Source organism: Dinghuibacter sp., from assembly GCF_035492835.1.
Classification (GTDB): Bacteria; Bacteroidota; Bacteroidia; order Chitinophagales; family Chitinophagaceae; genus Dinghuibacter.
The window spans coordinates 1-40791 of the sequence record NZ_DATJIY010000095.1 but is presented as its reverse complement, the minus strand read 5'-3'; the positions used below and the strand labels follow the sequence as shown (position 1 = coordinate 40791).

General features: G+C 57.5%; 39 protein-coding genes and 1 tRNA gene. 24 read left to right on the top strand and 16 right to left on the bottom strand.

Going from position 1 to position 40791, the window contains the following annotated elements:
* Positions 1–110 precede the first annotated feature (110 nt).
* Positions 111–1439 (bottom strand): HAMP domain-containing sensor histidine kinase, encoded by a 1329-nt coding sequence (locus VL547_RS09170; protein ID WP_325577359.1) that lies wholly within the window; start codon positions 1437–1439, stop codon positions 111–113.
* Between the two features lie 44 nt (positions 1440–1483).
* On the opposite strand from VL547_RS09170, the gene VL547_RS09165 reads away from it, so the two are divergent.
* Entirely contained in the window at positions 1484–2035 is a 552-nt protein-coding gene (locus tag VL547_RS09165) for a YqgE/AlgH family protein (RefSeq protein WP_325577358.1), read from the top strand.
* A 28-nt stretch (positions 2036–2063) separates the two neighbouring features.
* Here VL547_RS09165 and VL547_RS09160 read toward each other — a convergent pair whose 3' ends face one another.
* The 7 genes from VL547_RS09160 to VL547_RS09130 all read right to left on the bottom strand — a co-directional run bounded on the left by VL547_RS09160 (position 2064) and on the right by VL547_RS09130 (position 6353).
* Positions 2064–2705 (bottom strand): outer membrane protein, encoded by a 642-nt coding sequence (locus VL547_RS09160; protein ID WP_325577357.1) that lies wholly within the window; start codon positions 2703–2705, stop codon positions 2064–2066.
* Between the two features lie 5 nt (positions 2706–2710).
* On the bottom strand, positions 2711–3325 hold the full coding sequence (locus VL547_RS09155) for a DUF4136 domain-containing protein (RefSeq protein ID WP_325577356.1): 615 nt from the start codon (positions 3323–3325) through the stop codon (positions 2711–2713).
* A 122-nt stretch (positions 3326–3447) separates the two neighbouring features.
* On the bottom strand, positions 3448–3711 hold the full coding sequence (gene atpC, locus VL547_RS09150) for an ATP synthase F1 subunit epsilon (protein WP_325577355.1): 264 nt from the start codon (positions 3709–3711) through the stop codon (positions 3448–3450).
* Between the two features lie 11 nt (positions 3712–3722).
* Positions 3723–5228 (bottom strand): F0F1 ATP synthase subunit beta, encoded by a 1506-nt coding sequence (gene atpD / locus VL547_RS09145; protein WP_325577354.1) that lies wholly within the window; start codon positions 5226–5228, stop codon positions 3723–3725.
* A gap of 149 nt (positions 5229–5377) precedes the next feature.
* The gene (locus VL547_RS09140) at positions 5378–5770 is read right to left on the bottom strand and encodes a hypothetical protein (RefSeq protein WP_325577353.1); all 393 of its coding nucleotides are present in this window, start codon (positions 5768–5770) and stop codon (positions 5378–5380) included.
* Entirely contained in the window at positions 5721–6119 is a 399-nt protein-coding gene (locus tag VL547_RS09135) for a phage holin family protein (protein ID WP_325577352.1), read from the bottom strand. Before VL547_RS09135 ends, VL547_RS09140 begins: the two co-directional genes overlap by 50 nt.
* Positions 6120–6131: 12 nt before the next feature.
* On the bottom strand, positions 6132–6353 hold the full coding sequence (locus tag VL547_RS09130; protein ID WP_325577351.1) for a YtxH domain-containing protein: 222 nt from the start codon (positions 6351–6353) through the stop codon (positions 6132–6134).
* Positions 6354–6544: 191 nt separating this feature from the next.
* Here VL547_RS09130 and VL547_RS09125 point away from each other — a divergent pair, with 191 nt between their 5' ends.
* From VL547_RS09125 to VL547_RS09075, 11 genes are all read left to right on the top strand, one after another.
* A complete protein-coding gene (locus tag VL547_RS09125; RefSeq protein WP_325577350.1) occupies positions 6545–7711 on the top strand; it encodes a hypothetical protein in 1167 nt (388 codons plus the stop codon).
* Positions 7712–7774: 63 nt separating this feature from the next.
* Positions 7775–9580, top strand: a complete 1806-nt coding sequence (locus tag VL547_RS09120; protein ID WP_325577349.1) for a DNA polymerase III subunit gamma/tau — start codon at positions 7775–7777, stop codon at positions 9578–9580.
* A gap of 123 nt (positions 9581–9703) precedes the next feature.
* On the top strand, positions 9704–11359 hold the full coding sequence (locus tag VL547_RS09115; protein WP_325577348.1) for a pyruvate dehydrogenase complex dihydrolipoamide acetyltransferase: 1656 nt from the start codon (positions 9704–9706) through the stop codon (positions 11357–11359).
* Positions 11360–11493: 134 nt separating this feature from the next.
* Positions 11494–12057 carry a fasciclin domain-containing protein gene (locus tag VL547_RS09110; RefSeq protein WP_325577347.1) on the top strand — a complete coding sequence of 188 codons (564 nt, stop codon included), beginning with the start codon at positions 11494–11496 and terminating at the stop codon, positions 12055–12057.
* A 118-nt stretch (positions 12058–12175) separates the two neighbouring features.
* A complete protein-coding gene (locus VL547_RS09105) occupies positions 12176–13036 on the top strand; it encodes a UbiA family prenyltransferase (protein WP_325577346.1) in 861 nt (286 codons plus the stop codon).
* Positions 13029–14120, top strand: a complete 1092-nt coding sequence (locus VL547_RS09100) for a type III polyketide synthase (RefSeq protein WP_325577345.1) — start codon at positions 13029–13031, stop codon at positions 14118–14120. Before VL547_RS09105 ends, VL547_RS09100 begins: the two co-directional genes overlap by 8 nt.
* Positions 14117–14839, top strand: a complete 723-nt coding sequence (locus tag VL547_RS09095; RefSeq protein ID WP_325577344.1) for a methyltransferase domain-containing protein — start codon at positions 14117–14119, stop codon at positions 14837–14839. The genes VL547_RS09100 and VL547_RS09095 overlap by 4 nt, the downstream gene beginning before the upstream one ends.
* On the top strand, positions 14829–15962 hold the full coding sequence (locus tag VL547_RS09090; protein ID WP_325577343.1) for an NAD(P)/FAD-dependent oxidoreductase: 1134 nt from the start codon (positions 14829–14831) through the stop codon (positions 15960–15962). Before VL547_RS09095 ends, VL547_RS09090 begins: the two co-directional genes overlap by 11 nt.
* A 35-nt stretch (positions 15963–15997) precedes the next feature.
* Positions 15998–17413, top strand: coding sequence for a hypothetical protein (locus VL547_RS09085; RefSeq protein ID WP_325577342.1), 1416 nt, complete (start codon positions 15998–16000; stop codon positions 17411–17413).
* A gap of 18 nt (positions 17414–17431) precedes the next feature.
* Positions 17432–17794: a CoA-binding protein gene (locus VL547_RS09080; protein WP_325577341.1), complete on the top strand. Its 363-nt coding sequence runs from the start codon at positions 17432–17434 to the stop codon at positions 17792–17794.
* A gap of 77 nt (positions 17795–17871) precedes the next feature.
* Entirely contained in the window at positions 17872–18345 is a 474-nt protein-coding gene (locus VL547_RS09075) for a ribonuclease H-like YkuK family protein (RefSeq protein WP_325577340.1), read from the top strand.
* Here the strand turns inward: VL547_RS09075 and VL547_RS09070 are convergent.
* The 3 genes from VL547_RS09070 to VL547_RS09060 form a co-directional block, all read right to left on the bottom strand.
* Positions 18342–19067 carry an RsmE family RNA methyltransferase gene (locus VL547_RS09070; RefSeq protein WP_325577339.1) on the bottom strand — a complete coding sequence of 242 codons (726 nt, stop codon included), beginning with the start codon at positions 19065–19067 and terminating at the stop codon, positions 18342–18344. The genes VL547_RS09075 and VL547_RS09070 overlap by 4 nt on opposite strands.
* A 1-nt stretch (position 19068) precedes the next feature.
* The gene (gene dnaB, locus VL547_RS09065) at positions 19069–20658 is read right to left on the bottom strand and encodes a replicative DNA helicase (protein ID WP_325577338.1); all 1590 of its coding nucleotides are present in this window, start codon (positions 20656–20658) and stop codon (positions 19069–19071) included.
* Between the two features lie 501 nt (positions 20659–21159).
* Positions 21160–22530 carry a DUF6600 domain-containing protein gene (locus tag VL547_RS09060; protein WP_325577337.1) on the bottom strand — a complete coding sequence of 457 codons (1371 nt, stop codon included), beginning with the start codon at positions 22528–22530 and terminating at the stop codon, positions 21160–21162.
* Between the two features lie 88 nt (positions 22531–22618).
* Between VL547_RS09060 and pheT the strand changes: the two genes are divergently transcribed.
* The 9 genes from pheT (at position 22619) to VL547_RS09015 (ending at position 31782) form a co-directional block, all read left to right on the top strand.
* Positions 22619–25051, top strand: coding sequence for a phenylalanine--tRNA ligase subunit beta (pheT, locus tag VL547_RS09055; protein WP_325577336.1), 2433 nt, complete (start codon positions 22619–22621; stop codon positions 25049–25051).
* 91 nt (positions 25052–25142) lie between these two features.
* Positions 25143–25433: a hypothetical protein gene (locus VL547_RS09050; RefSeq protein WP_325577335.1), complete on the top strand. Its 291-nt coding sequence runs from the start codon at positions 25143–25145 to the stop codon at positions 25431–25433.
* 9 nt (positions 25434–25442) lie between these two features.
* The gene (locus tag VL547_RS09045) at positions 25443–25784 is read left to right on the top strand and encodes a cell division protein ZapA (RefSeq protein ID WP_325577334.1); all 342 of its coding nucleotides are present in this window, start codon (positions 25443–25445) and stop codon (positions 25782–25784) included.
* A 167-nt stretch (positions 25785–25951) separates the two neighbouring features.
* A complete protein-coding gene (gene rny, locus VL547_RS09040) occupies positions 25952–27511 on the top strand; it encodes a ribonuclease Y (RefSeq protein ID WP_325577333.1) in 1560 nt (519 codons plus the stop codon).
* A 42-nt stretch (positions 27512–27553) separates the two neighbouring features.
* A complete protein-coding gene (gene rplS, locus VL547_RS09035) occupies positions 27554–27904 on the top strand; it encodes a 50S ribosomal protein L19 (protein WP_325577332.1) in 351 nt (116 codons plus the stop codon).
* Positions 27905–27992: 88 nt separating this feature from the next.
* Positions 27993–28232: a twin-arginine translocase TatA/TatE family subunit gene (locus VL547_RS09030; RefSeq protein WP_325577331.1), complete on the top strand. Its 240-nt coding sequence runs from the start codon at positions 27993–27995 to the stop codon at positions 28230–28232.
* Between the two features lie 89 nt (positions 28233–28321).
* A complete protein-coding gene (gene tatC / locus VL547_RS09025; protein ID WP_325577330.1) occupies positions 28322–29167 on the top strand; it encodes a twin-arginine translocase subunit TatC in 846 nt (281 codons plus the stop codon).
* A 16-nt stretch (positions 29168–29183) separates the two neighbouring features.
* Complete coding sequence (gene gatA, locus VL547_RS09020; protein ID WP_325577329.1) at positions 29184–30623, top strand: Asp-tRNA(Asn)/Glu-tRNA(Gln) amidotransferase subunit GatA; 1440 nt, start codon at positions 29184–29186, stop codon at positions 30621–30623.
* 73 nt (positions 30624–30696) lie between these two features.
* Positions 30697–31782 (top strand): lytic transglycosylase domain-containing protein, encoded by a 1086-nt coding sequence (locus tag VL547_RS09015; protein WP_325577328.1) that lies wholly within the window; start codon positions 30697–30699, stop codon positions 31780–31782.
* A gap of 82 nt (positions 31783–31864) precedes the next feature.
* On the opposite strand, the gene VL547_RS09010 is transcribed toward VL547_RS09015, so the two are convergent.
* From VL547_RS09010 to VL547_RS08995, 4 genes are all read right to left on the bottom strand, one after another.
* Entirely contained in the window at positions 31865–33211 is a 1347-nt protein-coding gene (locus tag VL547_RS09010) for an anthranilate synthase component I family protein (protein WP_325577327.1), read from the bottom strand.
* Positions 33201–33674, bottom strand: a complete 474-nt coding sequence (locus tag VL547_RS09005) for a hypothetical protein (protein ID WP_325577326.1) — start codon at positions 33672–33674, stop codon at positions 33201–33203. Before VL547_RS09005 ends, VL547_RS09010 begins: the two co-directional genes overlap by 11 nt.
* A gap of 85 nt (positions 33675–33759) precedes the next feature.
* Complete coding sequence (locus VL547_RS09000) at positions 33760–35025, bottom strand: adenylosuccinate synthase (protein ID WP_325577325.1); 1266 nt, start codon at positions 35023–35025, stop codon at positions 33760–33762.
* Between the two features lie 97 nt (positions 35026–35122).
* Entirely contained in the window at positions 35123–37357 is a 2235-nt protein-coding gene (locus VL547_RS08995; protein ID WP_325577324.1) for a bifunctional (p)ppGpp synthetase/guanosine-3',5'-bis(diphosphate) 3'-pyrophosphohydrolase, read from the bottom strand.
* A 166-nt stretch (positions 37358–37523) separates the two neighbouring features.
* Between VL547_RS08995 and VL547_RS08990 the strand changes: the two genes are divergently transcribed.
* Together VL547_RS08990 and VL547_RS08985 are read left to right on the top strand one after the other, a co-directional pair.
* Entirely contained in the window at positions 37524–38201 is a 678-nt protein-coding gene (locus VL547_RS08990; protein ID WP_325577323.1) for a hypothetical protein, read from the top strand.
* A gap of 52 nt (positions 38202–38253) precedes the next feature.
* Positions 38254–38338, top strand: a tRNA-Leu gene (locus VL547_RS08985).
* A 62-nt stretch (positions 38339–38400) separates the two neighbouring features.
* Here the strand turns inward: VL547_RS08985 and VL547_RS08980 are convergent.
* Complete coding sequence (locus tag VL547_RS08980; protein ID WP_325577322.1) at positions 38401–39186, bottom strand: alpha/beta hydrolase; 786 nt, start codon at positions 39184–39186, stop codon at positions 38401–38403.
* Between the two features lie 86 nt (positions 39187–39272).
* Here VL547_RS08980 and VL547_RS08975 point away from each other — a divergent pair, with 86 nt between their 5' ends.
* The gene (locus tag VL547_RS08975; RefSeq protein ID WP_325577321.1) at positions 39273–40640 is read left to right on the top strand and encodes a trigger factor; all 1368 of its coding nucleotides are present in this window, start codon (positions 39273–39275) and stop codon (positions 40638–40640) included.
* Positions 40641–40791 lie beyond the last annotated feature (151 nt).

Genomic DNA, 40791 nt, shown 5'->3' with positions numbered 1-40791 from the left:
TCCCACCCCACTCCCCGGGGCCTACACGTTTCGGGAGGTACAGGGGGCGGCGGCCGAAGCGCGCGCAAGGCGAAGCGGCAGGGGGAGGGACGCGGCGGCAGGGGGCGCCTTTAACCCGCGAGCGGGAAGTCGAGGATGAAGGTGGAGCCTTTTCCGAGTGTCGAGTCTACGCGGATTTTACCGTTCATGGCGTCGACCATGGACTTGACGTAGGACATCCCGAGGCCGAAGCCCTTGACGTTGTGGAGGTTGCCGGTGTGGGCGCGATAGAATTTTTCGAAGATGCGGCCGACGGTTTCGCGGCTCATGCCGATTCCGTTGTCTTCGATGACGATGCGGATGAGCTTTCCGGTGTTGCGGGTGGAGACGCGGAGACGGAGGTTCTCCTTGGAGTATTTGACGGCGTTGTCGAGGATATTGCTGACCAGGTTTACGAAGTGGACCTCATCCACCGAAACCAGGTCCTTGGTCGCCTGGAAGTGGGTTTCCAGCACGCCGCTCTTTTGTTCCAGCTGGAGCCGAAGGTTGTCGATGGCACTGGACAGCAGCTCGTGGGTGTGGAAGGTCTTGCGGTTCAGCTGGACCTCCTGTTTATCCAGCTGGGCCGCCTGGAGGATGGTTTCAACCTGCTTGTTCATGCGCCGGTTTTCTTCCTTGATGATCCCGGAAAAATAGTCCAGCTTCTGGCGGTCCTGGATAACGCGCTCGTTCTTCAACGCATCCACGGCCAGGCCTATCGTGGCCAGGGGCGTTTTGAACTCGTGGGTCATGTTGTTGATGAAGTCCCCTTTGATCTCGGAAAGCTTCTTCTGCCTCAGGGCGGAATTGATGGTCAGGAAAAACGCGGCGATGATCGTCAGCGTGAAGAAGATCGCCCCGACGATCATCCAGCCGATGGACCGGAACACGACGGACTTGTAGTTCGGCAGCACCAGGACCATCACCTCGTCGGCGGAAAATGCGTCCCACATGCGTTCCGCGGGCGGGATCAGGGCATAGCGGAACTGCAGGTTGTTGACCGAATCCTTGACCAGGGCGGCGAAGTTGTCCGACGCCAGGTCGTGGTAGTTCGCCAGGAGATACCCGCCAACGTTGTTGAAGATGGAAAACTCGAAATGCGTGTTGCCCATTCCCCTGGCGGCGAAGGCCTTCTGGAGCTTTTCCTTGATGACGTAGTTGGTGTATCGTTTGGTGACCGAGAAGTGGCTATAGAAGTCGTTGCTGGGCACGCCGGGCATCAGCGGCACCCGCAGGGCGTCGGGGGCCTGGTGTTGATCGACCAGCTGCGACCCGACCTCGTCCAGGACGGCATATACGTTTTCCTTCAGGTGCTCCTGATTGACATAACTGGCGTTCTCGATCCACTTGTATTGCACGTAAATGATCCCCAGCAAAGAAATCGTGATCAGGACTATGATTACCGGCAGCGTTCGCTTCATACCCAAAAATACACTATCTTACTGGTAGCAAAGAGGAACGAATTATGGAAAACCCCGCCCCTGGTATCTTGCTGATAGCCGAGCCATTCCTGAAGGATCCTAATTTCACCCGGACGGTCATCCTGCTGACCGAGCACCAGGAGAGCGGCAGCCTGGGCTTTGTGCTCAACAAGCCCCTGGAATATTCCCTGGAGGACCTCGTCCCCGAGGCAGCGGGCTTGAAACTGCCTGTATACTCGGGTGGACCCGTACAAACCGACACCCTGCACTTCCTGCATCGCTATCCGGACCTCATACCCGGTAGCCGCCGGCTGGTGGACGGGCTGTCCTGGGGAGGCGACTTCGAAGCCACGCTTTCCCTCCTGCGGAGCGGGGAGCTGACCCCGGAAGGCATCCGTTTCTACATCGGCTACAGCGGGTGGAGCGGCGGGCAGCTGGACGCGGAGATGGAAGGCAAGACCTGGCTAACGGTGGGGGCCAGCCGGCAGGTCGTGTTCCACGAGCCCGCCTCCGGCATCTGGAAAGAGGCGCTCCGGCTGATGGGTAAGGAGTACGAGATAATGACAAATTTCCCCATTGATCCTCAATTGAATTGAAAAAGCGGGCTTCGCCGGCTTGGCTTCCTTATCGCAGCGACACGAACAAGCCGCCCTTGACGCCCCAGTAGTTCAGGTTGTCGATCCCGAACTCGTTATACGGGAGGTAATTGTATTCCGCCGCCAGGTTGAACCCGAACTTACGGTTCCGGGTGACCGGTATCAGGACGCCCGCCTCCCCGTTCACCGCCAGCTTTCCGTTATTCTGGTCGATGTTGGAAAACTCGCCCAGGTACTGCCGGTAGCTGATGGCATTGACCCCCACGCCCGCGCTGATATAGGGCTGTACCGCCGCCTGGCTGGACAGGAATTTATAGGTGGCCCTGGCGGTGATCGGGATATTCTGGATCGAATTCGAAACGACCGCCGTGATGTTGGTGCTTTTGTCCCCGTATGGATAGGTCGCCATCGGGTATTTTTGATAGAAATCCTGATATTCAATGTTCAACCCGACCTGGAAATGTTGCCCGACCGGGAACATCAGCGAAGCGTCCCAGCCGTTGTAGGAGGTGGAGTTGACATTGTCCTTGAGTCCGTTCAAGGGGAAACCGATCCCATACCGCAGCTGGAAGACCGGCGTATTACCGGGGTTGTAATAGGGCAGGTCCTGTGCGCCGGCCTTTTGGACGACCGCAAGGGCTATCACCGTATATAGAAGAATCTTTTGCATGACAGTTACATTTTCAAGTAAGGAGATTGGGCGAACAGCGTATCGACTTCGGCCGGCACGTTTGCCGTGTTGAAAATGTCTTCCCCTTTGATCAGCGCGCTCCAGACATCCTTCAACTGTTTGTTCGAGCCCGCATTCTTAAGGTCGAACATGTCGAAGGCCAGGGCGTCCTCGTTGATGGAATAGGCCGAAAAATAGCCCGGGAAGCCGTAACCATAACCATATCCCCAATAGTACGGGTCCCAATAGTCCCCATAATCCGAGAAGTAGGTTACACCGACGTAGTTGGTGCTGATGTGCGTCAGGTTCACCGCCAGGTCGGGTGAAGACTCCTTGGAGACCTGGGCATATCCCGCCGCCGTCATGGCGCTGTCAAAAGCCCTTATAAAGGCGGTCTCGCCGGGCCCGAGCTCCATCCCTACGTTCTGGCCGTTGATCAGCAGGGCCACCGAGTCGGCTACGCTAAAGGTCTTGTAGGTCGTGAAATTGGCAGTGGTATCGTACTGCGTGATATAGATCCTGGTCTCGGCGTTGCTCAAATGATTCAACGGCTCCTTCCGGCAGCCCTGCCAGGCCAAGGCTGCACCACAGAGGACCGCCAGTCCCCAATACTTCTTCATAGTGTTATTTTTTAATCTCACCCTTTAGACGGCCGGGCCGGCGGCCGGTATATGCCATGGGCGTTAAAAAAAACACAAAAGGCGGGCCTGTGCGGCCCGCCCTTCACATATTACGTTGAGCGCTATTCTTCTATTACATCGGCGCCTTCCGCCAGCACCGTCGTCCGGTTGTCAAGCACTTCCACGAACCCGCCATGGATAGTCACCACGGCCAGGGTGTTGTATTGCTTGTCCTTCAAAACCCTGACACGGCCTTCCTTCAAGGCGCTGACCAGCGGCGCGGCCCTGTCGAGGACCTCGAACAGGCCGGTTACACCGGGCAACTGAACCCCATAAACGTCACCGGTGAATATCTTTTTTTCCGGTGTTAATATTTCCAAGTGCATAGTGTGTCGTTTTATCCTTGCGCGGCAGCCATCAGCTTCTTACCCTTCTCGACGGCGTCGTCGATCGTGCCGACCAGGTTGAAGGCGGCTTCGGGATATTCGTCCACGGCGCCATCCATGATCATGTTGAACCCGCGGATGGTTTCCTCGATCGGGACGAGCACGCCCTTCAGACCGGTGAACTGCTCGGCCACGAAGAAGGGCTGGCTCAGGAAGCGCTGTACCTTACGGGCGCGGGACACCGTCAGCTTGTCTTCTTCGGACAACTCGTCCAGACCCAGGATGGCGATGATGTCCTGGAGCTCTTTATAACGCTGAAGGATCAGCTTCACGCGGTTGGCGCAGTCGTAGTGGGCGTCCCCTACGATGGCGGGCGACAGGATCCGGGAAGTCGATTCCAGGGGGTTCACCGCCGGGTAGATACCGAGGTCGGCGATCTTACGGTCGAGTACGGTCGTAGCGTCCAGGTGCGCGAAGGTCGTGGCCGGCGCGGGGTCGGTCAAGTCATCCGCGGGTACGTATACCGCCTGTACGGAGGTGATGGAGCCGTTCTTGGTAGAGGTGATCCGTTCCTGCATCAGACCCATTTCGGTCGCCAGCGTCGGCTGGTAACCTACGGCGGAGGGCATACGGCCCAGCAGGGCGGACACCTCGGAACCCGCCTGGGTGAAGCGGAAGATGTTGTCGACGAAGAACAGGATGTCCCGGCCTTGTCCCTTGCCGTCCCCGTCGCGGAAGTATTCGGCGAGCGTCAGACCGGAAAGGGCCACGCGGGCGCGGGCTCCGGGGGGCTCGTTCATCTGGCCGAACACGAAGGTCGCCTTGGACTCTTTCAGCTCGTCCATATTAACCTTGCTCAGGTCCCAGCCGCCTTCTTCCATGCTGTGCTTGAAGCCGTCGCCGTATTTCATGATACCCGCCTCGATCATTTCCCGCAGGAGGTCGTTCCCTTCGCGGGTACGCTCCCCTACGCCGGCGAATACGCTCAGACCGGAGTATGCCTTGGCGATGTTGTTGATCAATTCCTGGATAAGTACCGTCTTACCTACGCCGGCGCCGCCGAACAGACCGATCTTACCGCCCTTGGCATAGGGTTCGATCAGGTCGATCACCTTGATACCCGTGAACAACACTTCGGTAGCGGTGCTCAGGTTTTCGAAGGCGGGGGGCTGGGCGTGGATCGGCCGGCCGTTGGTCTTGTCGACCGCGGGCATGCCGTCGATCGGGTCGCCCGTAACGTTGAATAAACGCCCTTTGATGTTGTCCCCGACGGGCATAGCGATGGCCTTGCCGGTATCGACGACCTCCATCCCGCGGACCAGGCCTTCCGTCCCGTCCATGGCGATACAACGAACGCTATCCTCGCCCAGGTGCTGTTCCACTTCCAGGACCAGCGTAGAGCCGTTCTCGCGTTTCAATTCAAGGGCGTTGTAGATTTCCGGGAGGTTGCTTTCCTTATCGAACCGAACATCAATGACCGCACCGATGATCTGCTTGATTTTACCGACATTGGGCATATATCAACTAATATTTTAAGGTCTCAAAATTTTGCGCAAAGATAAGGGTTCAACACCTAAAATGGAAAGGTAGTGAACAAAATACGGATCTTTTCCTTTTTTGACCTTCTATTTGTTGATATTCAACACGTTATATGGAACCCATCCAGCTAAATTGCCCGGAGGGCCAGCCGCAAACCCCAGCGGATGGCCGTTAGGAGTCCAGCCCTTTTTAGGGAGTCAGGGATCCCTTTGGACGGTTCGATGGAGGGCTCGTGTTTTTTTATAAAAAAATGATCGATCAGCGCTTTTCCGGCGCCCAGGACCGTATTGGTCACGCTGCCCTTTAGCAGGGGCGGCAGAATATTCTTGACCCCGGTGTATAGCAATTGCCCCGGCAGCTCCTGGAGACGCTCCTTGAGCACGGCCTCGTCTGCCAGGACGCGCTGCTTGACCACCTTGCGGGTGGCCTTCAGCTCCTCCAGGTTCCCGATGTAGGGGGAGTGGGGCCGGTTATTGGGAAATCGTACCGTTACCGTTGGGTTGTCCATCTTCTTCATCATTATTTTGGTCAAAAACCGTTTTGATCACCAGGTTGATCAGGAACGGGAAAATATACCGCTTGCGGATCGCCAGCAGCACCGCGAAAACCAGCACATAAAAACCGGCGATGATGCCAAATCCGTAAAACTGGCTGCCGGTCACCTCCGAGAAGTAGTACCCCGCCATGATGCTCAGGAACATGATGATAAAGAAAAAAAGAACGGCGAGCAGCATTCCCGTGACAAAATGCGCCGCCAGTTTGGCACCTTTCTCCGCCGCGTCGATCCGTATCAACAACAGGCGGTCCTTTATATACCGCTCGATCAGCTCTTCCGTTTCCGCAAAAAAGCGCTCCTTCCTTTCTTCCATTTTTTCCTGATTTTAAGCCTGTTTCGTAAACTCTTTCACCCGTTCTTCCAGGTCCTCGGCCATCTTCTTCCCTTTGCCGATCGCCTCCTTGAAGTCGTCCTCCAGGTCGGAAGCCGTAGCCTTCAGCCTCTCCAGTATCTCCTGCCCCTTGTCGCTCGTCAGCAGAATCCCTAAAGCCGCTCCCGCCGCCGCCCCCACGACAAAGCCCAGTAATAATTTGGTGTTGTTAGACATACAATTTGGTTTTGAATACCTTAAAGCTAGTTAATCCCGTTCAAAAACGTTGCCGGGATTACTTTCCCCACTTCGTTCGGGCCCTCCGCCAGGCAGGCCGCGCGCGCTTAGGGGCAGTGGCACGGGTGGTGGAATGGCGGCCATTTCTTAGCCTTGTTTGCTTATATTGCCCCCAAAAAAGGGCGACTAACATGCAAGTGATCGAGGTTCTGGGGAAGGACACTGCCAGGGCTTTTTTGGAGGTGAACGAGCAGTTGAACGGGAATAACCCAAATTATATAAGACCCTTGGACAAGGACATCGAGGACGTTTTCGATCCGGCCAAAAATAAAGCTTACCGGCACGGGGAATGTACGCGCTGGTTGCTGAAGGACGATTCGGGAAGATATATAGGGAGGATTGCGGCTTTCGTGAATAAAAAATACCGGAATAAAGGAGACCAGCAGCCGACCGGCGGGATGGGTTTCTTCGACAGCATCGACGACCAGGCGGCAGCCAACCTGCTCTTTGACACCGCAAGGGATTGGCTGAAGGCCAAGGGCATGGAGGCCATGGACGGCCCCATCAACTTCGGGGAGCGGGATCGGTGGTGGGGTCTGATCGTACAGGGTTTCGACGCGCCGCTGTACGGCATGAACTTCAACCCTCCCCATTACCGGACGCTCATGGAGCGGTATGGGTTCGAACCCTTTTTCGATCAGATTTGTTTCTCGATGAAGGTCCGGGAGCGTCTCCAGGACAAATTCTATAAAAGGCACGCGGAGCTGTCCAAGGAACCGGGTATTTCGGCCCGGCACATCGACAAGTCCCAGCTGGATAAATACGCGCAGGATTTCGTTTCCGTTTATAACAGGGCGTGGGCAAGCCACGGCGGCGGCAAAGACCTGCGACCCGAACTCGCCCGGTCCATGTTCCGAAAGATGAAGCCGGTCATGGATGAACGCCTGATATGGTTCGTATACCACCATGAAGAACCGATCGCCTGCTGGGTCAACCTCCCCGAACTCAACCAGATTTTCCGGCACTTCCATGGCCGGTTTGGATGGCTGGAAAAACTTCGTTTCGTCTGGCTTCGCTGGCGCGGCGCCTGTACCAAGTTCACCGGACTCGTTTTTGGGGTCGTCCCCGAATGGCAGCACAGGGGGGTCGACGCCTATATGATCATGGAAGGCGCCAAGATCGTCCAGTCGCCACACATCCCTTATACTGACTATGAAATGCAGTGGATAGGCGACTTCAACCCCAAGATGATCAATGTGGCCGAGAGCCTCGGCACTTACCGGAGCCGGACCCTGACCACGTACCGGTTTATGTTCGACCGGTCCATGCCCGTACGGCGGCATCCGACCCTCGACTGATGCCCTCTGGCGATTATTACGTAAATTTGTAGATACGGCGCTTTCCTGGCGCCGGCGCAACAAATGGATCAATTCATCGTTTCCGCCAGAAAATACAGACCGCAGACATTCGACACCGTCATCGGCCAGTCGCACATCACGACGACCCTGAAGAACGCCATCCGCACCAGACAGCTGGCTCACGCCTTCCTGTTCTGCGGGCCGCGGGGCGTCGGCAAGACCACCTGCGCGCGCATCCTGGCCAAGACGATCAATTGCGAAAACCTCCAGCCGGACGGCGAGGCCTGCGACCATTGCACTTCCTGCCGGACCTTTAACGAAGGGACTTCCCTCAATATACACGAGCTCGACGCCGCTTCCAACAATTCGGTGGATGACATCCGGTCCCTGGTGGAGCAGGTCCGTTTTGCCCCGCAGGCCGGCAAGTACAAGGTCTATATCGTGGATGAAGTCCACATGCTTAGCTCCTCGGCCTTCAACGCCTTTCTGAAGACGCTGGAGGAGCCGCCCTCTTACGCGATCTTTATCCTCGCCACTACGGAAAAGCACAAGATCCTGCCGACCATCCTCTCCCGGTGTCAGACTTTTGATTTCAAACGGATTACACTAAGGGATACGGTCGACCACCTGGACGACATCTGTCACAAGGAGGGCATCACCGCCGAAAAAGCGGCCCTGCAGGTCATCGCCCAGAAGAGCGAAGGCTGTATGCGCGATGCCCTGAGCATCATGGACAAGATCGTCAGCTTTACGGGTGGAAAGGTGAGCTATGGCAACACCCTGGAACACCTCAACGTCCTGGACGACGACTATTACTTCCGGTTGCTCGACTTTATGATGGCCCAGGACCTTTCCGGCTCCCTGCTCCTGTACGACGACATCAACCGGAAGGGATTCGAAGGCGACCTCGTCCTGGGCGGGATGTCCGAATTCCTCCGCAACCTCCTGGTCTGCCGGGACGAAAAGGTACTGGGACTCCTGGACGTCGTCGAGAGTTTCCGCGACAAATACAAAACCGCTTCCGCCAAGGTCGACTCCGGCTTTTGCGTCAGCGCGCTGAATATCCTCGGCGAAGCCGAACTGAGCTACAAGGCCGCCCGCAACAAGCGGCTGCACGTCGAGCTGGCCCTTATCAAGCTGGTCTACCTTGCCCAGGCCCTCGAGCTCGTCCAGGGGGCCGATGGCCTCGCAAAAAAAAAACTGAGTGAGGCCCCGCTGGGCTTCCGTACCCAACCAATCGTAGCGGCCCGGCCGGCGGCAAAGGCCGCTGCGGCGACCGCGATCGGCGCGTCGCTTGGTGCCGCCCCGACGGGCACCGGCGCGAAGCTCGTGGTGGAGACACCCACCCCCGCGTCCGTCCCGGCACCCGCGCCGGCGCCCCAACCTTCCCCGAAGGCTCCGACGGAGCCCACCGGCGGCGGCAAGCTGAACTCGCTGCAAAAGCTGCGTCAGCAAATCGCCTCCCAGCAAAAGTCAGCGACCGAAGAACTCCCGCTGACGCAGGCTTCGCTACAGGAAGCCTGGCAGAAATACATTACCACCCTGCAGGAGCGGAAAAACCACTCGGCCGTCACCAACTTCCGGTTGGCCATCCTGCGGATACTGGACGAACAGTCCTTCGAGGTGGTTATGGGGCAGACCATCCAGCAAAAATTCATCGAGGCGGAAAGAGCCCTGCTGATCGAACACATACAAACGTTCTTTAATAACAGGAAACTGACCTACCAGGTCGTCGTGGAAGAAACCGAGGCGCCAGCCGAGCCCGTCGAACGTCCCCTCAACACCAAGGAGCTATTTCAACAAATGAGCACGCAATACCCGCTGGTCCGGGAGCTCAAAGACCGGTTGAAGCTGGACCTGGATTACTAAGGGTTACATGGGATCGGCTACCGCCCACGGCGGACCCGCGCGACGAACTCCCGGGGCGGAATTTATTGGGGGTAACCGATTTTGATTTAATTTCACGCCACAATTAAAATACCTAATGTTTTTATGGCAGAAGTGATACGCATGCCCCTGCTGAGCGATACCATGACCGAAGGCAAAATTGTTACTTGGAATAAAAAGGTAGGCGATAAGGTAAAGAGCGACGATGTGCTGGCTGACGTAGAAACCGACAAGGCGACCATGGAAGTGGTGGGTTATGCAGACGGTGTTTTACTCTATATAGGCGTACCCGAGGGACAGGTCGCCAAGGTCAATGACGTGATCGCCGTCGTCGGCAAGGCCGGCGAAGACTATAAGGCGCTGATCGCGGGGGGAAGTACCTCCGCAGGTGGCTCGCCTCAGGCGAACGCCGCACCCGCAGCGGCGCCCGCACAGGCCCCGGCGCCCCAAGCAAGCGCTGCACCCGCCGCCCCGGCGGTAACCCCGGAAAGCCTGGGAGCCACCGTCATCCGGATGCCGCTGCTGAGCGACACGATGACGGAAGGCAAGATCGTCACCTGGAACAAAAAGGTAGGGGACGCCGTCAAGAGCGACGACGTCCTGGCGGACGTGGAAACCGACAAGGCGACCATGGAAGTTGTCGGCTATGCAGCCGGCACCCTGCTTTATATAGGCGTCCCCGAAGGACAGGCCGCCAAGGTCAACGACATTATCGCCATCGTAGGCAAGGCCGGCACGGATGTGAACGCGCTGGTGGCGTCGCTGAATAGCGGCAGCCCGGCAGCACAAGCAACCGGCGCCCCGGCAGCGCAACCTGCGCAGCCCGGGGAGTCCACGGCGCCACAAACCGCCGCCGCGCCCACCGCGCAAAGCGACGCCGGCGGACGCCTCAAAGCCTCACCGTTGGCCCGGCGTATCGCCGCCGATAAGGGCATCAGCCTCTCCGACGTGTCTGGTTCCGGAGACGGCGGCCGGATCATCAAACGCGACATCGACACCTTCGTACCGGCCGCCAAGGCGCCGGCCCAGCAAGGGCCCGCGAAAGCCGCGGTACCGGCTTTCAGCGCCGCCCCGGGCACGGAGGGTTTTACGGACCTTCCGAACTCACAGATGCGTAAGGTGATCGCGCGGCGTTTGGCGGAGAGCAAATTCAGCGCCCCGCACTTCTACCTCAAGATCGAGGTCAATATGGACAACTCGATCAGCGCGCGCAAAGCCCTCAACGAGATAAGCCCCGTTAAGATCAGCTTCAACGACCTCATCATAAAGGCTGCCGCCATGGCCCTACGGCGCCACCCGGCCGTCAACGCCAGTTGGATGGGCGACTTTATCCGCCAGTATAACCACGTGCACATCGGTAGCGCCGTGGCCATAGAAGACGGCCTGATCGTACCCGTCATCCGTTTCGCCGACCAGAAGTCGCTTAGCCAGATCGCTTCCGAAGCAAAGGACCTCTACGAAAAGGCGAAGAACAAAAAGCTCCAGCCAAACGAATTCAGCGGAAATACCTTTACCATTTCCAACCTCGGGATGATGGACATCGAAGAGTTCACGGCGATCATCAATCCGCCCGACAGCTGTATCCTGGCCGTCGGTAAGATCGAAGAAAAAGTAGTAAGGACCCCCGAAGGCTTCGGCGTCATCAATGTCATGAAGCTCACGCTGAGCTGCGACCACCGGAGCGTGGACGGAGCCGTGGGTGCGGCATTCCTGCAAACGCTGAAGAAGTTCCTCGAGAACCCGGTGGCGATGCTCGCTTAAGTACTACACATGCTATATTAATACAAGGGGCCCCCGCGCCCCTTTTTTCATGCCCCTGGAAACCGATTTCCTTCGATCATCGTAGATAATAGGGTACCACCGTTACTTTCACACTCAAATAAACACTCTATTTTATGAAGCGTTTCTTCAGCCTGTTAATGGGCACGGGCCTCCTTTTGTCCGGCGCGAACACCTATGCCCAAATGTCCGGCGAGAAAACCGTCGAAGTCGGCGGCGCCGCGATGTATCCCACCAAAGACATCGTCGACAATGCCGTCAATTCAAAGGACCACACCACGCTGGTGGCCGCGGTCAAGGCAGCGGACCTCGTTTCGACGCTCAAGGGAGCAGGACCTTTCACCGTCTTTGCACCGACGAACGAAGCCTTTGCAAAACTTCCTGACGGCGCCGTGGACAACCTGCTCAAACCCGAGAACAAACCCGACCTGGTAAAGGTGCTCACCTACCACGTGGTCGCCGGTCGCATCGGCTCCAGGGAATTGATGAAGATGATCAGGAAAGGCGGCGGTAAGGCCACGCTGAAAACCGTACAAGGCGAAAACCTCTACGCCTCCGCCAATGGCAACATGATTACGATCTGGGATGAAAACGGCAACAAATCGATGGTCACCATCGCCGACGTATGGCAGTCGAATGGCGTTATCCACGTGGTGGATACGGTGCTGATGCCGAAGTAGGGCCGCGCAATGTAAACTTCTATATCCACTAGTCTTATCCGCCTTACGGGCGGCCCTGCGGGCCGCCTTTTTGCGTCGCGACGCATCCCTTTTTGAAGTAAATACGTTACATTACAGTATGTTCCGCAACACCGTGCGTTTGCTCCGGTTCCCGTTTTCCTTTTTCCTGTTGCCGGTTTTTTTATTTGCGCTGAGCCAGGTGCAGCGCATCGACCCCGGGAGGGCCGTGCTCATGTTCGTGATCTGGCACCTGCTGGTATATCCGGCGAGCAACGGGTACAACAGCTATATGGACAGGGATACGGGGCCGATCGGGGGGCTGAAGACGCCACCGCCGCCCCCTGCCGGGCTGTTCCGGGTAACGCTTACGATGGACGTGCTGGCGGTATTGCTCGGCTTTTGGGTAGGCCCGGTCTTTGCAGGATGCGTACTGGGGTATATCCTTGCCAGCCGGGCTTATAGTTACAGAGGCCTCCGGCTGAAACGCTATCCATGGATCGGGTATTTGACCGTGGTGGTGTTCCAGGGGGCGGTGGTGTTCTATGCCACGTACGCGGGCGCCTCGCGTACACCCGCTACCGACGTTCCCTGGCTGCCCATGTGCGCCAGCAGCCTGCTGATCGGCGGTTTTTACCCGCTCACGCAGGTCTACCAGCACGAAGCCGATGCGCGCGACGGCGTGCGCACGGTGAGCTCGGTTCTGGGGTATAACGGAACTTTTGTGTTCTGCGCGGGGGTATACCTACTCGGATTTGCGATCCTGGCACATTTTTTTGGTCATATACATCAGATAAAAAGATTCCTGAGCATCCAGGCGTTCTTTTTACCCGTACTTATCTATTTTATAGTCTGGTTCGACGGTGTACGGCGCGACCGCAGCAAAGCGGATCACGCCCATACCATGCGAATGAACTGGCTGGCATCGACAGCGGCCAACGCGGCCTTCGGCACACTTTTAATCTGGTCCACGCTTGAGTAAGATCATTTCCATAGGCACAGGGGTCCCGGCCCACGCACACACGCAGGAAGCCGTCCTCGGGTTCATGCAGCGCATCTACGCGAGCAGCCCGGAGGAGGCGCGTAAAATGAAGTACCTGTACCACCACTCCGGTATTGAAACCCGGCACTCGGTGGTCCCCGACTACAACCTCCCGGCCCGGGAATGGACCTTCTATTCTCCCACGGAAAACCTCGAGCCTTTCCCGACGACCGAGCAACGGATGCAGTGGTACAACCGCTGCGCGCCCGAGCTCGGCTTACGCGCCATCCATGCCTGTCTCGACGGTCTGGAGGAGCCGGCCGCCATCACTCACCTGATCACCGTCAGCTGTACCGGTCTCAGCGCGCCCGGGTTGGATCTCCAGCTCATGGAAGCCTTGCGGTTGCCGACCTCGGTTTTCCGGAGTTCGGTCAATTTCATGGGTTGCTACGCCGCCATACACGGGCTGAAGTGGGCGGACGCGATTTGCCGGTCAGAGCCCAACGCCCGGGTGCTGGTGGTCTGCGTGGAGCTGTGTACCCTCCATTTCCAGTCGGAAGCGACCATGGACAATATTTCATCCGCCATGTTGTTCGCCGACGGCGCCGCGGCGGTGCTCGTCACCGCCGATACGGATCCCCGGAAGGGCTTCCGGCTGGAGCAGTTCCACAGCGAAGTGTCGCTCCAGGGGAAAAAAGACATGGCGTGGGACATCGCACAGACAGGATTCCGAATGACCCTGAGCGGGTACATCCCGGACCTTCTCCAGGCTGACTTCGCTTCGCTGGTCGATCGCGCATTGACAAGGGCCGGTCTCCGGCGTGGAGACATCCGTCACTGGTGCATACATCCCGGCGGCCGGCGCATACTGGACGCGCTGGGGCAAAGCCTGGAATTGCCAACGGGCGCCCTGGCGCACAGCTACTCCGTCATGCGGGACTACGGCAATATGTCTTCTCCCACGTTGCTGTTCGTATTGAAACGCATCCGGGAGGCGCTCGCGGACGACGACGACTCCTACATCTTCGCCGGCGCTTTCGGCCCGGGGCTCACCATGGAAACCTTTATTGCTTCGGTGGTATGAGCTGGGCGGAGCGTCTCGACCAGCTGGAGCTCCTGGACGGCGATGACATCCCCCAGGCGGACCTGGAACGGAACCTGGTCGAGCTGGATATCATCAACCGCCGGCTGGGCGGTCATCGCATCACCCTGGCGGGGATGGAACGCCTGATATGGACCCCCAGGGTCAGGATCATCCTGCAACAAAGACCGCTACGGATATGCGAGATCGGTTGCGGGGGCGGCGACAACCTGTGGGTCATCGACCGGTGGGCGCGCCGCCGCAACATCCGGTTGGATATCGTGGGCGTGGATCTGAAAGAAACCTGTACGGCTTACGCCGAGCGTAAGCGGTGGCACAATCCCACCTTCTGGATGACCCGGGACTACCGGGAATTCGACCTGGATGTCGACATTATCTTTTCCTCGCTCTTTTGCCACCACTTCCCGGACGAGGAGCTGCCGCCGATGTTGCGGTGGATGAATGAGCACGCATCCGCCGGTTTTTTTATAAACGACCTCCATCGTCATCCCCTGGCGTATCACTCGATCAAATGGTTGACAAGGGCGTTCTCCCGTTCGTATCTTGTAAAGAACGACGCCCCGCTTTCGGTGCGGCGGGCCTTTGTGCACCGCGACTGGGACAGATACCTGACCGAGGCGGGTTTATCCCATGCCAGCGTTTACTGGAAATGGGCGTTTAGATGGTTGGTGGTGGCCCCAAAACCGGTCCATGTCCCTTGATCGCCCATACCAGGTAGCCCTGATCGGCGGCGGGCTGGCGGGACTCAGTCTTTCCATTTCGCTGGCACAAAAGGGGTATCGCGTGCTGGTGCTTGAAAAGGAGCAGTATCCTTTTCACCGCGTTTGCGGAGAATATATCAGTATGGAAAGCCATCCCTACCTGGAGCGTTTGGGTCTGCGCCTCGAAGGGCTGCCGCGTATCCGGAAGCTGCTGGTATCCGCCCCCGACGGTTACCGGTTAATACACCCGCTGGAACCAGGCGGCTTCGGCATCAGCCGCTTCACGTTGGACGCTTTACTGGCGGAGAGGGCCAGGGCGGCGGGCGTCGACCTGCTTACCGGCGTAAAGGTCACCGGGACGCATTTTAGGGGTGAGGTCTTTGAATTGCAAACCACCGTGGGGACGATGGAGGCCAGGGTGGCGATCGGCTGCTTCGGGAAGCGCAGCAACCTGGACGTCCAGATGCGGCGGCCTTTTGTCCAGCGCGGGAGCCGGAAACTGGACAATTTCCTGGCGGTGAAGTACCATATCCGGACGGACCTGCCCGTCGATCAGATCGCGCTCCACAATTTCCGGGATGGTTATTGCGGTGTATCCGCCGTGGAGAACGGACTGTATTGTCTGTGTTACCTGACCACCGCCGCCAACCTGGAAAAAGGCGGCGGATCGATCAAATCGTTGGAGGAGAATGTCCTGTATCAAAACCCCCACCTGAAAGAGCTGTTCACGCAAGCCGATTTCGTGTGGGAACGGCCCGAGACCATCGCGCAGGTCAGCTTCGCCCCGAAATCGGCGGTGGAGCAACACCTCCTGATGACGGGGGATGCGGCGGGTCTGATATCCCCGCTGTGTGGAAACGGCATGAGTATGGCATTCCGGTCCGGGCTCCTGGCGGAAGAAGCCCTCGTCCCCTTCCTGGAAAACCGGTATGAACGCCAGGAAATGGAAAATCGTTACCACCGGGCGTGGAGTGTGCAATTTTCTACCCGGTTGAGGACCGGAAGGCTTATCCAATCGATGTTCGGAAAACCATGGACAACCAAATTATTGTTGAAAGTCTTGGCCCCTTTTCCGATATTGACCAGGGAAATTATACGCAAAACGCATGGAAATGCGTTTTAACTGGAACTACTATACTTGGATAAATAATTTACGCGGTGAAAAAAATCGTGTCCGCCCTACTGGGTATTATGGCTATCGGCCCCGTCATGGGCCAAAACTACCAGGCCTTGCATGGCAGCCCCTACTCCGGGAGCCTGAGCAACGACTATAATCCGGCGGCCATGCTGAATTCCCCCTATTCCTGGGACCTGACGCTGTTCGGCGTCCAGGGCAAATTCCTCACCAACGGTTTCAACGTCACCAATGCGTCCCTCCTGTCGTCCACGGACACGCTGATGGTCAAAACCAAGAACGGGACCTTCGCCCGTTATATGCTCGCTTCGGTGGATATCCACCTGCTGAACGGACGCATATCCCTGGGACGCCGCTCGGCCTTTGGCTTCGGCCTGAATATGCGTAATTACCTACGCGTGTCGACGGGCCCCTATAGCTACTACGACAGCACCGCCAAAACCGGGGATTTCTTCAACGCCAATGTCCGTAACCAACCCCTGACCGGTAACGGTACGCAGGCCAGCTGGCTGGAGGGCTATTTGTCCTATGCCCACGTGTTGTACGAAGACGACGGCGCCCGCTTGCAGGTAGGCGGCACCCTCAATGTGCTGCGCTCGCTGTCCGGCGGCTATGCATTTGCGTCGGCCGGCACCTACATACCGGATGTCAATGGGGGTTTCCAGGTGACCAACGCCGCGGCACAGTATGGCTATTCGCAGAATTACAACGCCTGGAGCTCGGGCAAATCCGCCACGGACGAGTTCAAGCACGCCGTCAAAACCGGCCAGTTGGGCGCCTCGTTCAGCATAGGCGGGGAATACATCCAAAAGAGCGGCGAGGACTGGGGTAAGGAGGAAAAGTCGGGGACCGATGTCTATCTCTGGAAACTCGGCGTCGCCCTGTTGGACGTCGGCACCAACCGTTTCAACTACGGCGTGGGCAGCGCCGTCTTTTCAGGGGTAAAGGGCGTCGTGACCGATTCCCTGCTCAACGCCCGTTTCGGAAACATCAAGTCCGTCCCGCAGTTCTCGGATTCTGTCGCGGTGACTGCCAACAATTTCAACTATATCCGCGGGAAGTACAACATATCCACCCCGGCCCGGCTCGTCGTAAACCTCGACGAGCGGTTTCCCTATAACCTGGCCGTGAACGGCGAGCTCACCCTGAACTTCACCGGTCTGAAGAGCACGTACGCCAGCGTGCAGGAGCTCAACCTGCTCACCGTCACCCCGCGCTGGGAAACGTCGACCTGGGGCGCCTATCTCCCCATCGAAGTCACCAACCAGGGCCATTTCTGGGTTGGCGCCGCCATCAAGGCCGGTCCCCTGGTCGTAGGGTTGCACAACCTGGCCTGGCTCGTCTCCAAAAAAGCGATGCCTAACGGTGGTGGGTATCTCGCGATCATCATCCACCCCCGACCCCGCGAAAACGACGGGGTAAAGTGCCCCAAGTTTTAAACTTCGTATCTTTGTGGGATGAGCAAAAAAACGTTGGTCATCGGCGCTTCTGACGATCCGTCCCGCTACAGCCACCGCGCGGTAGAGCAGCTGGTGGGGCACGGACACCCCGTCGTCGCCCTTGGCAGGCACACGGGCGAAGTAGCCGGCGTGCCCATCGTGACTGGACGGCCGACGGACACCGATTTCGATACCGTGACGCTGTATGTGAACCCCACGATTCAAAAGGACTACTACAAATATATCCTCGACCTCAAGCCCAAACGTCTCCTTTTCAACCCCGGCGCGGAGAACCGGGAACTGGAGGAGATGGCCGCCGCCGCCGGCATCCAGCCGATGGAAGCCTGCACTTTGGTGCTGCTGGCGACTGGCCAATACTAGATTACCATTCCGTTAAACCGCGTAAGCGATGCCGTAGTGTACGGATTTTTCCGTAAATTGGGCAAACCCATTAATATATGAAGTGGCGCAGATTCAATGGAGAACCCATTCATCTGCCCATCAAAGAGGAAGTCGCGAACGCAATAATCCGAGAGACGAAGAAGGGCTATCATTTGAAGGTTTGCATCGGCACGGACTCACAAGTAAAGGGCATTGAGACGGAATTTGCAACCGTCATCGTTTTCCTCAGAGAAGGGCATGGTGGATTTATGTTCATCCACAACGAGAAAACCAGGCAAGTATTCACCATCCGGGAACGCATGCTGGTGGAAGTAGCCAAAAGCATCGAGATTGCTTACGAGCTATGTGATCTTTTCAACGAGTTTGATGTTGACATGGAGGTGCATGCAGACATCAACACCAATCCATCCTTTAAGAGCAACGAGGCGCTCCGGGAAGCCATGGGCTACATCCTGGGGATGGGTTTTGCTTTCAAGGCCAAGCCGGAAGCCTTCGCCAGCAGCAGCTGCGCCAACAAGATCGTGAACTAGGTCGCCCCTTGTGCGTCTGCCGCCAGTCGTAGCAGCGTCGCGCCTACAATGCCAGCCGTCTCCGTGCGGAGGCGGGTATCTCCCAGCGTCACGGGAATCCAGCCCCGGGATAGCGCCTCTGTCACTTCTTCCGTTGTAAAATCACCCTCCGGCCCGATCAGCAACCAGGCTTCGCCCTGGCCGCCGGGCAGGTTTTGCTTGCGCTCTTCGAGGCAGTGGGCGATAAACCCTTTTTGCTGTCGGAGCAGGTCCCGCAGCGGCGTCGCCTCCGTCAATTCCGGCAGCCATACCTGTTGCGACTGCAGCATCGCGGATACCAGGATGTGCCGAAGCCGCTCCGTTTTCAGGGAAACCCGTTCGGTCCGCTCGCAAACAACCGGTACGATGCGGGCGACGCCGATTTCGGTGGCTTTTTCCAGGAACCATTCGAAACGGCTGGTATTCTTTATGGGGGAAATACCTATATATACAACCGGTCCGGTTCGCTCCGTGTAGACGGCCGGTTCCAGGGAAACCACGGAATACCTCTTGTCGGCTTCCAGCAGGGTGGCCGTGGTCTTGCTGCCCCTGCCATCGGTGAGGAGCAAACGGTCGCCCTTACGCATCCGCAAAACCTGGACAACGTGCCTGGTGGTGGGATCGTCGAGCTCTAAGGTGGGTCCCATTGCGCCCGCTGCCGCGGGCACTCCGATGTCCGGCATATAAAAAAACGGGAGTGCCATCTTAAAAGGGCGGTTCGGCGTCGAAACCGTCGTCGAACTGGGGATCATTCATCCGGCTTCCCTTCTGGATGTAGAGCTTGGGACCGCCGCCGCCGTGGTCATCTCCCCCACCGGGACCGACAGGTTTCCAACCCCCTCCTCCGGAAGGCGGTAGACCGGGTCCGAAGTCGCTGGCTTCGTCCTCGACAAATTTCTGGATATGGAGAAGGGCCCGCAACTTGATCGTTTCCAGGGAACCGTTACGGTGCTTGGCGATCCGTACGTGGGTTTCACCCTTGTTGCTTTCGCCCATTTCATTGGCGGTAATATCATAGTACTCAGGGCGGTACAGGAACATGACCATGTCCGCGTCCTGTTCTATGGCCCCGGATTCGCGGAGGTCGCTCAGCTGGGGCATCTTGTTGCCGTCCTTACGCTTTTCCACTTCGCGGCTTAACTGGGACAGCGCGATCACCGGGATGTTGAGCTCCTTGGCGAGCCCCTTGAGGTCCCGGGAAATCCGGCTGATTTCCTGTTCGCGGTTCATATTCCGGTTTTCACCACCCCCGCTCATGAGCTGTAGGTAGTCGATGATGATCATCCCGATGTTGTGCTTGTTCTTCAGGCGCCGGCACTTGGCGCGAAGCTCGAATATGTTCAGGGCGGCCGAGTCGTCTATGAAGATGGGAGCATTGGCCAGGCGCTGGATACCCTTTTGGTAGAGCTGTTTCATTTCGTGCTCCTCCAGCTTTCCCCGGGCGATCTTTTCCAGCCAGATTTCGGACTCAGCGGCCAGGATACGCTGGACGATCTGCCCGGCGCTCATTTCCAGGCTAAAGAAGGCCACAGGGGTCGGCTTCGACGGGTTGAGGGCGGCCCACCGGATGAGGTTCAGGGCAAAAGCCGTCTTACCAACGGCGGGACGGGCGGCCAGGATGATAAGGTCGGTGTTCTGCCAGCCGTAGGTGACCTTGTCCAGGCTGGGAAAACCGCTGGGTATACCGGTGATATCCTCCTTACGGTTCCGCATATCTTCGATCCGCTGGATGGTCTTGACCAGGACGGTATCGATGGAATCGAAATTCTTCCGCAAATGGTTGTTGGTGATCTCGAATAGTTTGCTTTCGGCGTCATCCAGGAGGTCGAAAACGTCCGCGGAATCCTCATAGGCGTCCCCGATGATCTCCCCGCTCACCCGGATCAGCTCCCGCTGGATGAATTTCTGGAGGATGATACGGGCGTGGGCCTCGATGTTGGCGGCGGATACCACGGCATTGGTCAGCCTGGTGACGTAGTAGGGTCCCCCGACCATTTCCAGCTCTTCCCTGAAGCGGAGCTCCTCCACCACGGTCAGCAGGTCGATGGGCAATCCCTTTTGGGCCAGGCCCTGCATTCCCCGGAAGATCCGCTGGTGGGCGTCCACGTAAAAACACTCGGGTTTAAGGATCTCGATAACGACGTCAAAAGCCCCTTTCTCAAGCATTATAGCACCTAAAACAGCCTCCTCCAATTCTTTAGCCTGGGGAGGGACCTTTCCATACACCATGGTTGTCAGGTCCAGCGCCGGCTTCCTCCGGGTCTTCCGGTCTTTATTGAGGTTAGTGAGATCCATCGAGCGTTTTTCTTGTTTTGATGTAGAGTGACCGCAGCTGTTCGGGTCGAAAGTACACGCGGCCAATGTTACCGCAATGTTAAGTGACCGTACAGGGGAGGTCGAAGGTAAAGGCAAAAACCCCGACGGGAAAATTAAATTCGATTCAAAGTATTGCACACGCCTTCCCCACGATATTCACTTATACCCCCCGCTTATAAACAGAACACCCCCTGTTTATCCCCAATTTAATTAATTTTTCCGCTCAACCCCCATTGATTTTCACACCCGCTGTGCAAAAAAAAAGAGGCCCGGTTTTGCTTGAAAATCGGGCCTCCTGAAGGTCGGGTTCAGGTATCCTGAGCCGTGAGTTTGTTTACATTTAGTTCATACAGGTAACAATTCCTTCATATTTCCTTAATCTACGGGGAGACGCGCTCCGTGTTTTCGCGTAGTGTGGTGGCGGGCCCGGGGCGTTTGTTGCCCCACGCGTTCGCTGCCCGCCGCAGGTTGCACCGCGCGCTAGTTGCCCCGTCGCCGGGCGGTGTCCATCCGTTGCTGGCGGGCGCCATTCCCGCCGGGCATCACGCGGCCGCCGCTGCCCTGTTGGTTGGGCGCAGCGTGCTGGGGCAGGGCCCGGGGCTGCGGCTGCGGCGGGGTCTGCTGCGGCTGCCGGGGGTTTTGCTGTGGCTGCTGAGGGTTTTGTTGTGGGGTCGGCCGGCGCGGGAGCTGCTGCTGCGGGTTCTGTTGCGGCTGCGGGTTCTGCGGCGTCACCGGGCGCTGGTTCTGTTGCGGCGGCTGGTTCTGCGGCTGCGATTGCTGCGGGTACGTCCGGCGCGGAGGCTGCTGCGGCTGTTGCGGATTCTGTTGCGGCGACTGGTTCTGCGGCGGCTGGTTCTGCGGAGGCCGTTGGTAGGACGGCTGAGTATTTTGCGGTTGCCCGCCGCCGATGGGTTGCGCGCTAGCGGGTTGCCCACCGCGTTGCTGGCCGCCACCGGGCTGTCCCCCGGCAGGCTGCCCTCCACGTCCCCGGAAGGGCGCCACCCTGGACGGCGCGGGAGCCGAAGTCCCACCCCCCGGATTGGAGGCGCGTACCGGCGGACGATAGATCGTTAATTGCCCCCCGTCCAGCCGCCCACCGCCCGGGGCGTTGCTTTCGCGGAAGTTCACCGGCCGGATTTGCGACCGGGTCACCGTTTCGACTTCCGACCGGGAAGGTCCGGCGACATAAACGTTGCGGTTGTTGTTGATCACGGTCCTGTTCGTGACGCGATTATTGATCGTCGTGTAATTGTTGATGACCGTCGTATTGTTGATGATCGTTACGTTCCGGGATTCGTTGACGTAGTAATTGTTGACGTGCGGGCTGGCGACATATTGTCTCGGCACGAAGCACCACGTCCTCGGCGGCGGGTTATAGGCGCCGATGGACACGCTCACGCCCACCGCGGGGCCGAGGGGCGCCCAGCCGTAGTAGTCGGGGCTGGTCCTCCAGGAGACCCAGGCCGGCGCCCATTCATAGCCAGGGACCCAGCACCAGCCATAGTTATCGTCAAAGAACCAGCGACCGTAGTGGAAAGGAGCCCATCCCCAGGAATAGTCGCTCACCCAGGTCCAGCCATCGTCCGAATAAGCCCATTGTCCTGCACTGCCATAGGGCTTGAAGTCGGGTCCAACGTTGGGTATCCAGACATAACCCATGTCCGGGTAGTCGGTCCATTCACCATAGGGGCTGAGCGCATCATAAAAAGTCTGGTAGGTGATCGCCGGCGGCGGCGCGGGCGCCGGAGGAGGCGGTGAGGGTTCCGAGGTCTGTATGACGACGTGCGTAGGTCCGCACGCCACCGCAAGACACACCCCGGCCAGTGCGCAAAGGGAGAACATCTTTTTCATACTCAAATAGATAATAGTGTTACAGGATAGACCGGCACAACCGTGCCGGGTTCAATCATCGGCATGCAATTAACGTTATCTTTGCGGCATGACAATCTCCTATCACTGGCTACACGACTACCTGCCCGTCCAAATAGAGCCCGAAAGACTATCTAAGATATTGACATCCATAGGACTGGAAGTAGAATCCCTGCACCCCTACGAAGAGGTGACCGGGAGCCTCCGGGGATTGATCACGGGCAAGGTACTGGAATGCGGCCCCCACCCCAATGCCGATAAATTAAAAGTAACCACCGTGGACATCGGCTCGGGCGATCCGCTCCAGGTCGTTTGCGGCGCGCCCAACGTGGCCAGGGGACAGACGGTCGTGGTCGCCCAGCCGGGGGTCACCATCTATCCGCTCAAAGGCGAACCCGTTACCCTCAAGGCCGCCAAGATCAGGGGTGTCGAAAGCCAGGGCATGCTCTGCGCGGAAGACGAAATCGGTCTGGGAGAAAGTCATGCGGGCATCCTCGTTCTGCCCGACGATATGCCCGCCGGTACGACCCTGGCAAAGCTGCTGGAGCCTTATACCGATTGGGTATACGAAATCGGCCTCACCCCCAACCGGATGGACGCCATGAGCCACCTGGGCGTAGCCAGGGATGTCTGCGCCTATCTTTCCCACCACGAAGGCAAGCCATACGCGGTGAAGTCGCCGTTCACCGGCGGCCTTACCGCCGACGATCATAGCCTGCCGGTCGACGTCACCGTCGAAAACCAGGACGCCTGTCGACGGTATGCCGTCTGCAGCCTGAGCGGTCTGAAGCCCGGCCCCTCCCCGAAGTGGATGCGTAGCCGGCTGAAGGCCATCGGCGTGCGCCCGATCAGCAATATCGTCGACGTTACCAACTATATACTCCACGAAACCGGCCAGCCGCTCCACGCCTTCGACGCCGCTAAAATGCATGGCGGAAAGATCGTTGTGAAAAACCTGCCCGAAGGGACCCCCTTTACCACCCTCGACGGCAAAGAGCGGAAGCTGAGCGCCGAAGACCTCATGATTGGCGACGCGCAGGGCGGTGTTTGCCTGGCCGGGGTTTTTGGGGGTTTGGACAGCGGCATCGGCGACGATACCCATTCGGTCTTCCTGGAAAGCGCGTGGTTCGATCCCACGACGATCCGCAAAACCTCGATCCGTCACGGCCTGAGAACGGACGCCGCCACCCGGTTCGAGAAAGGCGTGGATATTTCAGGGACGGTGCTCGTCCTGGAACGCGCCGCCCGGCTGATCCGTGACATTGCCGGCGGCAAGGTATCTTCCGACGTCACCGACATCTATCCCCGGCCGGCCCAACCCGTAACGGTTTCCCTGGGTTACGAATACCTCCGCCGGCTGAGCGGTAAAAGCTATCCCCCCGCCACCGCCCGGGAAATCCTGGGCGCGCTGGGCTTCAAGGTCCTCGAAGAAAATGAGGCGGGTCTTACCGTATCCGTCCCCACCAGTAAAACCGACATTCACCTCCCCGCCGACCTTGTGGAGGAGATCATGAGGATCGATGGGCTGGACAACATCGAGATACCCCAGACGATACGGATAAGCCCATCCATCGAACACGACAGGGCGATTCCCGCGCTCAAGGAAAAAACGGCCGGTTACCTGGTTGGCCTGGGTTTTAATGAAATCATGACCAATTCGATCTCGAACAGCGCCTACTTCAAGGACGCTTACCGCGAAGAGGAGCTGGTCGTGCTGCTCAACAGCCTCAGCTCCGAGCTCGACGTCATGAGGCCCACGATGCTGCATACCGGTCTGGAGGCGCTTGCCTACAACCTGAACCGGAAAAACCTGAACCTCCGGATGTTCGAGTTCGGCAAAACCTATCGCCCCGACCGGACCGGCACGGGTAAGACGCCTTACCACGAAAGCGACCACCTCTGTTTGTATATGACCGGGGTATCGGGCGAGGACTCCTGGCACCGGAAGGCGTTACCCATCGATTTCTATTACGCCAAGGGCGTTACCGGGGCGTTGATGAAGCTCGCGGGTCTCGAGGGCGGCCTGACCGTCAAGACCGGCGAAGCGGCCGAAGCCATATATTATATGGAGGGCCATCCCATCGCCAAGGCCGGGCAGGTCCGCAGGGACCTCGCCGATCGGTTCGGCATCCGCCAGGCGGTGTTTTTTGTGGACATCGACTGGAACCGGGTCACCACCCTGTACAGCCAACAGGCGATCCTCTACCGGGAGGTTGCTCGTTTCCCATCGGTCCAGCGCGACCTGGCGCTGGTCGTCGACGAGGCGGTCCCCTACGATCGCATCCGGTCGGCGGCCTTTGGCGGGCGGTTGAAGAAGCTCCGGTCGGTCGACCTGTTCGACGTTTTCCGAAGCGAAAAGATAGGCTCCGGCAAAAAGTCCGTCGCCCTGGCCTTCACCTTTCAGGATGAGGACAAGACCCTTACGGACAAGGAAATCGACGCCATGATGCAACAGCTCACCCAGGCCTTTGCCAAGGAACTGGGCGCCGAAATCCGCAAATAAACACGCGGGCCAGCCACAGGCCGGCCGAAGGCCCATCATTAGCGGAGCGTGGGAAATGGTTATATTGCACCGCAAACCATTTCCCACGCGCATGTCGGAAACGCAGGAACACATCGAACGGCTCCGTCAAAAAATTGGCGTCCTCCTGAAACAGTGGCAACTCCTCCGCAAGGAGAACGACCGGCTGCAACGGGAAAACGCCCTCCTGCGCGGGCAGGAGGCCGCCTACCAGGAGACGATCGCCCGCCTGGACCACCAGGTCGAAGCCATGAAGGTGGGCGACCCGGACTCCCTCAGCGAATCCGACAAGAAAGGTCTGGAGAAAAAAATCAACGGATACATCCGGGAGATCGACCGCTGTATCGCCTTGCTCACGGAATAACCCCCCGCCATGGCTAACGAACTCATCCCCGCCAATATCGTTCTGGGAGACCGGACCTACCGGATCAAGATCGCCACCGACGACGAGGAACACGTCCGCCGGACGATCAAGGTCATCAACGAAAAGATCCTGGAATTCAAAACCCAGTTCGCCGGGCAGGATATGCAGGACTATGTCGCCATGGTGCTCGTCTGGTACGCGACGCAGGTGGGTGGCGGCGCGCCGGCCTCGATGGTGGAGGCATCGCTCGTCAAAGAGTTGACACAATTGGAAGAGCAGCTGGACAGGGCGCTGGCCCACGGTGAGCCCTTCCCGGTCGAAACGGCGCCCCGGCGGCTGCCGCCGGAGTGAGGTCGCGGCGACGCCGCAAGGCAATAAATCTCATGCCAAAGCACGGCCCCGTGACGATCTGTCCTATTTTTCCTATACCTTCGCAAACTAACCGCCCGGTATGGCAGCAGCGTGTCTGTATGCGTGTAGGTGCTGGATTGTGAACCATTTAAAACGAAGGAATCCCCATGGATATAGTATCGATCATACTAGGAGTAGTAGGTCTTGCCGCCGGAGTCATCGCCGGAAAATTCATTTTCGCCAAAAACACCCAAAAACAAGTCGAAGAAGCTGACCAACAGGCACAAAAGATTATCTCGGACGCCAAGAATAACGCCGAAACCATAAAAAGGGAAAAACAACTGGAAGCCAAGGAGAAGTTTGTACAGCTAAAGGCCGAGCACGATAAGGAGGTCCTCCAGCGCAACCAGAAGGTATCGGAAGCGGAAAACCGGATCAGGCAAAAGGAACAAGGTCTCGACCAAAAGACCGGGGCCCTGGACAAACAGATTAAGGAGAACGAGGCGATCAAGGAAAACCTCAACAAGCAAATAGAGGTCGTGAGCCACAAGCGTTCCGAGCTCGAGAAGCACCAGGAGGAGCACATCCGCCGGTTGGAAAAGATCGCCGCCCTGACCGCCGAGGAAGCAAAGGCCCAGCTCGTCGAGTCCCTCAAGCACGAGGCCCAGACCCAGGCCCTTTCCCTGCAACAGGAAATCATCGACGAAGCCAAGCAAAAGGCCAATAAAGAAGCCCGTAAGATCATCATCCAGACCATCCAGCGGACGGCCGCGGAACAGACGATCGAAAACGCCATCACGGTCTTCAACCTGGAAACCGACGAGATCAAGGGACAGATCATCGGCCGCGAAGGCCGGAACATCCGCGCCATCGAGGCCGCGACCGGGGTGGACCTGATCGTGGACGACACGCCCGAAGCGATCGTCCTGTCCTCTTTCGACCCCCTCCGCCGGGAAATCGCCCGTTTGTCGCTCCAGCGCCTGGTCACCGACGGTCGTATTCACCCCGCCCGTATCGAGGAAGTGGTTGAAAAAACCCGCAAACAGATTGAAGAACAGGTCATGGAGATCGGGGAACGCACGGTCATCGAGCTGGGTATCCACGGGCTGCACAAGGAGCTGGTCCGGATCGTGGGGAAAATGCGCTTCCGTTCCTCCTATGGCCAAAACCTGCTGATGCACAGCCGGGAGGTTGCCAACCTTTGCTCTATTATGGCCTCGGAATTGGGAATGAACCCCAAGCTCGCCAAACGCGCCGGTCTGCTCCACGACATCGGTAAGGTACCCGACGAAGAAACCGAGCTGAGCCACGCTCTGCTGGGCGCCCGGCTCGCCGAAAAATACGGGGAAAACCCCGCCGTGGTCAACGCCATCGGCGCTCACCACGACGAAATGGAGATGCAATACGTCATCTCTCCGATCGTCCAGGCCTGTGATGCCATCAGCGGCGCCCGTCCCGGCGCCCGCCGCGAAATCATGCAGCAATACCTGCAGCGCATCAAGGACCTCGAAAACCTGGCCTTGGGCTACACCGGGGTCGAAAAGGCCTACGCCATCCAGGCCGGCCGGGAACTGCGCGTGATCGTGGAAGCGGACAAGATCAGCGATGGCGATAGCGACAAGCTTTCCTTCGAGATAGCCCAGAAGATCCAAACGGAAATGACCTACCCCGGCCAAATCAAAGTGACCGTCATCCGGGAAAAAAGAGCGGTGAATGTCGCGAGATAACAATTTTTTTACTACCTTTGCACTCCTTAAATTTTTGAATCCATGAACGCCGTAGCATTTGTCCACGAGCAACTGACCCCCAAAAAGGAGTTCCCGAGTTTCAAGGCCGGGGACAACGTTACCGTGAACTATAAGATCATAGAAGGTAATAAGGAGCGTATCCAGAGCTTCAAGGGCGACGTGATCAAGCGTCAGGGCACCGGCTTTACCGCATCCTTTACCGTCCGTAAGATTTCCGATGGCGTAGGCGTTGAAAGGCTGTTCCCCATCTATTCGCCCAATATCGAATCCATCCTCGTACACAAGGTAGGCAAGGTCCGCCGGGCCAAGCTCTTCTACCAGCGCGAACGGAGCGGTAAGAGCGCCCGTATCAGGGAAAAGCGCAAAGTATAAGCTGCTAGAACCCAAAGCATTTAGCAAATTAATGGGTTTCCTGTTATTTTGTATTTACCTTTAGGTCTTACATCTAAAAAGAAAAACCATGGGCGATTTATTTACAGGACCTCATATGATCCTGATCATGTTGGTAATCCTCCTGTTGTTTGGAGGTAAGAAGATCCCCGAATTGATGCGTGGTCTGGGACGGGGGATCCGGGAATTCAAAGATGCGAAGGACAATGTGCGCCGGGAATTTGAAGACCACCTGCGTGACGAGCCTGTAAAGAATACGACTCCCGCAGCGCCCGCCGCCCCGAAGTCCATTGATACTCCCTCCAACTGATCCATACAGTTAAAAAGAATTAGCGAGGCCCCGCATCAAATGCGGGGCTTTGTTTTATTTGCAATAATTTTACCCCTCAGTTTGGTTTCATGAAGTTATTTAGCAACAAGCGAAATGTCGATGGTGCAGAAATGTCCTTTATCGAGCACCTGGAGGCACTGAGAGGTCATCTTTTCAAATCCGCCGTCGCGGTCGCCATCGGGGCGATCATCGTAGCGATATACAGCGACTTTATCTTCCGTCATATCCTGATGGGCCCCGCCCATGCGGATTTCTTCACCTATAATTTCCTCTGCAAGGCCAGCCAGCGCCTCGGGCTCGGATCGAAACTCTGTTTGGCCGGTTCGACGGTCAAGTTTCAAAGCAATACGGTATCCGGGCAGTTCGGCGTTTATTTCAACGTAATCCTGCTGGGTGGGTTCATACTGGCTTTCCCGTACGTATTCTGGCAGTTCTGGCTGTTTTTCCGGCCCGCGCTCACGCCCAAGGAGCTAAAAAGCACCCGGGGCGTTATTTTCTGGGTATCGTCGCTGTTCTTCCTGGGCGTTCTTTTCGGCTACTTCGTCATTGCGCCATATACCATCAGTTTTTTCTCGAAGTTCAAGCTGGACGACACCATCGAAAACCTATGGACGATCAACAGCTACTTCGGCACCGTCGTGCCCATTATCCTGGGCGCCGGCCTTGCCTTCCAGCTGCCGCTCGTATTGTACTTCCTGGCCAAGGCAGGCGTCGTGAGCTCCGCATTCCTGAAGCGTAGCCGCAAATACGCGATCGTCATCATGCTGGTCATCTCGGGGATCATCACGCCGCCGGATATGCTCAGCCAGATCGTATGCTGCATTCCGTTGATCATCCTTTATGAGGTAGGGGTCCTGCTCACCAAAAAGGTCGAGCGTCAGGAGGCCCGACAGGAAGTGGCCGAATGGAGCTAACGCGACCCGATAAATTATGTTCACTTTCACGACCATAGAACGTTACCAGGACTACCTGCTGGACAACCCCGAGGGATGCGTGCAGGCGGTCCGTTATTACCTCGACCGGATCAAGACCCATGCTTCGCTCAACGCCTACCTGGAAGTTTTTGCCGACGAAGCGGAAGCCCGGGCACGGGAGCTGGATGCGAAAAGAGCCGCCGGAGAACCCCCAAAGAAGCTGCACGGTGTGGTCATCGCTCTCAAGGACGTGATTGCCTACAAGGGGCATACCTTATCAGCCGGCTCGAAGATGCTGGAGGGCTTTACCTCCCTTTACAACGCCACGGTCGTGGACCGGCTCCTGGAGGAGGACGCCATCATCATCGGGCGGAACAACTGCGACGAGTTCGCCATGGGTTCCACCAATGAGAATTCGGCGTATGGACCGGTCCGGAACGCCGTCGGTGACAACATGGTCCCCGGGGGCTCTTCCGGAGGTTCCGCCGTGGCCGTACAAGCCGATTTGTGTATGTTGAGCCTCGGAACCGACACCGGGGGGTCTGTCCGGCAACCGGCCGATTTCTGTGGTATCATAGGCATGAAACCAACGTATGGGGCCATTTCCCGCTACGGCGTGGTCGCATATGCCTCCAGTTTTGACCAAATTGGCATTTTTGGCAAGGTTGTTGAAGACGTTGCGCGGGTTTTGGCCGTTATCAGCGGCCCGGATGATTATGACAGCACCGCTTTAGGTAATAAGCTGGAAATCAATATTCCTACCCCATCATCCAATATCCGTCGCCCGAGGGTGGCGTATTTCCGGGAAGCGATCATGCATCCCAGCCTTGACCCTGAAATCCAAAATACCCTACTGAAGTTCATTGACATGTTGCAACACGACGGAGCGGTCGTGGAGGCGGTACCATTCGACTACCTGGACTTTATCGTCCCGGCGTACTATGTGCTGACCACCGCGGAGGCTTCATCAAACCTTTCCCGGTACGACGGGGTCAAGTACGGTCACAGGAGCCGGACCCCGCAACCTTCCCTGGACGGCTTTTACAAGGCCAACCGAAGCGAAGGATTCGGACGGGAAGTGCAAAGGCGGATCCTATTGGGCACCTTCGTATTGAGCGCCGGGCACTACGACGCCTATTTCACGAAGGCACAACAGGTACGTCAATTGTTGGTGGACAAAACTAACGAGGTATTCCAGCGATATGATGCCCTCCTTCTTCCCACGGCGCCAACAACGGCATTCCCGTTGGGCTCCAAAACAGATGATCCTATCGCGCTATATCTAGCCGATATCTATACCGTTTTTGCCAACCTTGCCGGTTTACCCGGGATTTCCCTCCCCCTCTTCCGGCACTCCAACGGTCTCCCGTTTGGGGTCCAGGTTTTAGCCGATCGAGCCTCCGATTCCGATTTGTTGCAATTGTCTTTCAATTGGTTATTGCGTTACAAGGTCTAAACCTTGCAAGTATGAGAATTTATTTGTATGTTTGACCGCTTGTTTCGGTATTATATGGCTTAAAACTTGGATAATGGTACGTATTGCATCGCTATGGGTAAGTGGCATGATATCGTGTACGATGAGCGTGGCTGGTCCTGTTGGTAACCAACAAAATCCGTCCCTTTCACCCGTCAAGAGCGTTAAAGATTCGCTCATTGCCGGGACATCCGCTACCCCAGCATCCGACCCCTATGGGTTCAAACCTTTACTGGCAGACAATGCCAGCGCGGCAACCGCCGCCGCCCCGGCTGTTAACTCCGCGGCGCACTCCCTGACCTACACCGCCCAGGCGCACGCGCTGGTGGCTGGTTATCAAAGGGAATTTATCCGATCTGACAAGGAGAAGCTCACCAGCATGAAGAACTGGGGCGCCCCCTACTTCGCACGGATCGAGAAAATCCTGTCAGACCACAACGTCCCCAAACAGCTCGAATACCTCGCGGTCATCGAGTCGGAGCTAAAACACTCCGCCACGTCCCGCGTCGGCGCTAAAGGGTACTGGCAATTTATGCCGGAGACGGCGCGGCTCTATGGGCTGACCGTCAATAAGCACCGGGACGACCGGACCGACCTCGAAAAGAGCACCCGGGCGGCCGCGCGCTACCTCCAGGACATGTACGACGAGCTCCACGACTGGCTGCTGGTCATCGCTGCCTATGACGGGGGTACAAACCGCATACACAGCGCCATCCGGAAGGCCGGAAGCAGCAATTTCTTCGACCTGCAGTATTATCTGCCGGCGGAGTGCCGCAACCACGTAAAGCGCTTTATCGCCACCAACTTCTATATGGAAGAGGTCCCGGCGGGTCCGGACCTTCTGCCTGGCGGCGAAAAGGAGCTGGAAACGGCCCTGAGCGAGCAGGACCTGGAAAATACGGAGGTCCAGACCATCACCGGTCACTTTACCGCCGCTGCGATTGCCCGGCACCTGGCTGTTCCCTTGCCGGAGTTCGTCCGGTTGAACCCGAATTTCGACCAGCAGCTCGCGGGTGCGGAAGAATGTTATAACCTCCGTCTCCCCCGGGATAAGATGGCCATGTTCAATGACGAGAAGGCCGCCATCCTCAATGAGTCCGTAAGGGCCCTGCTGAACGAGGACGAGGAAGATAAAAAATAACCGGTGGTCAACCGACGCGGTTCCGACCGCGCCGCCGCCCGGCCGTGAAACGAAACAAGCACGGTCGTTCGGCACCCCCGGTTCAAGGATACTCAGAAGCGCTGGAGAAGACATTCTCCAGCGTTTTTTTTATGGCCCCCGCCTTGAGCAGGCACTCCTCGTATTCCCGGACGGGGTCCGCCGCCGCCGTGATGGCCGACCCTACCGAAAAGGAAAGATACCGCCGGTCGCGGTTGTACAATATGCTGCGGATTACGACGGCGAAGTCGAAATCCCCGGACGGGTCGATATACCCGACCGCCCCCGAATACAAACCCCTCCGGGTCCGTTCATACCGTTCGATGAGCTCCATCACGCGGCGTTTGGGCGCCCCGGTCATGGACCCCATCGGGAAGGCCGCTGTCAGGGCATCCACCCATTTCCGTCCCGGTTCAAGCGTCCCTTCCACGGAGGAAATCATCTGGTACACCTGCGGGAAGGGATAAATGCCAAACAGCTCGGATACGTGCACGCTCCCTTCCGCGCTGACGCGGGAAAGGTCGTTGCGGACCAGGTCCACGACCATCACATTCTCGCTCCGTTCCTTGGGACTGGTGAGCAGGTCTTCTTTCAGCTTCCGGTCCGCCGCGGGATCTTCCGGCCGCCGTGCCGCCGTACCTTTGATCGGCTGTGACAACAAATGACCGCCCCGCTTCTGCAAATAGCGCTCCGGGCTGGCGCCGAGAAGGAAATGGTTGCCGAAGGCATAATAGGCCGCGTGCGGCTGGGGAGACACCGCATCCAGGGCGCGGTAGACCTCCAATGGGTCGATGACCGTATTTTCCAGGAAAAACTCCTGGCAAAAGGTTACTTCGTAGCAGTCGCCCCGATGGATATGCTCTTGCAGGCGGCCGACGGTCTCCAGGTAGTCTTTGCGGGTAAAACGGGCCCCGAGGGGCAGTGGCCCTGCGGACCGCCGGGCGGGCCTGGGGGTCCCCCGGGCGGGGTTGGCCGCTTCGGCCTGTATCGCCGCCCAAATCGCCTCCGGCGACTCCCCTGGCGGAACGCCGATGCGCATCTCCGCCGCGCTCATCACGAACACGTAACGCGGCACGAAAAACCGCAAGTCCGGGAACCCAAGCCCGTCCGGCAACCCCGACGACAACCCTTCGGTCTCGTTCTTGAGGTCATACCCCAGGTGCCCAAAAACCCAGTCCTTATGATACCGGTGAAAAATCTCCAGCGCGGAAAACGCCCCCCCGGCGCCTACCGAAAGGGACGCGAGCTCCCCCGCCCCCGCCAGGCATTCGAAACGGCCCCCGGGCATGGCGTAGCCATGATTGTCCAGAAAACAACAACTGCTGAACCGGTTGACCCAGTTCAGCAGCTTTTGTTTACAATGACCGATATTGTCTACGGAAAAAGTAGCGAATATCCGTTTAGAAGTCATCCTCTTCTTCTTCGAAACCGGAGTCGTTGAAGAGGTCCAGGTCCTTGAAGTCGTCGTCGAACTTGAAGTCGTCGTCGTCTTCACCCTTGGACTTACCCGCGCCACCACCGCCCCCGGATGTACCTGAGGTCGGCCCTTTTTTCGTCTTGGATTTGGGCATATCGAACTCCTCGAAGTCAGGATCGTAGTCGTCCTCTTCGTCCGCCTTTTCCCAGTCGTCCTCTTCCTCCTCCAGGTCTTCGTCGTCATCCTCGTCGTCTTCCGATTTAGACTTGGCAGCGGATTTGGTGGCCGCCTTTTTCTTGGGCGTCGTCTCCTCGTCCTGGTCCAGGTCATCGTCGTCCTCGTCCTCGTCATCCTCTTTTGCCTTCGGTTTGGGCACAGCCTTTTTCGAGGCTTCGGGAGCAGCGCTTTTCACTTTCTTTTCAGGGCTCTTTTTGTCCTTATCAGATTTTGCAGCCATAGTCTAACAGGATTGTCTTTGTAAAATTTCTTCGATTTTTTTAATGGTCCAAATTTTTTTTAGCCCTTTCGATAACCCGCAACCATTAAGGGACGGATATGATTTGATCCCTTCCGGGACCGTTGGAAATATACTTGATTTTCGCGCCAACTGCACCGTCAATATACTGAATATATGAATGCAGAGCACCCGGCAAAGATGTAAAATCTTTCGAATTTTCGATAGAGGAATTCCACCCTTTTATTTTGGTATATATGGGTTGAATATCCATCCGGGTCATCTGGAAGGGGATGTAGTCCAGGTCCTTTCCCCCGACGGAATATTTCTCGCAAGCATAAATGTCTGTGAACGGGTCGAGTACGTCCGTTTTAGTCATGACAAGCTGCGTCACGCCATTGACCATGCACGCGAACCGCAGCGCCACCAGGTCGATCCAGCCGCAGCGGCGGGGCCGGCCCGTCGTCGCGCCAAACTCGTTGCCCAATTTACGCAACTCTTCACCCGTCTCGTCCAACAGCTCGGTAGGGAACGGCCCACCGCCGACCCTTGTACAGTAGGCCTTTGTAACCCCGATCACGTCCCGGATGGTCTGCGGAGCCACACCCAGGCCGGTACAGACGCCGGCGGATATCGTGTTGGAAGAAGTGACAAACGGGAACGTCCCGAAGTCGACGTCGAGCATGCTGCCCTGTGCGCCCTCTGCCAGGATGCGCTGTCCTTTACGGATACGCTCGTTGATAAAGTACTCCCCCGGGACGATATTCAGCTGTTTGAGGAATTCCACGGCATCGAAGAACTCTTCTTCCCACTCCGAAATGTCTTCGTTGAAATTGAAGGAATCCAGCATCTTCTGATGTTTCAGCCGGAGCTTGATGTATTGGGTCGTGAAGGATTTGTCGAGCAGGTCGCCGACCCGGAGGCCATTCCGGCCGGTCTTGTCCATATAGGCCGGGCCTATCCCCTTGAGGGTGGAACCGATTTTGTCGTTCCCCTTGGACTGCTCGCTGGCTTTGTCCAATGCGCGGTGGGTGGGTAAAATAAGGTGGGTGCGCTCGCTGATAAACAGGTTTTTGCGGACATCGATGCCAAATTCCGCCACTTTCGCGCACTCTCTGCGCAGGGTGACGGGGTCGAGGACCACGCCGCTCCCGATCAGGTTGACCGTTTTCTCATGGAAAACCCCGGAAGGTATCTGGTGGAGCACCACCTTCCTGTCGCCCACGTACAAGGTATGGCCCGCGTTGGGGCCGCCCTGGAAGCGAGCGATCACGTCGTATTGGGGTGCAAAATAGTCGACAATCTTACCTTTTCCTTCGTCGCCCCACTGGAGGCCCAGGATTACATCAACCATGTTAGAATTTATTGAACGAAGGGGCAAAACTCGCCCGATCATGCGAATGGCCCAAATTTTTTTTGCGCCGCCGCACAGCGGCGCGCACGGCGGCCCGTCACGCGGATTCCGCGTCGTACCGCTCGACGGACTGGATACCGGTCAGCGCCTTCAACCGGATGACCAGCTCGTCCAGCTCTTCCTTGTCATGTACGTACAAGCGTATGTTTCCCCGGAAAATACCTTCCTCGGCCTCGATGGTCAGGGCGCTGATATTGATCCGCATTTCCCCGGAGATGAGGTTGGTGATCTTGTTGATGACACCCACGTCGTCCAGGCCGATGATGCGTATACCGGTAAGGAACGATATCTCCTTGTTCTTGGCCCACTTGGTCTTGACCACCCGGTGGCCATAGTGCGACAGCAGCCGGGCCGCATTGGGACAATTGGTGCGGTGGATCTTCAGCCCTTCGGTGGCGGTGATAAAACCAAACACGTCGTCACCCGGTATGGGTTTGCAGCAGTTGGCCAGCGTATAAAGGATTTTGTCGCTGCTTTCCCCGAATATGATGAGCTCCGAATCCTTGCCGCCGGGCGTCTTGTCCTGCGGGACCAGCGGCTCCACGGGCTTTACCGGGCGGGGCGGCTCCAGGCGGTCTCCGATGATCTGGAATTCCTTAAGCTCCTTCAGGTCGATCGTCTTGATGGCGATCTTGTAAAAGAGGTCGAGCTGGGACTGGGTCTTGTAAAAATTCACCAGCTCGTCCACGTTGTGCACGTTGAAGGCCACGCCCATCTGCTCCAGCTTGCGTTGCAGGAGGTACTTGCCTTCGTCGGCGATCTTCCGTTTTTCTTCCTTGAGGCTGTCTTTGATCTTCGACTTGGCCTTGGCGGTTACGACGATGTTCAGCCAATCCTCGTTGGGCCGCTGTTTGGACGACGTGATGATCTCGATCTGGTCCCCGCTGCGGAGCTTGTGCCCGATGGGTACCAATTTATGGTTCACTTTGGCGCCGATACAGCGGCTCCCGATATCGGAGTGGACCGAAAAGGCAAAGTCCAGCGCCGTTGCGCCCTTCGGGAGCATTTTGACGTCCCCTTTGGGGGTATATACGTAGATCTCTTCGGTGAGGAACGACGTCTTGAATTCCTGGAGGAAGTCTATGGAATTGGTGTCCTGGTTGCCGAGCACCTCCCGGATCTGCGCAAACCATTGGTCGAAGCGGCTTTCATCGGTGGCGCCTTCCTTGTACTTGTAGTGGGCGGCCAGCCCCTTTTCCGCGATCTCGTTCATCCGCCGCGTCCGGATCTGCACTTCCACCCATTTCCCCAGAGGGCCCATGACGGTCGTGTGCAGGGCCTCGTATCCGTTGCTCTTGGGGTTGCTCAACCAGTCCCTCAGGCGCTCCGGGGAAGGGTTGTACATGTCCGTAATCAGGGAATATACCCGCCAGCATTCCTCTTTTTCCCGCTCGACGGGCGGATTGAGGATGATCCGGATGGCAAAGAGATCGTATACCTCGTCAAAGGATACGTCCTTTTTCCGCATCTTGTTCCAGATCGAGTGGATCGATTTGGGCCGGCCATGGATGTCGAAATCGGTTATGTTGGCCGCCTCCAGCCTTTCCCGGATGGGCCGTATGAATTCGTTGATATACCGGGTGCGCTCCCGCTTGGTCTCCGACAACTTTCGGGCGATCTCGCGGTAGGTGTCGGGCTCCAGGTACTTCATCGAGAGGTCTTCCATCTCGGTCTTTATGGCATAGAGACCCATGCGGTGGGCGAGCGGCGCATAGACGTATACCGTTTCGGAAGCGATCTTCAGTTGTTTCTCCCGCTTCATCGAATCCAGGGTCCGCATATTATGAAGCCGGTCGGCGAGCTTGATGAGGATGACCCGGGGGTCATCGGTCAGCGTCAGCAGTATCTTTTTAAAGTTCTCCGCCTGCTGGGTCGTATTGTTGTCGACGACGTTCGATATCTTGGTCAGCCCGTCGATGATGCGGGCCACTTCGCTGCCGAATTCGCGTTCCACGTCTTCCAGCGTGACGTCCGTGTCTTCCACGGTGTCGTGGAGCAGGGCGCAGATCGAAGAGCGGACACCCAGGCCGATCTCTTCCACGCAGATCATGGCGACGGCCAGGGGATGGGTAATATAAGGCTCGCCGCTTTTACGGCGCATCGTCTTGTGCGCCTCGGCGGCCATTTCGAACGCGTGACGGACCAGTTCCTTGTCACCCTTTTTGAGCTTGGTCTTCAACGCCCTCAAGAGTGCCCTGTACTGACGGATGATCTCCTTCCTCTCCTGCGCCTCGGTCAGGTTATATTTGGGTATCGCGGCAATGCTGTCCATACTTCATCAAATTTACTTAATATTCGGGTACTTGCCGGAAACGCACTTTTGTATTACCTTGCACGCATACCCCTATATCTTCCTGTGCAAAAATCCTGTTACCCTTTTGACAAGGGATGACATCCCATTGCTTACCTGAAAGATCGCTTACAAAAACTGACACAAAATGACCAGACTGCTCTGTTTAGTGATGGGGGTATTTTCCGTTCTGTCCTGTACATACGCCCAATCGCACATCGGGATCGAAGGCGAGGGACTCGCCTGTAACCTCCCGGGTAACGCCACCGGCGGCCCGTCCGACATCCTCGGCCAGCAACGCGCCCCGCGCCTGGCCTGCGGGGGCGGCGTATGGGCTGACTTTCGCATGAGTGATTACCTTGATTTTCAACCACATATAGACCTGACTCCGAAGGGCGCCGCCTTATACAAGGGCAGCGCGCAAGAGGGCTATTTTCACGCTACATACCTGGAGGTCCCCCTTCGGCTGATGTACCGGGTTCCCGTGGGTTATGACGACTTCTTTATCGGTGGCGGCGTTTATGGCGCGGTCGGCGTAAAGGGCATGTACCGTTCCAGGATCGATTCCAGCGGCGCCACAGCCACACCCATGTATTCCGGCGATATACACTTCAGCACCCTGCATTCTCCCAACGGGCTATACCTCTCCCCCTGGGACGCCGGATACACCGCCACCGCATCCTACCAGTTTTCGTTTGGGCTGGTTGTCCACCTGGAGTATAGCCGCGGCCTGGTCAACATATGCCCGCAGGGCGACGGCTGTCTGCACAACCAGGCGCTTTCCCTCGGTATCGGGTATCTTTTTCACTACAATACCCGCGATTGATGTATTTTTGTCCGCCTCGGACGCGCGGCCACCACCGCGCACGAATTTTTAAGCGGATGTGGCGAAACTGGCAGACGCGTCAGACTTAGGATCTGATGCCGCAAGGCTTGGGGGTTCGAGTCCCTTCATCCGCACCAGGCGTCCTTTGGGCGCCTTTTTTTATACCGGCCTGCGCGAATGGGAGACGTGCTCCCCTGGTTTAAAGAACCGACGCCAGGCTGTCCCGGTATACCGGGTTCTCCGTAAACCCGCTATGGCCCTGTCCATGCAATAGGATCAGCCGGTCTCCCGGCTTGAGCAAAGGCTTTAGTTTATAGGAATGTGACAAAGGGATCACCCGGTCGCTGTCTCCATGAAAAATGACGACGGGGGCCCGGACCCGGGGCAGATAGGTATATGTCCGCAACGGATATTTCAACAAAAAAGTGGGAAACGAAAACGCCAACCAGGACGGCACGTAATGCGCCGCGAGGTCGCGGATGCTGTAGTAGGGCGCCTGGAGGATGAGCTGCCGGGGGTGGTTCCGCGCAGCCACCCAAGTCGCCGGGCCGGTGCCGATGGAGTAGCCCAGCACTACCACGGAGTCCTCGTGATACCACGTCCGCACACTGTCGTAAGCCGTTTGGACGTCCGCGAGCAGTTGCCGCTCGGAGCTGATGTGACCTTCGCTGTGACCATAGCCTCTATAGTCCAGGAAAAAGACATCGTAATTGAGGTCGGTATATACGTGTGCGATGCCGCCAAGCTCACCGAGATTTTCGCTGTTGCCGTGCAAAAAGAATATGACGCCCCGGGAAGAGTCCGCCCGGAAAAGCAGCCCGTCCAGACGGTCGCCGTCCGGGGTGACGATAAAATGTTCCGCAAAACGGCCGGGGAAACGCCAGCTGCCCCCCGCCGGGAGGGCGCGCGCGCGAAAGATCATCCGCTCCTGGGTGAAATAGTACCCGACGCACCCCAGCGCATACAGCACAAGAATTACTCCCACTGTCCAAAGGACTATTTTCCGCAGAAAGGCGTACATACCTCAAGTTCCTCAAAATATCGTACCTTTGTGCCCCAGTTTTAAAAAATATGGCTACAATTACGCGAGAAAATATCGGTTTGTTGAATGACAAACTGACCGTCAGGGTGGAAAAGGAAGACTATCTTTCTTCTTTTGAAAAAACCCTCAAACAATACAGCAAGTCCGCCAACATACCCGGTTTCCGCAAGGGCATGGTCCCGGCGGGGGTAATCAAGCGGATGCACGGACCCGCGATTTTCAAGGACGAGGTGGTCAAGACCGTCGAAAAGGAACTCGGCCGTTATATGACCGAAGAAAAGCCCGAAATCTTCGCCCAGCCGCTGCCGTTGGAAATCGACGCGCCCCGGCTGGACATGAACCAGCCCGCGGAATACACCTTCCAGTTCGAAATCGGGCTCAAACCGAACCCGGCGATAGACCTGGGGAAGATCAAGGCGACCCGTTACGAGATCGACGTCACCGACGAGATGATCCAAACCGAAGTGGACAGGCTGCGTAACCGTTTTGGCAAGGTCGTCGACAAGGAAGAATCCGATACCGACGAAGACATCCTGAACCTGACCTTCGTGGAAAGCGATGCCGAAGGGAATCCGCTGGAAGGCGCTCCCACCAAGGAAATTCCGCTGACCGTAAAATACTTCAAGGACCCCGCCACGGCGCTCGGCAAAAAGCCGGGTGACAAGATAGTCGTTCAGCTTGGCAACGCCTTCGACGACAAGGAGCAGGAATTCCTCGTCAAGGACCTCAACCTGGACCCCCACGACCCGGCGGAATTGGAACGCTACTGGGCGCTGACCGTTACCAAGGTCGGACGCCTCGAGAAACGCGACCTGGGCGAAGACTTCTATAACGAGGTCTACCCCGGTCAGGGCATCACCACCGAGACCGCCCTCCGGGAAAAAATCGCCTCCGAGATCCGCCTCTACTGGGAACGCCAGACCCGCGATTTCCTGCACCACGAGCTCTACCACCAGCTCCTCGACAAAACCCAGTTCGAACTGCCGGAAGCGTTCCTGAAGCGCTGGCTGCAGGTTGGCGGTGAAAAGCCCAAGTCGGCCGAAGAGGTGGAAGAAGAATTCCCCACTTTCAAGTCGCAGCTCCGCTGGACCCTCATCAGCGACCACCTGATCCGCGAGAACCACCTCGACGTAACGCCGGAAGAACTGCGCGAATATATGCGCCAACAAGTCCTCGGCTATTTCGGCCAGATGAACCTCGGCGACGGCAACATGGAATGGATCGACAGCTACGTCGACCGGATGACCAAGGACGAGCAGCAGGTCGAGAGCGCCTACCGGCGTATCGTAACCGAAAAGATGTTCAACTGGGCCGAAGGCGAGGTGTCCCTCACCCCCAAGACCATCGGCCTCGAAGAATTCTCCGAGATGCAGCACGCGCACAGCCACGAGCACTAAGATTTCCCTCTCAAGACCTTCATACGGGCGGCCAAATTTTGGTCGCCCTTTTTTTCACCCGCCGCGCGCCTCGCCTCGCCTTCGCACGCCTGCGCCATGCCCCTTCGCGCCAGCAACTGAAGCCTGGAGTGAAGGACGGAGGGGTGGGGGG

Coding starts and splice junctions, on each gene's coding strand:
- VL547_RS09170 (WP_325577359.1), bottom strand. CDS start 1,439: ATGAAGCGAACGCTGCCGGTAATCATAGTCCTGATCACGATTTCTTTG.
- VL547_RS09165 (WP_325577358.1), top strand. CDS start 1,484: ATGGAAAACCCCGCCCCTGGTATCTTGCTGATAGCCGAGCCATTCCTG.
- VL547_RS09160 (WP_325577357.1), bottom strand. CDS start 2,705: ATGCAAAAGATTCTTCTATATACGGTGATAGCCCTTGCGGTCGTCCAA.
- VL547_RS09155 (WP_325577356.1), bottom strand. CDS start 3,325: ATGAAGAAGTATTGGGGACTGGCGGTCCTCTGTGGTGCAGCCTTGGCC.
- atpC (WP_325577355.1), bottom strand. CDS start 3,711: ATGCACTTGGAAATATTAACACCGGAAAAAAAGATATTCACCGGTGAC.
- atpD (WP_325577354.1), bottom strand. CDS start 5,228: ATGCCCAATGTCGGTAAAATCAAGCAGATCATCGGTGCGGTCATTGAT.
- VL547_RS09140 (WP_325577353.1), bottom strand. CDS start 5,770: ATGATGAAGAAGATGGACAACCCAACGGTAACGGTACGATTTCCCAAT.
- VL547_RS09135 (WP_325577352.1), bottom strand. CDS start 6,119: ATGGAAGAAAGGAAGGAGCGCTTTTTTGCGGAAACGGAAGAGCTGATC.
- VL547_RS09130 (WP_325577351.1), bottom strand. CDS start 6,353: ATGTCTAACAACACCAAATTATTACTGGGCTTTGTCGTGGGGGCGGCG.
- VL547_RS09125 (WP_325577350.1), top strand. CDS start 6,545: ATGCAAGTGATCGAGGTTCTGGGGAAGGACACTGCCAGGGCTTTTTTG.
- VL547_RS09120 (WP_325577349.1), top strand. CDS start 7,775: ATGGATCAATTCATCGTTTCCGCCAGAAAATACAGACCGCAGACATTC.
- VL547_RS09115 (WP_325577348.1), top strand. CDS start 9,704: ATGGCAGAAGTGATACGCATGCCCCTGCTGAGCGATACCATGACCGAA.
- VL547_RS09110 (WP_325577347.1), top strand. CDS start 11,494: ATGAAGCGTTTCTTCAGCCTGTTAATGGGCACGGGCCTCCTTTTGTCC.
- VL547_RS09105 (WP_325577346.1), top strand. CDS start 12,176: ATGTTCCGCAACACCGTGCGTTTGCTCCGGTTCCCGTTTTCCTTTTTC.
- VL547_RS09095 (WP_325577344.1), top strand. CDS start 14,117: ATGAGCTGGGCGGAGCGTCTCGACCAGCTGGAGCTCCTGGACGGCGAT.
- VL547_RS09090 (WP_325577343.1), top strand. CDS start 14,829: ATGTCCCTTGATCGCCCATACCAGGTAGCCCTGATCGGCGGCGGGCTG.
- VL547_RS09080 (WP_325577341.1), top strand. CDS start 17,432: ATGAGCAAAAAAACGTTGGTCATCGGCGCTTCTGACGATCCGTCCCGC.
- VL547_RS09075 (WP_325577340.1), top strand. CDS start 17,872: ATGAAGTGGCGCAGATTCAATGGAGAACCCATTCATCTGCCCATCAAA.
- VL547_RS09070 (WP_325577339.1), bottom strand. CDS start 19,067: ATGGCACTCCCGTTTTTTTATATGCCGGACATCGGAGTGCCCGCGGCA.
- dnaB (WP_325577338.1), bottom strand. CDS start 20,658: ATGGATCTCACTAACCTCAATAAAGACCGGAAGACCCGGAGGAAGCCG.
- VL547_RS09060 (WP_325577337.1), bottom strand. CDS start 22,530: ATGAAAAAGATGTTCTCCCTTTGCGCACTGGCCGGGGTGTGTCTTGCG.
- pheT (WP_325577336.1), top strand. CDS start 22,619: ATGACAATCTCCTATCACTGGCTACACGACTACCTGCCCGTCCAAATA.
- VL547_RS09050 (WP_325577335.1), top strand. CDS start 25,143: ATGTCGGAAACGCAGGAACACATCGAACGGCTCCGTCAAAAAATTGGC.
- VL547_RS09045 (WP_325577334.1), top strand. CDS start 25,443: ATGGCTAACGAACTCATCCCCGCCAATATCGTTCTGGGAGACCGGACC.
- rny (WP_325577333.1), top strand. CDS start 25,952: ATGGATATAGTATCGATCATACTAGGAGTAGTAGGTCTTGCCGCCGGA.
- rplS (WP_325577332.1), top strand. CDS start 27,554: ATGAACGCCGTAGCATTTGTCCACGAGCAACTGACCCCCAAAAAGGAG.
- VL547_RS09030 (WP_325577331.1), top strand. CDS start 27,993: ATGGGCGATTTATTTACAGGACCTCATATGATCCTGATCATGTTGGTA.
- tatC (WP_325577330.1), top strand. CDS start 28,322: ATGAAGTTATTTAGCAACAAGCGAAATGTCGATGGTGCAGAAATGTCC.
- gatA (WP_325577329.1), top strand. CDS start 29,184: ATGTTCACTTTCACGACCATAGAACGTTACCAGGACTACCTGCTGGAC.
- VL547_RS09015 (WP_325577328.1), top strand. CDS start 30,697: ATGGTACGTATTGCATCGCTATGGGTAAGTGGCATGATATCGTGTACG.
- VL547_RS09010 (WP_325577327.1), bottom strand. CDS start 33,211: ATGACTTCTAAACGGATATTCGCTACTTTTTCCGTAGACAATATCGGT.
- VL547_RS09005 (WP_325577326.1), bottom strand. CDS start 33,674: ATGGCTGCAAAATCTGATAAGGACAAAAAGAGCCCTGAAAAGAAAGTG.
- VL547_RS09000 (WP_325577325.1), bottom strand. CDS start 35,025: ATGGTTGATGTAATCCTGGGCCTCCAGTGGGGCGACGAAGGAAAAGGT.
- VL547_RS08995 (WP_325577324.1), bottom strand. CDS start 37,357: ATGGACAGCATTGCCGCGATACCCAAATATAACCTGACCGAGGCGCAG.
- VL547_RS08990 (WP_325577323.1), top strand. CDS start 37,524: ATGACCAGACTGCTCTGTTTAGTGATGGGGGTATTTTCCGTTCTGTCC.
- VL547_RS08975 (WP_325577321.1), top strand. CDS start 39,273: ATGGCTACAATTACGCGAGAAAATATCGGTTTGTTGAATGACAAACTG.